At 59.2% G+C, this 57,671-nt stretch carries 46 protein-coding genes and 2 pseudogenes (1 of these 48 cut by a window edge); 24 read left to right on the top strand and 24 right to left on the bottom strand.

Annotated features, from left to right (window positions below; all coding sequences use genetic code 11):
• The first annotated feature begins 72 nt into the window (after positions 1-72).
• Complete coding sequence (locus KGB23_RS03065; RefSeq protein ID WP_223429835.1) at positions 73-3,510, top strand: dermonecrotic toxin domain-containing protein; 3,438 nt, start codon at positions 73-75, stop codon at positions 3,508-3,510.
• A gap of 17 nt (positions 3,511-3,527) precedes the next feature.
• Here the strand turns inward: KGB23_RS03065 and KGB23_RS03060 are convergent, their stop codons facing one another.
• On the bottom strand, positions 3,528-4,310 hold the full coding sequence (locus KGB23_RS03060; RefSeq protein WP_223429834.1) for an IclR family transcriptional regulator: 783 nt from the start codon (positions 4,308-4,310) through the stop codon (positions 3,528-3,530).
• Positions 4,311-4,475: 165 nt separating this feature from the next.
• Between KGB23_RS03060 and hmgA the strand changes: the two genes are divergently transcribed.
• Genes hmgA through maiA form a run of 3 tightly spaced genes read left to right on the top strand, consistent with a single transcriptional unit; the run spans position 4,476 to position 7,736 of the window.
• A complete protein-coding gene (gene hmgA, locus KGB23_RS03055) occupies positions 4,476-5,780 on the top strand; it encodes a homogentisate 1,2-dioxygenase (protein WP_223429833.1) in 1,305 nt (434 codons plus the stop codon).
• A gap of 3 nt (positions 5,781-5,783) precedes the next feature.
• Positions 5,784-7,088: a fumarylacetoacetase gene (gene fahA / locus KGB23_RS03050; RefSeq protein ID WP_223429832.1), complete on the top strand. Its 1,305-nt coding sequence runs from the start codon at positions 5,784-5,786 to the stop codon at positions 7,086-7,088.
• Positions 7,089-7,100: 12 nt separating this feature from the next.
• A complete protein-coding gene (gene maiA / locus KGB23_RS03045; protein ID WP_223429831.1) occupies positions 7,101-7,736 on the top strand; it encodes a maleylacetoacetate isomerase in 636 nt (211 codons plus the stop codon).
• A 112-nt stretch (positions 7,737-7,848) separates the two neighbouring features.
• Here the strand turns inward: maiA and KGB23_RS03040 are convergent, their stop codons facing one another.
• On the bottom strand, positions 7,849-8,652 hold the full coding sequence (locus KGB23_RS03040; RefSeq protein ID WP_223429830.1) for a SirB1 family protein: 804 nt from the start codon (positions 8,650-8,652) through the stop codon (positions 7,849-7,851).
• A gap of 183 nt (positions 8,653-8,835) precedes the next feature.
• Here KGB23_RS03040 and KGB23_RS03035 point away from each other — a divergent pair, with 183 nt between their 5' ends.
• The 4 genes from KGB23_RS03035 (at position 8,836) to KGB23_RS03020 (ending at position 13,170) form a co-directional block, all read left to right on the top strand.
• Positions 8,836-9,855 carry a Glu/Leu/Phe/Val dehydrogenase family protein gene (locus KGB23_RS03035; RefSeq protein ID WP_223429829.1) on the top strand — a complete coding sequence of 340 codons (1,020 nt, stop codon included), beginning with the start codon at positions 8,836-8,838 and terminating at the stop codon, positions 9,853-9,855.
• A gap of 115 nt (positions 9,856-9,970) precedes the next feature.
• Positions 9,971-11,065, top strand: a complete 1,095-nt coding sequence (gene pdhA, locus KGB23_RS03030; RefSeq protein ID WP_263288520.1) for a pyruvate dehydrogenase (acetyl-transferring) E1 component subunit alpha — start codon at positions 9,971-9,973, stop codon at positions 11,063-11,065.
• Positions 11,058-12,044, top strand: a complete 987-nt coding sequence (locus KGB23_RS03025; protein ID WP_223429827.1) for an alpha-ketoacid dehydrogenase subunit beta — start codon at positions 11,058-11,060, stop codon at positions 12,042-12,044. The genes pdhA and KGB23_RS03025 overlap by 8 nt, the downstream gene beginning before the upstream one ends.
• A gap of 16 nt (positions 12,045-12,060) precedes the next feature.
• Positions 12,061-13,170, top strand: a complete 1,110-nt coding sequence (locus KGB23_RS03020) for a dihydrolipoamide acetyltransferase family protein (protein WP_223429826.1) — start codon at positions 12,061-12,063, stop codon at positions 13,168-13,170.
• A 162-nt stretch (positions 13,171-13,332) separates the two neighbouring features.
• Here the strand turns inward: KGB23_RS03020 and KGB23_RS03015 are convergent.
• A pseudogene (locus KGB23_RS03015) lies at positions 13,333-13,587 on the bottom strand (YebG family protein); the annotation flags it as partial.
• A 278-nt stretch (positions 13,588-13,865) separates the two neighbouring features.
• On the opposite strand from KGB23_RS03015, the gene KGB23_RS03010 reads away from it, so the two are divergent.
• On the top strand, positions 13,866-14,366 hold the full coding sequence (locus tag KGB23_RS03010; protein ID WP_223429825.1) for a phosphate-starvation-inducible protein PsiE: 501 nt from the start codon (positions 13,866-13,868) through the stop codon (positions 14,364-14,366).
• Here the strand turns inward: KGB23_RS03010 and KGB23_RS03005 are convergent.
• The 3 genes from KGB23_RS03005 to KGB23_RS02995 all read right to left on the bottom strand — a co-directional run bounded on the left by KGB23_RS03005 (position 14,363) and on the right by KGB23_RS02995 (position 17,638).
• Positions 14,363-14,680 carry a DUF3509 domain-containing protein gene (locus tag KGB23_RS03005; protein ID WP_008150633.1) on the bottom strand — a complete coding sequence of 106 codons (318 nt, stop codon included), beginning with the start codon at positions 14,678-14,680 and terminating at the stop codon, positions 14,363-14,365. The two genes, KGB23_RS03010 and KGB23_RS03005, sit on opposite strands and share 4 nt — an antisense overlap.
• 217 nt (positions 14,681-14,897) lie before the next feature.
• Positions 14,898-16,199, bottom strand: coding sequence for a serine/threonine transporter (locus KGB23_RS03000; protein ID WP_223429824.1), 1,302 nt, complete (start codon positions 16,197-16,199; stop codon positions 14,898-14,900).
• 62 nt (positions 16,200-16,261) lie between these two features.
• Positions 16,262-17,638, bottom strand: coding sequence for an L-serine ammonia-lyase (locus tag KGB23_RS02995; protein ID WP_223429823.1), 1,377 nt, complete (start codon positions 17,636-17,638; stop codon positions 16,262-16,264).
• A gap of 135 nt (positions 17,639-17,773) precedes the next feature.
• On the opposite strand from KGB23_RS02995, the gene KGB23_RS02990 reads away from it, so the two are divergent.
• Positions 17,774-18,721: a LysR substrate-binding domain-containing protein gene (locus tag KGB23_RS02990; RefSeq protein WP_223429822.1), complete on the top strand. Its 948-nt coding sequence runs from the start codon at positions 17,774-17,776 to the stop codon at positions 18,719-18,721.
• Between the two features lie 213 nt (positions 18,722-18,934).
• Positions 18,935-19,342 (top strand): HPF/RaiA family ribosome-associated protein, encoded by a 408-nt coding sequence (locus KGB23_RS02985; RefSeq protein WP_008150614.1) that lies wholly within the window; start codon positions 18,935-18,937, stop codon positions 19,340-19,342.
• A 76-nt stretch (positions 19,343-19,418) separates the two neighbouring features.
• On the opposite strand, the gene fecA is transcribed toward KGB23_RS02985, so the two are convergent.
• From fecA to KGB23_RS02970, 3 genes are all read right to left on the bottom strand, one after another.
• The gene (gene fecA / locus KGB23_RS02980; RefSeq protein ID WP_223429821.1) at positions 19,419-21,752 is read right to left on the bottom strand and encodes a TonB-dependent Fe(3+) dicitrate receptor FecA; all 2,334 of its coding nucleotides are present in this window, start codon (positions 21,750-21,752) and stop codon (positions 19,419-19,421) included.
• 94 nt (positions 21,753-21,846) lie between these two features.
• Positions 21,847-22,785, bottom strand: a complete 939-nt coding sequence (locus KGB23_RS02975) for a FecR domain-containing protein (RefSeq protein ID WP_223429892.1) — start codon at positions 22,783-22,785, stop codon at positions 21,847-21,849.
• 8 nt (positions 22,786-22,793) lie between these two features.
• A complete protein-coding gene (locus tag KGB23_RS02970; RefSeq protein WP_223429820.1) occupies positions 22,794-23,282 on the bottom strand; it encodes a sigma-70 family RNA polymerase sigma factor in 489 nt (162 codons plus the stop codon).
• 198 nt (positions 23,283-23,480) lie between these two features.
• Between KGB23_RS02970 and KGB23_RS02965 the strand changes: the two genes are divergently transcribed.
• The 6 genes from KGB23_RS02965 (at position 23,481) to KGB23_RS02940 (ending at position 29,892) form a co-directional block, all read left to right on the top strand.
• On the top strand, positions 23,481-23,786 hold the full coding sequence (locus KGB23_RS02965) for a DUF3649 domain-containing protein (RefSeq protein WP_223429819.1): 306 nt from the start codon (positions 23,481-23,483) through the stop codon (positions 23,784-23,786).
• On the top strand, positions 23,783-25,363 hold the full coding sequence (locus KGB23_RS02960; protein ID WP_223429818.1) for a PepSY-associated TM helix domain-containing protein: 1,581 nt from the start codon (positions 23,783-23,785) through the stop codon (positions 25,361-25,363). Before KGB23_RS02965 ends, KGB23_RS02960 begins: the two co-directional genes overlap by 4 nt.
• Positions 25,364-25,690: a DUF3325 domain-containing protein gene (locus tag KGB23_RS02955; protein ID WP_223429817.1), complete on the top strand. Its 327-nt coding sequence runs from the start codon at positions 25,364-25,366 to the stop codon at positions 25,688-25,690.
• A 5-nt stretch (positions 25,691-25,695) separates the two neighbouring features.
• Positions 25,696-26,259 carry an RNA polymerase sigma factor gene (locus KGB23_RS02950; protein ID WP_223429816.1) on the top strand — a complete coding sequence of 188 codons (564 nt, stop codon included), beginning with the start codon at positions 25,696-25,698 and terminating at the stop codon, positions 26,257-26,259.
• Positions 26,256-27,245, top strand: a complete 990-nt coding sequence (locus KGB23_RS02945; protein ID WP_223429815.1) for a FecR family protein — start codon at positions 26,256-26,258, stop codon at positions 27,243-27,245. Before KGB23_RS02950 ends, KGB23_RS02945 begins: the two co-directional genes overlap by 4 nt.
• Positions 27,246-27,462: 217 nt before the next feature.
• A complete protein-coding gene (locus KGB23_RS02940) occupies positions 27,463-29,892 on the top strand; it encodes a TonB-dependent siderophore receptor (RefSeq protein WP_223429814.1) in 2,430 nt (809 codons plus the stop codon).
• A 211-nt stretch (positions 29,893-30,103) separates the two neighbouring features.
• On the opposite strand, the gene KGB23_RS02935 is transcribed toward KGB23_RS02940, so the two are convergent.
• A complete protein-coding gene (locus tag KGB23_RS02935) occupies positions 30,104-30,979 on the bottom strand; it encodes a helix-turn-helix domain-containing protein (RefSeq protein ID WP_223429813.1) in 876 nt (291 codons plus the stop codon).
• 138 nt (positions 30,980-31,117) lie between these two features.
• Between KGB23_RS02935 and KGB23_RS02930 the strand changes: the two genes are divergently transcribed.
• The gene (locus KGB23_RS02930; protein ID WP_223429812.1) at positions 31,118-32,020 is read left to right on the top strand and encodes a DMT family transporter; all 903 of its coding nucleotides are present in this window, start codon (positions 31,118-31,120) and stop codon (positions 32,018-32,020) included.
• Positions 32,021-32,047: 27 nt separating this feature from the next.
• Here the strand turns inward: KGB23_RS02930 and KGB23_RS02925 are convergent.
• The 3 genes and pseudogenes from KGB23_RS02925 to KGB23_RS02915 form a co-directional block, all read right to left on the bottom strand.
• Positions 32,048-32,556, bottom strand: a pseudogene (locus tag KGB23_RS02925) (DUF2165 family protein).
• 140 nt (positions 32,557-32,696) lie between these two features.
• The gene (locus tag KGB23_RS02920) at positions 32,697-33,671 is read right to left on the bottom strand and encodes a 2-hydroxyacid dehydrogenase (protein WP_223429811.1); all 975 of its coding nucleotides are present in this window, start codon (positions 33,669-33,671) and stop codon (positions 32,697-32,699) included.
• Positions 33,672-34,206: 535 nt separating this feature from the next.
• Positions 34,207-35,175, bottom strand: coding sequence for a LysR family transcriptional regulator (locus KGB23_RS02915; RefSeq protein WP_223429810.1), 969 nt, complete (start codon positions 35,173-35,175; stop codon positions 34,207-34,209).
• Positions 35,176-35,356: 181 nt separating this feature from the next.
• Here KGB23_RS02915 and KGB23_RS02910 point away from each other — a divergent pair, with 181 nt between their 5' ends.
• From KGB23_RS02910 to KGB23_RS02895, 4 genes are all read left to right on the top strand, one after another.
• Positions 35,357-36,868, top strand: a complete 1,512-nt coding sequence (locus KGB23_RS02910; protein WP_223429809.1) for an efflux transporter outer membrane subunit — start codon at positions 35,357-35,359, stop codon at positions 36,866-36,868.
• A 184-nt stretch (positions 36,869-37,052) separates the two neighbouring features.
• Positions 37,053-39,233 carry an FUSC family protein gene (locus KGB23_RS02905; protein WP_223429808.1) on the top strand — a complete coding sequence of 727 codons (2,181 nt, stop codon included), beginning with the start codon at positions 37,053-37,055 and terminating at the stop codon, positions 39,231-39,233.
• Positions 39,223-39,423: a DUF1656 domain-containing protein gene (locus KGB23_RS02900; protein ID WP_007896379.1), complete on the top strand. Its 201-nt coding sequence runs from the start codon at positions 39,223-39,225 to the stop codon at positions 39,421-39,423. The genes KGB23_RS02905 and KGB23_RS02900 overlap by 11 nt, the downstream gene beginning before the upstream one ends.
• 39 nt (positions 39,424-39,462) lie before the next feature.
• On the top strand, positions 39,463-40,311 hold the full coding sequence (locus KGB23_RS02895; RefSeq protein WP_223429807.1) for an HlyD family secretion protein: 849 nt from the start codon (positions 39,463-39,465) through the stop codon (positions 40,309-40,311).
• A gap of 151 nt (positions 40,312-40,462) precedes the next feature.
• Here the strand turns inward: KGB23_RS02895 and KGB23_RS02890 are convergent, their stop codons facing one another.
• From KGB23_RS02890 to KGB23_RS02880, 3 genes are read right to left on the bottom strand one after another with little or no spacing between them, the layout of a single operon-like run.
• Entirely contained in the window at positions 40,463-40,861 is a 399-nt protein-coding gene (locus KGB23_RS02890; RefSeq protein ID WP_223429806.1) for a DUF4440 domain-containing protein, read from the bottom strand.
• Entirely contained in the window at positions 40,858-41,685 is an 828-nt protein-coding gene (locus tag KGB23_RS02885; protein ID WP_223429805.1) for an SDR family oxidoreductase, read from the bottom strand. Before KGB23_RS02885 ends, KGB23_RS02890 begins: the two co-directional genes overlap by 4 nt.
• Before the next feature lie 32 nt (positions 41,686-41,717).
• Complete coding sequence (locus KGB23_RS02880) at positions 41,718-42,182, bottom strand: multidrug transporter (protein ID WP_223429804.1); 465 nt, start codon at positions 42,180-42,182, stop codon at positions 41,718-41,720.
• Positions 42,183-42,364: 182 nt separating this feature from the next.
• Between KGB23_RS02880 and KGB23_RS02875 the strand changes: the two genes are divergently transcribed.
• Both KGB23_RS02875 and KGB23_RS02870 read left to right on the top strand, forming a co-directional pair.
• On the top strand, positions 42,365-45,088 hold the full coding sequence (locus tag KGB23_RS02875; protein ID WP_223429891.1) for an RHS repeat-associated core domain-containing protein: 2,724 nt from the start codon (positions 42,365-42,367) through the stop codon (positions 45,086-45,088).
• A gap of 245 nt (positions 45,089-45,333) precedes the next feature.
• Positions 45,334-48,066 (top strand): RHS repeat-associated core domain-containing protein, encoded by a 2,733-nt coding sequence (locus tag KGB23_RS02870; RefSeq protein ID WP_223429890.1) that lies wholly within the window; start codon positions 45,334-45,336, stop codon positions 48,064-48,066.
• Positions 48,067-48,149: 83 nt separating this feature from the next.
• Here the strand turns inward: KGB23_RS02870 and KGB23_RS02865 are convergent, their stop codons facing one another.
• The 8 genes from KGB23_RS02865 to KGB23_RS02830 form a co-directional block, all read right to left on the bottom strand.
• The gene (locus KGB23_RS02865) at positions 48,150-49,601 is read right to left on the bottom strand and encodes a mannose-1-phosphate guanylyltransferase/mannose-6-phosphate isomerase (protein WP_223429803.1); all 1,452 of its coding nucleotides are present in this window, start codon (positions 49,599-49,601) and stop codon (positions 48,150-48,152) included.
• Positions 49,602-49,707: 106 nt separating this feature from the next.
• On the bottom strand, positions 49,708-50,364 hold the full coding sequence (locus KGB23_RS02860; protein ID WP_223429802.1) for an alginate O-acetyltransferase AlgF: 657 nt from the start codon (positions 50,362-50,364) through the stop codon (positions 49,708-49,710).
• 14 nt (positions 50,365-50,378) lie between these two features.
• On the bottom strand, positions 50,379-51,554 hold the full coding sequence (locus KGB23_RS02855) for an alginate O-acetyltransferase (protein WP_056743082.1): 1,176 nt from the start codon (positions 51,552-51,554) through the stop codon (positions 50,379-50,381).
• A gap of 11 nt (positions 51,555-51,565) precedes the next feature.
• Complete coding sequence (locus KGB23_RS02850) at positions 51,566-53,131, bottom strand: MBOAT family O-acyltransferase (RefSeq protein WP_223429801.1); 1,566 nt, start codon at positions 53,129-53,131, stop codon at positions 51,566-51,568.
• 214 nt (positions 53,132-53,345) lie between these two features.
• Entirely contained in the window at positions 53,346-54,470 is a 1,125-nt protein-coding gene (locus tag KGB23_RS02845; protein WP_223429800.1) for a mannuronate-specific alginate lyase, read from the bottom strand.
• Between the two features lie 7 nt (positions 54,471-54,477).
• On the bottom strand, positions 54,478-55,929 hold the full coding sequence (locus KGB23_RS02840; RefSeq protein WP_223429799.1) for an alginate O-acetyltransferase: 1,452 nt from the start codon (positions 55,927-55,929) through the stop codon (positions 54,478-54,480).
• A 10-nt stretch (positions 55,930-55,939) separates the two neighbouring features.
• The gene (gene algG / locus KGB23_RS02835) at positions 55,940-57,529 is read right to left on the bottom strand and encodes a mannuronan 5-epimerase AlgG (RefSeq protein ID WP_223429798.1); all 1,590 of its coding nucleotides are present in this window, start codon (positions 57,527-57,529) and stop codon (positions 55,940-55,942) included.
• Between the two features lie 26 nt (positions 57,530-57,555).
• Positions 57,556-57,671, bottom strand: the final stretch of a protein-coding gene (locus KGB23_RS02830) for an alginate export family protein (protein WP_223429797.1). 1,372 nt of this gene lie beyond the right edge of the window; 116 of the gene's 1,488 nt are visible here — the last part of the coding sequence; its start codon lies beyond the right edge, outside the window — the gene reads right to left on this strand; the stop codon is at positions 57,556-57,558.

Raw genomic sequence — 57,671 nt, 5'->3', positions numbered from 1 at the left:
TTAAGTTAATTGCACTGATTCAGGCAGCATTTCGTTGCCTGGTTTTTTAAAGTGCATTAATGGAATGTTTATATGAGTGTCCAGGAAACAGAGTTGGTACAGAAAAATCTAGGAGAGGTGGTTGAATGTTTTACCGCGCTGGAAGAAGCGCTGAAGAAAACCGCGTCGTTTAAAGCAATCCTGCAAGACGTTTTGTTAAAGGAACTTCAACAGCTGTTGCCGGAGGTCTACATCAGCAGGACTTACATCAATGCCCGACGTTCAGGCATTGCGAATCAGGAGCCGACCGGTCTGTTCATGGACGTATTCATGGAGTGTCTGAGTCGTGGGCGTGCCCCTGTTTATGATGCGAGTCAGTACGGCGTCTATGACTGGCCCGGCTCCATGGATGAGTTGGACCGGGTCGACGGTCTGGACGTGATTGCTCTGGGGGCGCTGATTGGCGATGTGCTGGGTACGCTGGCGCAAAAATACACGCAAGAACTGGATCGACGCTGGGCAACGTCTGTGGGTAAGGATGCCAAGGGTCGTGAACTGGGCTCTCGCAGCAGTGACCTGCGCAACTTGTATGCGGCGCTTTTCTGGCAAGAGTTGAAAGCAGTGATACAAGTGCAAGGGGTGATGCCGGAGGCAGATCTCAGTTTTGAAACTTTACTTTGGGGCATCCCCCAGACCCCGGCTTACAGTCTTTCATTGCAACTCGAAAGTGGACGATTCGCAACGTTGGCCTGTTGTTTTGCCATGCATCTGAGTGGTCAGATCAGCGACGAACTTGTACCTGCCAGCGATGATTGGGTCATCCTTTACACCCCCGCAAAAGGGCTGGAAACGTACCGGACGTCGGCATTGATGCACCGCTCGCTGGAGCAGCGCCTGAGCGACGCGAACAGCCGGGCGCAGTTACTCAAAGGTGTTTCACTGGAGGACGCCGAACACGTCAGAAGTGCGCCTGATATCCGGTATTTGAAAACCCATGGCGAAATTTTCCAGAACGTCATCGACAATTTGCTGGATAAACAACGGCGTGACGTTGCTTTCAGTCTTCGTCGATTACTGGCGCCGGGCGCGGACCTGCAGAGCGTTGTACGTTCAATTGAGTCGGCTCATGGCCTGAATGAAGTGATCGACGATGCCAAGGGCCGAACTGCCAACCTGCTCGTATTGATTTCAAAAAACGCCCGGCCGCAATGGCTGAAGGACACTTCCACAACCAATCAGGAAGTATTTGCCTCTCTGGAACAGGCGTTGCTCAAAAGCCAGGTGGCATTGCATGAGGCGATGGGGGGGCTCTCCTCATTTCAGGAGTATGTGCGGGGTGTCGTCGGAGAACATATCTCCCAGGGCGATGCCAATCGCGTTGATCCCGATACTGTTTGGGTGGTCGTGAAACACTGGGTGCGTATGGGCTCAAGGAACATCGAGCATGTCCAGCGTAAAACCCTGACGCAACTGTTCATGTACGGTGTGCATGATGCGGCAGGGAAATACTCGATTCAGTTCGAAGCCTTCCACAACAATCCACGACTGTCAGTTTCCAATATCGAATACGCCATCCGGCAATTTGATCTTCGTTTGAAATACGCCAATGAACGAAATCAACGCCTCAACGATCCGCAAGTTAGAGAAGCCATGCAGGAAGTATTGGGGCAGCAAACGGCGCTCAGTAACTTCGCAGCGTTACTTCAAAATCATATCAGCCCGAAAGCACAGGACATCTCGCAGCGTTATCTGTTTGGCGATCCGGGAATGGAGGCATGCGGCGTTGCTTTTCGCAGCTACTACCGACCGTTCAAAGACATGATCGTTTACCGTGCCAGAGGTGCAATGCCTGATCATTCGATGCATGTACTCTACGCTCCCGGTGCACCGACGGGGCAGCAATGGTATGAGTTTCCCGATCTGACGGCGTTGAAGCGACAGTTTATCAAATGGGGTTTCGAGCAGCGTGATCGTGACTTCCTGATCGGGCAGACTTTCAACAGCGATCGTGCGAAGTTTGTGGAGTACCATCTCTCCTTTGTCCTGCCGGCGCCGGTGTTCGAACGGCAGTGGTGGGACGGCATTGTTCTGGTGCAATGGGCGAGCGGGTTGGAAGGCGGGCCGTTCATGGGCGCCATCCATAAACTCATCGACTGGGAAATTGCTGAAGAACAGGTGGTCACACCCGGCTGGTACAGAAAGGCCGCTGCGCAAGATCGCGAGTTTTTCACCAGGTTAAACACGGATTTCAAAGCCATCCACCAAGTATCTATACCTATCGAAACGTTTGGCGTCTTCTCACGAAAACTGGTCATGAAGGCGTTGAACGATTATCTGCGGCGATCCGGCCCGCATCCGGAAATCGACCCGGATCAGGTGCACGTCGAGTTGCGTGGACACGACAGGATGACACTCACCGAGGTGTTCATTCAGTGGCAGATCTGGAGTACTGATAAATTTGTGTCGTTCCGCTCCCTGAACAACTCGCCGCTGGGGCGCTTGGATACAGCCGCTGTCACTGCGCTGATCAATTTATTGCCGGGCGAGAAATATGAGCAATATCTGCGGCAGGATTTCCTGACAACACCTTCTTACGATCTCAAGGCGAAGCTTTACTGCAAAACCGTGCAGAACGAAATGCTCAGGGCGGCATTGACGCAAAAAATGCAGGGCGCTCTTTCCGGTGAACACTTCAATTGGCTCAAGGGGCTGATCGAGGGGCTGGATCATGATCGTCCCCATAATCTGGTGCCGTTCCTGACGGGCGGCGCGCCAGGCGAAGGCGTTTATACGCTGGCGCTCGAGGGGCGACGGTTGGAGGGTGCCTATACGTTCGGGCGCAACGTGGCTGGCAAGTGGGAATACCTGATCTACATTCCGAAAGCACCGGATGGCCTGGCATTTCGTCCCATTGAGTCGTTGACTCAGGGCTTTAAGGGGGGCGTACTGGGCAACCATGTTGTCGGACTTGTCAGGTTGGAAAGCAGAGGCGTGGTGAAACGTTATGTCGACAACTGCCGCGACGCTCCATTTGCCTTGCCGACGCCAAGGTTGCAAGACAGTTACGCTGTGACCCACTTCAAGTTCGAATACGACAGTATGGTGTCGCGGCTTATCTACGACGTCGACTATCAGACGAGCACGCATGGGGAAATCTTCTGGCGTAATGTGATGGTCGGTGCAGAGCTGGTGGTGGATGTCATCTCGCTGTTTGTCCCTCCAGTTGCTCTGGTGGCCAGCGTCCTGCGTATCACGCGTTCGATCGTTCAAGGTGTGATTGCTTACAGCCAGGGCGATGAAGATGCCGGCAAAGCCCATCTCACCTCGGCCTGGAGAAGCGCCATCCTCTTGTATGTGGGCATCGTCGCGGGGGCCGGCACGTCGACTTCGGCGGTGGGCCTGTTGTCGCGGATCACGGGTATCTCGGACATCGTGTCGACCGCGACCGGTGTTCAGGTGGGCGTCGACTATGTCACCGCGATGACGTCCACGTACTTGATCTCGGACAGTGAAACCCGAATCATAGGCTGATTTAGGGGGGGCAGCCGTTACTCGGGCTCATACCCCATCCGCCAACTAACGGCCCGCGTCGCAGCCAACAACCGCTGCGCCGCCGGGCCGTTTTCGTCGGCGTGAAACAATGACGCCGGGCCGACAATGGTCATCACCGCCGCAACATGCCCGACAGCATTGAACACCGGCGCCGACAACGCATCGACCCCCGGCATCAGCAAACCATGCACATGATGCAGACCGCGTTCGCGGATCTGTTCGCACAACGCCTTATAGGCCTGATCGTCCGCCAGCGCTTGTGAAGCGCTGCTTTGCAGTTCCTGCTCGCGCAAATCGACGGTTTCACGCTTCGGCAGATAGGCGCCGAACACCAGCCCTGTTGAAGAACTGAGCAACGGCAACACCGAACCCAACTGCGTGACCACCGTCACCGCGCGCACCGCCGGTTCGATGTGCACCACCGTCGCCCCCTGATTGCCCCACACCGCTATAAAGCAGGTTTCATTCAGATCGTCACGCAACTCGGCCAAGGGCAGGGCGCCGACTTTCAGCACGTCCATACTGTTGAGTGCGGCGAGTCCGACGCGCAAGGCTTCGCGGCCCAGACCGTAATGGTTGGTGGCAGCATTCTGTTCAGCAAAACCGCTGGCGATCAGCGCCTGTAGATAGCGGTGAACCTTGCTCGCCGGCATCTGTACGTGTTCGGCCAGGCGCGACAGTGAAGTCGATGGCGACAACTCGGCCAAGGCCTTGAGGATGTCGGTGCCGACCTCGGCCGAGCGGACTTTCTGTTTATCGTTGCTGCGCGGCGTTTCCATGGAGGCGGTCTGATCCCGGGACGAATGGGCGTCTTTATAGCTTGACGGTCAATACCAATCAAATTACGTTAAGCGTAATCGAATTACGATAAAAATAACCCGGGCGTGCCGAGACCTCTTCAACGGAGCGACAGGCCATTGCCTACTCCCTGTTCAGGAGGCTCCATGAACCTCGATTCAACGGCGCCAGCGCTGGCTTATCAGTCCGGCTTCGGCAACGAATTCAGCACCGAAGCGTTGCCCGGCGCACTGCCCGTCGGCCAGAATTCCCCGCAAAAAGCCCCTTACGGTCTCTACACCGAACTGTTCTCAGGCACGGCGTTCACCATGGCTCGCAGTGAAGCGCGGCGCACCTGGATGTACCGCATTCAGCCGTCGGCCAATCACCCAGCGTTCATCAAACTGGATCGGCAACTGGCCGGCGGCCCATTGGGTGAAGTAACCCCCAATCGCCTGCGCTGGAATCCGCTGGACATCCCGGCCGAGCCAACCGATTTTATCGACGGGCTGGTGAGCATGGCCGCCAACTCGGGCGCGGAAAAACCGGCCGGGATCAGTATCTACAGCTACCGCGCCAACCGCTCCATGGAGCGCGTTTTTTTCAACGCTGACGGCGAACTGCTGCTGGTGCCTGAACTGGGACGCCTGCGCATTGCGACCGAATTGGGCGTGCTGGAACTGGAGCCACTGGAAATCGCCGTGCTGCCACGCGGTCTGAAATTCCGCGTCGAACTGCTCGACCCGCAAGCTCGCGGCTACATCGCCGAAAACCACGGCGCGCCGCTGCGTCTGCCGGATCTGGGGCCGATCGGAAGCAACGGCCTGGCCAACGCGCGGGACTTCCTGACCCCGGTTGCGCATTACGAAAACCTCAAACAACCGACCACCCTGGTGCAGAAATTTCTCGGCCAGTTGTGGGGCTGCGAGCTCGATCATTCGCCGCTGAACGTGGTCGCCTGGCACGGCAATAACGTGCCGTACAAATATGACCTGCGCCGCTTCAACACCATCGGCACGGTCAGTTTCGATCACCCGGATCCGTCGATTTTTACCGTCCTGACGTCGCCGACCAGCGTCCATGGTCTGGCCAATCTGGACTTCGTGATCTTCCCGCCACGCTGGATGGTCGCCGAGAAAACCTTCCGGCCACCGTGGTTCCACCGCAACCTGATGAACGAATTCATGGGCCTGATCAAGGGCGAATACGACGCCAAGGCCGAAGGCTTCGTGCCCGGCGGCGCGTCCTTGCACAGTTGCATGAGCGCCCACGGCCCGGATGGCGAAACCTGCACCAAGGCGATCAACACCGAACTTGCGCCAGCGAAAATCGACAACACCATGGCCTTCATGTTCGAGACCAGCCAGGTGCTGCGCCCGAGTCGATTCGCCCTGGATTGCCCGCAACTGCAAAACAATTACGACGCTTGCTGGGCGACGCTGCCCGCCACTTTCGACCCGACCCGGAGATAACCCATGACTCAGACTTCCATCACTCGTAGCTGGGTTGCCTCCGCCAACGGCCATGCTGATTTCCCATTGCAAAACCTGCCGCTGGGCGTGTTCAGCGTGAAGGGTTCGGCACCGCGCAGTGGCGTGGCCATTGGCGAACATATCTTTGATCTGGAAGCTGCACTGGACGCCGGGCTGTTCGATGGCGTTGCAAAAACTGCAGTCGAAGCCACCCGTGGCGGTCAGCTGAACGCGTTCTTCGAACTGGGGCGTGGCGCTCGCGTTGCCCTGCGCGAACGCCTGCTGGAACTGTTCAAAGAAGGCAGCACGCTGCACGGCAAGATCGAAGCCCAAGGCGCAAAACTGCTGCCACTGGCGGCGAATTGCGAGATGCACCTGCCAGCGAAAATCAACGACTACACCGACTTCTACGTAGGCATCGAGCACGCGCAGAACGTCGGCAAACTGTTCCGTCCGGACAACCCGTTGCTGCCGAACTACAAGTACGTGCCGATCGGTTATCACGGCCGCGCCTCGACCATTCGCCCGTCGGGCACCGACGTTCGCCGTCCGAAAGGCCAGACCCTGCCGGCCGGTCAGACCGAACCGACGTTTGGTCCATGTGCACGTCTGGATTACGAACTGGAGCTGGGCATCTGGATCGGTCAGGGCAACGAGATGGGCGACTCGATCGCCATCGGTGACGCTGCCGATCACATCGCCGGTTTCTGCCTGCTCAATGACTGGTCGGCGCGCGACATTCAGGCTTGGGAATACCAGCCGCTGGGGCCGTTCCTGTCGAAGAGTTTCATCACCAGCATCTCGCCGTGGGTGGTGACTGCCGAGGCGCTGGAGCCGTTCCGTAAAGCCCAGCCGGCGCGTCCGGAAGGTGATCCGCAACCGCTACCGTACCTGTTCGACAAGCGCGATCAAGCCGCTGGCGGTTTCGACATCGAACTGGAAGTGCTGCTGCTCACCGAAGGCCTGCGCGAGCAAAACCTGCCGGCCCATCGCCTGACCCTGAGCAATACCAAACACATGTACTGGACCGTGGCGCAAATGGTCGCGCACCACAGCGTCAACGGCTGCCAGTTGCAGGCCGGCGACCTGTTCGGTTCGGGCACGTTGTCGGGGCCTGAGAACGGTCAGTTCGGCAGCCTGCTGGAAATCACCGAGGGCGGTAAAAAGCCGATCGAACTCGCGTCCGGCGAGGTGCGTAAATTCCTTGAGGACGGCGACGAAATCATCCTGCGTGCCCGTTGCAACCGCGAGGGTTTTGTCTCCATCGGTTTCGGCGAATGCCGCGGCAAAGTGCTGCCGGCGCGCTAAGAGGATCGGGTCATGGAACTCTATACCTACTACCGTTCGACATCGTCCTATCGGGTGCGCATTGCGTTGGCGCTCAAGGGACTGGATTACCAGGCGCTGCCGATCAATCTGATCGCACCGCCAGGTGGTGAACATCGACAGCCGCCGTATCTGAGCATTAATCCGCAAGGCCGAGTGCCGGCCTTGCGCACTGACGAAGGTGAGCTGTTGATCCAGTCGCCGGCGATCATCGAATACCTGGAGGAACGTTATCCACAGGTGCCGCTGCTCTCCAAGGACCTCACCGCTCGCGCCCATGAGCGTGGTGTGGCGGCGGTGATTGGTTGCGACGTGCATCCGCTGCACAACGTCAGCGTGCTCAACAAGCTGCGGCAGTTGGGGCACGATGAACCGCAAGTGGTGGAGTGGATCGGGCACTGGATCAGCCAAGGGTTGGCGACGGTGGAGCAGTTGATCGGTGACACCGGTTACTGCTTTGGCGATCAACCGGGGCTGGCGGACGTCTATTTGATCCCGCAGTTGTATGCAGCCGAGCGCTTCAATATTTCTCTGGAAGCCTACCCGCGAATTCGTCGAGTGGCGGCATTGGCGGCGACACATCCAGCCTTCTTCCTGGCCCATCCGGCGAACCAGCCCGATACTCCTTAATGGCTTCACATAGACCTAATGTGGGAGCGGGCTTGCTCGCGAAGAACGATAACGCGGTGCGTCAGAAATACCGCGGTGCCTTCTTCGCGAGCAAGCCCGCTCCCACATGAGATCAGTGAACCACTGAGTTGGGCGGCAAATGCCCCAGCCGTTCAGTCAGGCGAATCCGCTGGATCGGGTCGTCACTGAGCAGCAGGGCATGCTCCAGGTCGAAGCGCTCGGCGTTCGGGCAATCCAGTCGTTGATAGAGGCTGGCCCGGGCCAGGTAGTCGGAGGCGCTGGCGTTGCCCAGTTCCAGCACACGTTCGGCGTCGATCAGGGCGCCGATGTAGTCATCGTTGGAAAGGTGTAACTGACGCAGGTTGCGCGACAACCGCTGCAGCATTTGCACAGGCTCGGCGGTGAGCAAATGCTCGGCGCCAAGCTTCAGGTTTGGGCCGTACTGGCGTTGCAGCAATTCCCGACAGTCGTTGGGGTACAAACGACGCCCGCCGCATGGGTCGAGCAGGTGATCGGCGCCCGGTACCCGCAGCAGGAAATGCCCGGGGAAGTTGACGCCAACCATGGGAATTTCCAGACCTTTGGCCAGTTCCAGTGCAATCAATCCCAGACTCAGTGGCTGCCCACGCCTGCGTTCCAGCACTTTATTGACCAGCGCGACTTGCGGACGCAATGGCGAGGAGTCGTCCTGAGCGAATCCCAGGTCATTCATACGCCGTAACAACGGTTGGGCCAACTCGCTGACCGGCAACATCGGCAAGCCAGAACTGACCCGTTGTTGCAGGTCCTTGAAATCGTTCAGCACCGCTTCGGGATTTACCTCACTGCCGTGCTCGGCGGCAATCCACAGCGCCGCCTCGAACAGCGCGGGCGGTGAACGTTGCAGACAGTCGAAAAAACGTTGGCGGGGGGTCATCAAAATCTCCGGGTCATGCCTCGTTTTAGCCCCGTCTCCGCCATTCGTCCAGTGCCGGACATAGGCGGTTGCAGGTTATGTCCGAAAGTCTGCATGGCGACGTCGCTTATTCCGGTGCGCTTCTGCAATTTTCGGGCGCAAGCCTATACTGGCGACTACAAGAAGTGATTCGGGAGCCCTACGATGTTCGCTCTCATGCAAAGCACTCGCCTTGAATCCCTGCATCTGAGCGTCGACTCGGTCACCGGGTTGAAGGCGGTCATTGCCATTCATAACAGCCGTCTGGGGCCTGCCCTGGGCGGGTGTCGTTACCTTGCCTATCCGAGCGACGAGTCCGCTGTCGAGGATGCGGTGCGCCTTGCCCAAGGCATGAGTTACAAGGCGGCGCTGGCCGGCCTGGCTCAGGGCGGCGGCGTGGCGGTGATTGTTCGCCCGGTCCATGTGGAAAACCGCGCCGCGCTGTTCGAAGCGTTCGGGCGTTGCATCAATCAGCTCGACGGCCGCTACATCACCGCCATCGACAGTGGCACCTCGGTGGCGGACATGGATTGCATCGCCCAACAGACCCAGCACGTCACCAGCACCACCGCCGCGGGCGACCCTGCACCGCACGCGGCGATGGGCGTGTTCACCGGCATTCGTGCCACCGCCATGGCCCGACTGGGCAGCGATAACCTCGAAGGCCTGCGAGTGGCGATTCAAGGGCTCGGCAACGTTGGCTATGCCCTCGCCGAACAGCTGCACGCTGCCGGTGCCGAACTGCTGGTCAGCGACATCGATCACGGCAAAGTGCAATTGGCCATGGAGCAACTCGGCGCTCACCCGATCGCCAACGACGCGCTGCTCAGCACCCCTTGCGACATTCTCGCGCCCTGCGGCCTCGGTGGCGTGCTCAACAGCCACAGCGTGACGCAATTGCGCTGCGCGGCGGTGGCCGGTTCGGCGAACAACCAACTGACCCATCTGGAAGTCGCTGATCAACTGGAACGGCGGGGCATTCTGTATGCGCCGGATTACGTGATCAATTCAGGCGGGCTGATCTACGTTTCGCTCAAACACCGCGGCGAAGAGCTATCGACCATCACCGCACACCTGTCGAAAATCAGCTCCCGGCTGACCGAAGTCTTCGCCCATGCCCAAGCGGAAAAACGCTCGCCGGCCCGAGTGGCTGACGAATTGGCGGAGAAAGTGCTGTATCGATGAGCTTGAACCGATGAAGGAGTGAGGGCCTATCCGGCAGACTTGCTCCCAAGGCCTGGCGCCACAAGCGTCAGGCTTGACTGACGCACGCTGACGCGGCGAGCCAGGAGCCCCTGTGATGCCTCACAAGGTTGAGCTGCCTTACACCCGTTTTTTATCCCCCGAAGGTCAATTGCTCGGCGAACTTCCCTCTTGGGCCGACGATTTCAATCTGTTGACGCGCCTCTATCGGCAGATGGTCCTGACCCGTCTTTTCGATCAGAAAGCCGTCGCCCTGCAACGCACAGGGCGCATCGGCACTTATGCGCCGACGTTGGGCCAGGAAGCCATTGGCGTCGCGGTCGGCAGCGTGATGCACGCCGAAGACGTGCTGATTCCGTATTACCGTGACACCGCCGTGCAGTTGATGCGCGGGGTGCGCATGGAGGAAATCCTCCTGTACTGGGGCGGCGACGAGCGCGGCAGCGACTTTGCCGAACCGGCGGCGGCCCAGGACTTTCCGATCTGTGTGCCGATTGCCACCCAGGCCTTGCATGCCTGCGGCGTTGCCAGTGCGTTCAAAATCCGCGGCGAGCATCGGGTCGCCGTCACCACCTGCGGTGACGGGGCCACCAGCAAGGGCGATTTCCTCGAAGCCCTCAACGTCGCCGGTGCCTGGCAGTTGCCAGTGGTGTTCGTGGTCAATAACAACCAATGGGCGATCTCGGTGCCACGACGGATTCAGTGCGGCGCCCCGACGCTGGCGCAGAAAGCGATCGGTGCCGGGTTCCACGGTGAGCAGGTCGACGGCAATGACATGCTCGCGGTTTACGACCGAGTACAAGTGGCCCTCGAACGGGCGCGTCACGGTAAAGGCCCGGTGTTGCTGGAATGCCTGAGCTACCGCCTCGGCGACCACACGACGGCCGACGACGCCACACGCTATCGGCCGGCAGATGAGGTCAAGCAGGCCTGGCTCGAAGAGCCGGTCAAACGCCTGCAACGTTTCATGGTCGGCCAGGGCGTGTGGGACGAAGGCCGCGAACAGGCGCTGATCAGCGAATGCCAGGGCTTGGTGCAGCGTGCTGTGGATAACTTCGAAGCGGCGGGTATTCAGGCGCCAGAATCGATCATGGATCACGTCTACGCCCAATGGCCGGAGTCCCTCGCCGGGCAGCGTGAAGAGTTGCTCGAACGGGCGGCGCGCCGCGCGGGAGATTCGAGCCATGAGTAACGGCAAAGTCACGTTGCTGGACGCGGTGAATCTCGCGCTGCATCGGGCAATGAGCGAAGACGAGAACGTCATCGTCCTCGGTGAAGACGTCGGGGTGAATGGTGGCGTGTTTCGCGCGACTCAAGGGTTGCGTGACAGCTTCGGCTTCAAGCGAGTGATTGACTCGCCGCTGGCCGAAACCATGCTCGGCGGACTGGTGGTCGGCATGGCCGCTCAGGGCCTGAAACCGGTGGTGGAAATCCAGTTCATGGGTTTCATCTACGCGGCCATGGAACACCTGGTGTCCCACGCCAGCCGCATGCGTAATCGCACGCGCGGGCGGATCACATGCCCGATGGTGATGCGCACGCCGATGGGCGCAGGGATTCGCGCGCCGGAACATCACAGCGAAAGCACTGAGGCATTGTTCGCGCACATTCCAGGTCTGCGGGTGGTGATCCCGTCATCGCCCGCCCGGGCCTATGGCTTGTTGTTGGCGGCCATCGATGACCCGGACCCGGTAGTGTTTCTCGAGCCGACCCGGCTCTATCGCATGAACCCGCAACCTTTGCTGGATGACGGTAAACGCCTGCCGCTGGACAGCTGTTTCACCCTGCGCGAAGGCAGCGATATCACGCTGATCAGCTGGGGCGCCAGCGTGATGGAAACCATGCGAGCCGCCACCGCATTGGCCGAGCGGGGCGTCTCGGCGGAGGTGATCGATGTCGCGAGTATCAAGCCGCTGGACCTCGACACGATGGAAGCCTCGGTGCGCAAGACCGGTCGTTGCGTGATCGTTCATGAAGCGCCACGCTCCTGTGGCGTCGGTGCGGAAATCGCCGCGAGCCTCTACGAGAGGGTGTTGCTGGAATTGCAGGCGCCGATCCAGCGGGTTACCGCGCCGGACATTCCACCGCCGCTGTATCGACTGGAGTCGCTGTACATGCCCAACGTCGAGGACATTCTTCAGGCCTGCGACAACGTTCTGCACTTCGCCTGAACCCAAGGAGGCTGCGATGAAATATTTCAAACTGCCGGATCTGGGCGAGGGTTTGCAGGAGGCGGAAATCGTCCGCTGGCACGTCGCGGTCGGCGATACCGTCAAGGCCGATCAACTGCTGGTGTCGGTAGAAACCGCCAAGGCGCTGGTGGATATCCCCGCCCCCTACGACGGCGTGGTGGCGAAACTCCACGGCGGCGAGGGCGACATTATTCACGTCGGTGAACCCTTGCTCGGTTACGAAGGCGAAGCCGATGCGGGCACCGTAGTGGGGCGACTCGAAGGTGGCGGCAGCAGTCAGGATGACTCGTTTTTCATCGGCGCTGCCCCCTCGACCCGAGAGCACCTGGCGACTCGTGCCACGCCAGCCGTACGACAACTGGCCCGGCAACTCGGCGTGGAGTTGAGCGGGGTGACGGGCTCCGGTCACGAGGGGCTGATCACCCGCACGGATGTGGAAAACGCGGCTCAAACTGAACTGGATCGCTTCGGCGGCGAACGGTTGCGCGGTGTGCGACGCAGCATGGCGCTGAACATGGCCCGGTCCCACGCCGAAGTCGTGCCAGTGACGATTTTCGGTGACGCCGACCTGCATCGCTGGGGGCAGGCGCGCGAACCGCTGATTCGTCTCGCCAAAGCGATGGCGGCCGCGTGCGCCGTGGAGCCGGTGCTCAACAGCGCCTTCGACGGCAAAAGCCTGTCGCTCAAACAACATGAACGGCTCGATCTGGGCATCGCCGTGGACACCCCGGACGGCCTGTTCGTGCCAGTGCTGCGCGATGTCGGTCACCGCACTTCGGCTGATTTGAAGGAAGGCGTCATGCGATTAAGGGCCGACGTGCAGGCGCGATCGATTCCGCCCAAGGAAATGATGGGGGCGACCCTGACGTTGTCGAATTTCGGCACCTTGTTCGGCCGCTACGCCAACCCGGTGGTGGTGCCGCCGCAAGTGGCAATCCTCGCCGCTGGCGCGATTCGCGACGAACCGGTGGCGGTCGATGGCGCGGTGGTGGTGCACCCGGTCCTGCCGCTGTCCCTGACCTTCGATCATCGCGTGGTGACGGGCGGCGAGGCGGCGCGTTTCTTCAAGGCGCTGGTCGAGGCGCTGGAGCAACCCGAAGCTTAGGTTTTTCGCAGGCATTAAAAAGGCCCTGAGTCATTTGACTCAGGGCCTATTCAATTCGGGCGTTGCTTACTTGGCAGCTTTGGGCGCTTTAGCTGGCTTGGTCGGCTCAGCGACTTCAGCAGGTGCAGGGGCCTCAACGGGTGCGGCCTTTTCAACGACTTCAGCAGGCGCATTGAGCAATTCGGACAACGCGTCCGGCTGGCTCTTGAACGCCTTGGCGAACACATCGCGGTTCTTCGCCATGTAGATCCCGGCTTCTTCCACTTGCTGCTCGGTCAGGGACGGAACGGCTTTTTGCAACACTTCAGCCAGCAATTCGGCCAGTTCGAGCATTTTGTCATGACGGTCAGCTTCGGCTTTATCCATGAACAAGCGCTCCAGATCTCGGCTGCTGCGGTATACCACTTCGACGGCCATTCACCACCTCACATGCCTTCACATTAAGTTGTCTTATTCGACCACTGTATTTATATACAGCGAAAAGGATAAGCGAATCCCTGCGCTTTGGGTAGTGGCTTTTTAATGTAGACCGAAATCAGGGTTTGTGAGGTGCAGGTGCGACCAAACGCCACGGAGCGCGTTTTAGAGCACCTCGCCATCATGTGGCAGGCGCCTCTGGCCTTTTTTCTGCATGCAGAACAACCGTCACGTCAAACCCGCATCATCCGCTCGAACCGAGCTAAGGAAGAATCATCGTGAAAATCAACTGGGCCGAGAACCTGCGGCAGAACGTGCATCAACTGGCCGAGTCTCTGGGCAACCTGTTCGTCGAGACCTTCCACTACCTGGCGCTGTTCGCCATCGGTGCCGTCACCGCGTGGGCAGCGGTGATGGAATTTCTGGGGATGATCGAAGCAGGGCACATCAAGATCGATGACATCTTGCTGCTGTTCATCTACCTGGAACTGGGGGCGATGGTCGGGATTTACTTCAAGACCAACCACATGCCGGTGCGTTTCCTGATCTACGTGGCGATCACTGCGCTGACGCGGTTGCTGATCTCTAACGTCTCGCACCACAACCCGCCGGATATCGGCATCATCTACCTGTGCGGCGGGATTCTGCTGCTGGCGTTCTCGATTCTGGTGGTGCGTTACGCCTCGTCGCAATTCCCTTCGGTGAAGATCGAACACCCGCAACGCAAGATCGGTGCGGGCTCCGGTGAGCATCCCGAAGTGGAGAAGGGCGAGCTTTAAAGCCGCATGGCTGGCCGGCTGTGGCCCTTGACGCGGGGCGGCGGCAGGTTGTGATTGTCGCCGTCGGTCATGGCTTCGAGGATGGCCACTGCGCTGTGGCCCTGTTCGATAGCAATGCCGAACTGAATGCTTTGCACCAGGCGTTTGAGGCGCTGGGGGTCATTGCGTTGTTCGGCGCTGATCATCCGTTTGGCGACCACGTGACCGCTGTTGGACAGGGTCAGCATGATGCTGCCATCCAGGCCCTGAATGCTCAGGTTGATCTGATAATCCGCTGCAAAAGCATCGGTAATGAGCTGAAAGGGGTTGTCCATGATGCGTCACCGCCTGATTGAACGTGCAGTTGTTGACCCGCCGTGATCGGGATAAGTTCGCAACACCAGACCACCGGCACGTCGCTCGCTGAGGTTTTCAAACGTCCTTTTGCCTCTGGAGTGTCATAGCAAGGGCCATGCCGGGAAAACTGTCGAACAATGATCTCGGCAAAAAAGAGGCGGGCTCTGTGGCCCGCCTTCTTTTTGCCTACCCGTTTCAGGGCATGAATGAGTAGATGATCGCAGACAGTGCAATCAAACCGATCAACCCCACGAACACGTTCGAGGCCTGACCCGAATACTGGCGCAAGGCCGGCACGCGACGGATCGCATACATCGGCATCAAGAACAGCAGGCACGCGATGATCGGCCCGCCGAGGGTTTCGATCATGCCCAGAATGCTCGGATTGAAGGTCGCCACGGCCCAGCAGCTGAGGATCATGAACAGCGCGGTGACGCGGTTCAGCCAACTGGCAGACATCACCCGGCCACGGCCGCGCAGGCTTTTCACGATCAGGCCCTGAAAGCCTTCGCTGGCGCCGATGTAATGGCCGAGGAAGGACTTGGTGATCGCCACCAGCGCAATCAGCGGCGCAGCGTATGCGATGACTGGCGTCTGGAAGTGGTTGGCCAGGTACGACAGGATCGAGATGTTCTGCGCCTTTGCCGCCGCCAAGTCAGCCGGGGACAGCGCCAGCACGCAGCTGAAGCAGAAGAACATCACCGTCACCACCATCATCGCGTGGGCGATGGCGAGGATGCCGCTGCTTTTGCGTTCGGCCTGCTCGCCGTAACGCTGTTTCTGATCGACGGAGAAGGCGGAGATGATCGGCGAATGGTTGAACGAAAACACCATCACCGGGATCGCCAGCCACAACGTCTTGAAGAACAGGGGCATCGGCATGCCTTCACTGGCGGTGGCGAAGAACGCTCCGTTCCAGTTCGGGATCAGGCTCAAACCGAGCAGCAGCAACGCCGCAACGAACGGGTAAACCAGCACGCTCATGCATTTGACAATGACACCCTGGCCGCAACGGACGATCGCCATCAGACCGAGGATCAGCACCAGCGACAGAATCGCCCGCGGTGGCGGGGCGATGTGCAACTGATGCTCCATGAAGCTGCTCAAGGTGTTGGTCAGCGCCACGCTATACACCAGCAGAATCGGGAAGATCGCAAAGAAATACAGGAGCGTGATCAGCTTGCCGGCACCGACGCCGAAGTGTTCTTCCACCACTTCGGTGATGTCTCCGGAACGCCCGGACAGCACGAAGCGGGTCAGGCCTCGGTGGGCGAAGAAGGTCATCGGGAAGGCTAGTATTGCCAGGATCAGCAGCGGCCAGAAACCGCCCACGCCGGCGTTGATCGGCAGGAATAGCGTGCCGGCACCGATGGCCGTGCCATAAAGGCCGAGCATCCAGGTGGTGTCGTGTTTGCTCCAGCCCTTGGTGGCTGTTGCTGTGTCGCGTTTGAGTTCTACAGCTGGGTTATCGGCAGCAGGTGTACGTACATCGGTCATCGTTTGGCCTCGTTATTGTTCTTGCTCGGGCTCACGTATTGCGGACGGTCAGGGAATGCTCCTCAGCATTCCACCCAGCTAACAGCCAGGCCGCCCCGTGAAGTCTCTTTGTATTTGTCGTGCATGTCGGCGCCGGTATCGCGCATGGTGCGGATCACCCGGTCCAGGGAAATGAAGTGTTTGCCGTCGCCGCGCAGGGCCATTTGCGTGGCGTTGATCGCCTTCACGGCGGCGATCGCGTTGCGTTCGATACAGGGCACTTGCACCAGGCCGCCGACCGGGTCGCAGGTCAGGCCGAGGTTGTGTTCCAGGCCGATTTCGGCGGCGTTTTCCAGTTGCTCGGGCGTGGCGCCGAGTATGTCCGCCAGACCGGCAGCGGCCATGGCGCACGCCGAACCGACTTCACCCTGACAGCCAACTTCGGCGCCGGAGATAGAGGCGTTTTTCTTGCAGAGAATGCCTACAGCCGCAGCGCCCAAAAAGAACGCCACCACGTCATCGTCCGACGCGTCCGGGTTGAATTTCATGTAGTAGTGCAGCACCGCCGGAATGATCCCCGCCGCACCGTTGGTCGGCGCCGTGACCATGCGCCCGCCGGCTGCGTTTTCTTCGTTCACGGCGAGGGCAAACAGGTTGACCCACTCCATGGCCGACAGCGTGGAGGTGATGACATTCGGCTTGCCGATTTCCAGCAGGCTGCGGTGCAATTTCGCCGCGCGACGGGGAACATTCAGACCGCCGGGCAGGATGCCTTCGTGACGCAGGCCTTGCTCGACGCATTCGCGCATCACCGACCAAATGTGCAGCAGGCCATTGCGGATTTCGGCTTCGCTGCGCCAGGCCAATTCATTGGCCATCATCAATTCGGAAACCCGCAGACCGTGCTGGTTGCAGAGCTTGAGCAATTCGGCGGCGCTGGAGAAATCGTACGGCAGCACCACATCGCTGGTGGGCGCAATGCCGGACTCGGCTTCGGCCGCTTCGATGATGAAACCGCCGCCGATCGAGTAGTACGTTTGCTCCGACAGCTCACCGGTTTCGCCAAAGGCTGTCAGGGACATCGCATTGGGGTGGTAGGGCAGGCTCTCGTCGAGCAGCAGGAGGTCGTGTTGCCAGTTGAAGGCGATGGTGGTTTTGCCTGCCAGAGACAGTTCGCCGGTTTCGCGCAGCGTCTGGATTCGACTGTCGATGGACGTGGGATCGATGCTGTCCGGCCACTCGCCCATCAGGCCCATGACACAGGCGCGGTCGGTGGCGTGACCGACGCCGGTCGCCGACAGCGAGCCATAAAGTCGGATTTCTACGCGCCGTACGTCGGCCAGCAATTGTTGGTCAATCAGGGCTTGGGCGAAGGCCGCAGCGGCGCGCATTGGGCCGACGGTATGGGAACTGGACGGACCGATGCCGACTTTGAAGAGATCGAAAACACTGATAGCCATGCTAAAGCCTATACAAGCAATGGAAGAGAAATCGCTGCCATTTTTGTAGGACAAGCGCAATGTCGGCGATACTGCCTACCTCGGTCCTACGTGACCAACGAAACTTCCTAAGACAGCCTTTAGCAGGACTAAACAATGAGTCGCCAATTGCACGCCCAGACTTACGTCTGGCTGCACGTGTTTTCCTGTGCCGCGCGGCACTTGTCGTTCACCCGATGCGCCGAAGAACTGCACATCACGCCGGGTGCGGTCAGTCAGCAAATCCGACAGTTGGAAGAGCGACTGGGGTTTCGACTTTTTCACCGTCGCGCTCGCGGTGTGGAACTGAGCGCCGAGGGCCAGCGACTGGCCATCACGGTCAACGAGGCTTACGGCAGCATCGATGCGGAATTGCGACGACTGGACGCCGGAATGATCAGTGGGATTCTTCGGGTGCGCTCGATTCCATCGTTCCTGAGCAAGTGGTTGACCCCAAGGTTGCCGCGTTTGCAGCAGCGCTTTCCGGACATTCAATTACGGCTGGTGGCCGAGGACAGCAGCGTGCCATTGCACGAAGGCGACTTCGATTTGGCCATCGACCTGAATGACGGCAGCTATCCCGGCTTGTTATCCACAACCTTGCTCGACGAACAGATATTCCCGGTCTGTTCCCCAAGCCTGCTGCGCGGCCGGCCGCCGCTACATGGTCCGGCGGATCTGATGCATTTCCCGTTGCTGCACGACATTACCGCCTGGCGCGGCAGCTACGAGTACGCGGAATGGGAGTTTTACCTCAACGCCATCGGTTTCGAGGGCGCGGACGTGCGGCGTGGGCACACCTTCAATCGCAATCACCTGACCATCGAAGCGGCGATTGCCGGAATGGGCGTGGCGATTGCGCGGCGAACGTTGCTCAATGACGAGTTGGAGCGGGGGACGTTGATCGTACCGTTTGGCCTGGCGGTGCCCAATCACAAGCGTTACGTGCTGCTCTATGCGCCAGGGGCGTTGAGCCATCCGGGCGTGCGTGCGGTGCATGACTGGCTGGTGGAAGAGGCGGGGATATTTCGAAGCCTGCATCCACTCGCGGAGCGGCAGATGTGAGCAATTGTGACAAAAGAGTCCGGCGACCCAACTCCCGACCTTAACAGCGCTTTTGCTCCTTGTCCGGCTTTTTTTGCGTATGAAAATTTATCTTTTTTTAGGGGTTGAATTGTTCTGCGAGCAGACCGATTGTGTAAGTCAGAGGTCACGGTGATGACGCCCAAGGGCCAGCCGAAGGGCCTCTCGCGAGCTAGCTGAAATAAGGGATGAACTATGCAAATCCAAGTCAACAGCGATAACCATATTCAAAGCAGCATCCGACTGGAGGAGTGGGTACGTACTACCATTGAGAGCACGCTCGAACGTTATGAAGAGGACCTGACACGCGTCGAGGTTCATCTGCGGGACGAGAACGGCGACAAGCCCGGTCCCCATGACATGCGCTGTCAGCTGGAAGCGCGGCCAAAAGGCCACCAACCGATTTCTGTCACTCATAAAGCCGCAAACCTGGAACTGGCGATCGACGGTGCGGCCGAAAAACTTGAACATGCGCTTGAGCACCTGTTCGGCAAATTGCGGGGCAAACCTCGTGCCGCTGTGGTGCCATTCGAGAGAGTCGCAGCCGATGCGCTGCTGGAAGACGAGTTTCTCGAGAATGAACAGGCTGCGCAAAACGGTTGATATTTAATTCGGTTTTTACCTTCCACCACTGACAAACGGGTCTGCTCATGCAGGCCCGTTTTTGTTTGGGCTGAAGTCAGAACGCTACAGACGTCTGCACATAAACCGTCCTTGGCTCCCCCACATACTTACCCTTGTTGTTGTCATCAAACGAGCGGGTAAAGTACTGATGGTTGAAGATGTTCTTCACCCCCACCGCCACATTCAAGTCCGATAACTTCGGCCCGAAGTCATACGCCGCGCGGCTGCTGAACAGCATGTACCCCGGAATCTTGCCGGTGCTGCCATCAGCACTTTCAGCCGAGGTGTTGGCGTTGTCGGCAAACTGGTCGCTCTGATAGCTGCTGTCCAGGTTCAGCTTCCACGCGCCTTCGGTGTAACCCACGCCAATCGTGCCTTTGTGTTTCGAGGAGAAGGGCACACGATTGCCCTTGTTCGGCCCGTCTTCGCGGATGGTCGCGTCCACATAGGCGTAAGTGGCATAAACATCGAAACCGGCCAATGAAGGGCTCAAGTCATCGAGGGCATAGTTGACGCTGGTTTCGATACCTTGATGGCGAGTTTCGCCACGGGCGATCACCGAGTCGTTGGTCTGGTTGCTTTCGTACTGGTTGTCGAAATTGATCAGGAACGCGCCGATCTCTGCCCGCAGCGCACCGTTGTCATAACGGGTGCCCAGTTCCCAGGTACGCGCCTTCTCCGGTTTCACTTCACCACTGGTCACCCGATTAGGCATCTGGCTGTATTGCACGCTGCCGAACGAGCCTTCGGTATTGGCGTAGAGGTTCCAGGTGTCGGTCACGTGATAGAGCACATTCAACGCCGGCAACGCCGTGTTGTAGTCGCCCTTGTACTTCACGTTCGTCAGGTTGTTGGTTTGTTGCGATTTGATCATCTCGTAGCGGATGCCCGGGGTGAACGTCCACTTGCCGATGTCGATCCGGTCGTCGACGAAGAACGCATTGGCCTCGGTGCCGCCACGGGTGTCGCGGTCGTTGCGGCTGTTGGTGGTCGGGTATTCGTTGCTGGTGATCGGCGTGCGATAGCGCAATTCGTGGCCGGCTTCGTTGATGTAGCGATAGCCGACGCCGACTTCATGGCTGGTCGGGCCGACATCGAAGCCCTGGGCGAAACGGGTTTCCAGGCCGCGCACCCAATACTCGCGAGGCGATAGCGAGAGGAAGGTGCCCTGATCCAGATAGCCGCTGCGCAATGTCTTGGTGAAGAAGGTGTTGGCGGTGAATTCCCGGCGATCTTCCTGATAGCGATAGCCGACGTTGAACATCGTCCGTCGGCCCCAGAACTGGTCTTTCGGACGCGTCGACTGGTAAGGATTCGCGTCGTAATCGGCGACGTTCAGGCCGCCGGGCATGTCGGCCTTGCCTTCGTAATACTGGGCCATCGCGTTGAAGCTGTTGGCGTCGTCGAGCTGGTATTTACCCTTGAGGATCAGATCGTCGATCTCGGTGTCGCTGTGTTCACGCCAGTCGCCACCGCGCGTGCCGGAATACAACAACGCGCCGCCCAGACCGTTGTCGGCAGTGCCGCCGGCCAGGAGGTTTCCAGTGGTCTTGAAACCGTCGTGGCTGGAGGAAGGGCTGGTTTCGGTCTGAAAACCACCCTTGACCGTCGGCTCATCGGGGATCGCCCGGGTCACGAAGTTGACCACGCCGCCGACGTTCTGCGGCCCGTAACGTACGGCACCGCCGCCACGCACCACGTCCACCGCGTCCATGTTGCCCATGCTGATCGGTGCAAACGACAACTGCGGCTGACCATAAGGTGCGAAAGGCACCGGGATACCATCCATCAATACCGTCGAGCGCGAGGCCAGCCGCGGATTGAGCCCGCGTATGCCAAAGTTCAGCGCCATATCATGGCTGCCGGTGCCGTTGTTGTCCGGCGCATTCACGCCGGGGATGCGGTTAAGCACGTCCTTGGCCTGAGTCGCGCCCTGGCGTTCGAACTCTTCGCGGCGGATTACGTCACGCGCGCCGGGATGCTCGAAGACGTTGATTGGCGCTGCATCGCCGAGCCAGTCGCCGACGACTTTGGACGTGTCCAGTTCCAACGCGGTATCGCCCACCGGTTGCAGGCTGAAGGCGTTGTTGCCCTCGGCGCGGGCTTGCAGGCCGGTGCCTTCGAGCAAGGCGTTCAAACCTTGCTCAGGGGTGTAGTTGCCTTCCAGACCGCGACTCTGTACGCCGCTGGTAACTTGCGAGCCAAAGGAAATCAGCACACCGGCTTCACGGCCGAACTGGTTGAGGGCGTTTTCCAGCGAGGACGGTGCGATGTGATACGGCTTGGCGTCAGCGGCGTGTGCCAGCGCTACAGCGCCGAAACTCAGGCTGACGCCCAGCAAGAGTTGGCGCAAGGTGCGGGCCAGTGGAGTGCGGCGGGTGGGTTGCATGGACGACGATCCTGAGAAGGTGGAATCAAGGTGGCTTTCCTTCTCTGTCACGCCAGATCTGAAAAACGGCTCATTTATTTTTTAAGATCGGCTTTTAAACCTTCGCCTCAACCGTCACCCAATACCGGGTAAAGCGCTTCACTTTCACCGGCAAGCTGATTTCCAGCAGATCAAGAATCCGTTCGCTGTCATCCAGTGGATACGTCCCGGAGATCAGCAAATCCGCGACCTTCGCATCGCAATTGAGTTGCCCGCGGCGATAGCGACCGAGTTCGTCGAGGAAATCGCCGAGGCGCATGTGCGCGGCCACCAGCATGCCGTCGACCCAGGCGCCGCTGTTGGCGTCCAGCGGCACAGCGTTTGCGATGCCTTTTGCGCCGAAGCTCAACTGTCGGGCGCTTTGCAGTATCAGCGGTGAACGACCGTCGGGCGTCAGTTCAACGCTGCCTTCGAACACCGCAACCTGGGTGTGATCGGAAAACTGCCGCACGTTCATACGCGCGCCTTGAGTCTTCAACAGGCCTTGGGCGGTACGAACCTCAAACGCTTGGGCGGCAGTGAGCAGCATCTCGCCTTCGAGCAACCGGATCAGCCGTTGTTGACCTTCAACGCGTACATCCACGGCGCTGGCGGTATTGAGCTGTAACTGATTGCCATCACCGAGCGGCACCTTGCGTCGCTGGCCGACCGGGCTGCGGTAATCGGCCAGCAACGGAGTCAGTGGGTTGTGCTCGCGCATTCCCCACGTGACTGCGCAACCGGCACCGAGAATCAGCAGCAGTTTCAGCGCCTGACGACGGCTGGCGGATTTCGGCGCGTTGAGGGCGGCGTAGGCCAATGGCGAAGACAAACCGCGCAAGCGCTGATTGACCCGCTGGATATGTTCCCAGGCCCGTTGATGTTCACTGTGCGCATCGTGCCATCGCTGCCAGGCGAGTTGCTGGCGTGGGGTCAACGGCCCTTGCTGCATTTCCATCAACCAATGCACAGCCTGTTCGGCGACTTGGGATGAAAAGTCCGGTGGAGAGTTTATTGAGTTGTTCATAGGGCGAAATAGCAGCGCATGGCTGCTTTGTTCAGGTGACGTTTGACCGTGGCGATGGAAATGCCCAACTCGGCGGCGATCTGTGGATAAGTCAGGCCATCGACCTGCGCCAGCAGAAACGCGCGCTTGACCAGGCGTGGCAGGCCATCGAGCAACTGATCCAACTCCATCAGGGTTTGCAGGATGATTGCCCGTTCTTCCTCTGACGGCGCCACGACTTCGGGCATTTGCGCCAGAGCATCGAGGTAGGCACGTTCCAGATCCTGACGGCGGTAATGGTTGAACAGCACGCGCTTGGCGATCGTCGTCAGGAAGGCTCGCGGCTCGATGATCTGCGGTGTTTCCCGTGCAGTCAGCACCCGCATGAAGGTGTCCTGGGCCAAGTCCGCGGCGTTGTCCGGGCAGCCGAGCTTGCGCCGCAACCAACCGGTGAGCCAGTTGTGATGGGCGTGGTAGAGGACTTCGACGGTATTGGCTGGCTGCAACGGGACCACTCCGAGCGTATTCGGATGCGTTAGAGAACAAGAATTGTTCGCATTGTAGTGGTGGGTACCCGTATCCGGCAATCGACTGCATCGACGATCTCATCGGACTCTTTTGCATATGAGAATATTTATCATTAATATTGCAGCCTTGTTGGTCCCGTGACGTTCACGAGGCCTCACCCGTTTCAAGGTCGAAACATGAAAGGCAAAATCACCGCGCTCCCCGTTTCCTACCGACTGGCCGTCACTTCCCGAGTGCTGGCCGCTGTGCTGGGGGGTTACCTCGTCGCGGCATTGGCCAGTGTCAGCCTGACGATGTGGCTGCCCATGGCTCGCGGCGAAGCGGTGGTCACCGGGATGATGACCTCGTTTCTGGTCTATCTGGTCGCCGTACTCTGGTGTTTTGCCTGTCGCAGTGCGTGGCAAGCCTGGTTCGGATTGATTGCGCCGAGCGTGGTGTTGGCGGCGGTGTCGGGGCTGGCGTACTGGATGGGCTACTCATGAAAGAGGGCTTTCGACAGGCCATGGCCTGGCTGCACACTTGGGCCGGGTTGATCTTCGGCTGGCTGCTGTTCGCGATTTTCCTGACCGGCACGCTCGCCTATTTCAAGGATGAGATCAGCCACTGGATGCAGCCGGAAATTCCCGCCCGTGCAGTGTCCTCCGAAGCCAGTCTGACCCTGGCCCAGCACTACCTTGAGCAGCACGCCGCGGGTGCCTCGCGATGGCTCATCGATTTACCGGATGCTCGCGAACCGGGTCTGTCGGTGAGGTGGCAGCAAGCACCGGCCAAGCCCGGCACGCGCGGTCAATTCAGCGAAAAACTCCTCGATCCGCAAACCGGCGCAGAAGTGCACGGCCGGGACACACGCGGTGGCGAGTTCTTTTACCGCTTCCACTTTCAGTTGCAGATGCCCTATCCGTGGGGGCGCTGGCTGTCGACGATCGCAGCGATGGTGATGTTCGTCGCGCTGATCAGCGGGATCATCACCCACAAGAAAATCTTCAAGGACTTCTTCACCTTCCGCCCGCGCAAGGGCCAGCGTTCCTGGCTCGACGGGCATAACGCGGTGGGCGTTCTGGTGTTGCCGTTTCATCTGATGATCACTTACAGCAGCCTGGTGATTTTCATGTCGATGGTGATGCCGGCGAGCATCGTCGCCTCTTATGGCAGTGACTTCGATACGTTTTACGATGAGGTGTTTCCGGCATCCAATACGCCTGATATCGCAGGCAAACCGGGCCAGTTGGCACCGTTGGCACCGCTGCTGGAACGGGCCAGCGAGCAATGGTCGGGCGGACGGGTCGGGCGGTTGACGGTCAACAATCCGGGCGATTTGAATGCCTCGGTCATTCTTGCGCGTGACGGCGTCGACCGAGTGGTCCACGACTTTGGCAGTGCGGTGACATTCAACGGAGTGACCGGGCAGCTACTCAGCGCAACGCCGAAGCAAGCATTGCCAATGGCGATTGCCGGCAGTTTCTACGGCTTGCACATGGGCAATTTCGCCGGTCCGGTGTTGCGCTGGCTGTACTTCATTTGTGGTTTGGCGGGCACCGCAATGATCGGTACCGGGCTGGTGATCTGGCTCGGCAAGCGTCAGCTCAAACATGCGAAGAGCGGTGTGATGCCGTTTGAGTTGCGACTGGTGGAAGTCCTGAACATCGCCAGCATGTCGGGGTTGATGGTCGCGGTGGCGGGGTTCTTCTGGGCCAATCGATTGTTGCCGGTCGGCATGGCCGGGCGGGCGGATTGGGAAGTGAACGGCTTCTTCATCGTCTGGGGCTTGAGTGTGTTGCACGCCATGGTGCGCCGTGGTCGCGCCGCGTGGGTCGAACAGTTGGCGCTGGCGGCATTGCTGTTCTGTGCGGTGCCGCTGCTGAACGCGCTGACCACGCCTTATCACTTGGGCGTCAGCCTGATGCAGGGCGATTGGGCCATGGCCGGTTTCGATTTGATGTGCCTGGTCAGTGGTCTGTTTTTCGCGTGGGCTGCGTGGAAAATGCAGCGCACGGGGCTGGGTGGAATCGTCACCCGACCGCGGGCGAAATCGATAATGCTTGAGCAAGAGGCGCACTGAATGTTCCTGGCCTTGTTGCTGTGCTACGGCGGTTTCACCGCGCTGTGTTTATCGATGGATCGGCATCACACCGAACTGTTGGGGCGCAAGCCCTCGGCCCGTCGTTGCCAGGGGATGAAACTCAGTGGCTGGCTGTTGCTGGCGTTATCGCTGTGGGCTGCGGTGTCATCGACGGGTTGGGGCCTTGGATTGGTGGAGTGGTTTGCGGTGTTGATGCTCAGCGCTCTGGTGCTGGTGTTGTTGATGCCGTATCGCCCGCGCCTGGCCTTGGTGTTGGCCGGGTTGAGCGTGCTCGCCAGCCCCGTTGCCGCGTTTGCGCAGGGCTGACCCTGATGATCACCAGCCCCCCGGAATCCCATGACGACGAACATCGCGGTGCGCGTGCGCATTTCCTGCAGGTGTTCCTTTCCCAGCGTTCGCAAATGGAAGCGCTGGTGAGCCGTCGTGTCGGTTGTCGGGCGACGGCCGCGGACTTGGTGCAGGACTTGTTCCTGCGCTTCTGGCGTCGGCCGCTGGTGCAGGTCGAAGAGCTCAGCACTTACCTGTTGCGCTGCGCCGGCAACATCGCCATCGACCATTTGCGCAGCGAAGGCACGCGGGTGCGGGTCAACGAGGGCTGGATGCCGGATCAACCCGACAGCCACGGCAGCGAACCGCAAGCGGCGTTGGAGGCGGGCAACGACTTGCGTTACGTCGACGCGGCGTTGCGCGCGCTGCCTGAGCGCACGCGGCAGATCTTTTTGCTCAACCGTATTCACGGGCGCAAATACGCCGAGATTGCGAAGGCCATGGGTTTGTCCCAAAGCGCCGTGGAAAAACATATGATGCGCGCCCTCGAGGCTTGCAAGGCCAGCCTGCGGGAACCCGAACCGCGCACGCCAGGGAAAGCACTGTGAACAACACCGAACGCGTCACCCCGACGCCCGCTCAGGAGCAGGCGGCCTTCGCCTGGCTGAGTCTGTTGCATGACCAGCCCAGCAGCGGCGATCAGGCCACCTTCAGTCATTGGCTACAGGCCGACCCGGCCCATGCAGAGGCTTACGCCCAGGCGCAAGTGGTGTGGGAGTTGACCGAAACACCGGCCCGAACGTTGGCCGATGAAGACGCGTTTGCCTTGCAGGGTTACCTCAACGCCATGAATCGCTCGCGCCGTACCAGCGTTCGGCGTTGGTCCGGTGCGTTGGCGATGGCGGCTTGTCTGGTGCTGATGATCGGCTTCGGTGCTGGCTGGCAACCGTCGCGCTGGGTCGATGATCTGGGCGCGGATTATGTGTCGGCACCGGGTGAGATTCGCACTGTCACGCTGGCGGATCAGTCGCAAGTCACGCTGGATACTGACAGCGCGATTGCGGTGGATTTCAGTCGTGGCGAGCGGCACGTTCAGCTGCGGCGCGGCGCCGGATTTTTCAGCGTGACCCACACCGGCGATCCGTTTGTGGTGGACGCTGAAAAGGGTCAGGCGCGGGTGCTGGGGACTCAGTTCGAAGTGCGTCTGCAACCGCACGGTGCGCAGGTCACGGTGTTGTCCGGGCGGGTTGGTGTGACGGCGGACAAGCACGCCCCACAACAAATCCTCACCGCTGGCCAGCAGGTGGCCTATGGCGAGGGTTCGGCGGAAAAACTCCACGCGGTCGACAGCGAAGCGCAGTTGGCATGGCGTCAGGGTTGGCTCAATTACTACAAGGCGACACTCGCCGACGTGGTGCAAGACTTGGGACGTTATTACCCGGGACGGATTGTGCTGCTCAACGATGAACTGGCGGCGCGGCGGGTCAGTGGCAGCTTTCCGAGCAAGGATCCGCAAGCGGTGTTGAGTTCGTTGCAAGGGGGGTTGGGGTTTGAGCAACACAAAGTTCTGGGGCATCTGATTATTTTGCGCTGAGGCTGTTGGCCTCTTCGCGAGCAAGCCCGCTCCCACATTTGAAATGCATTCCCCCTGTGGGAGCGGGCTTGCTCGCGAAGGCGTCAGATCAAACACTACTGAACTCCCGAGAAAAATATTTTCAACTTTCTGGTGAGGTAAACCCCGATGCCATCCGTGTAGTGACTGAAACTGCGAGTCATTCGCATCCGTAGCGGTTCTACACAGGTCATGAGCAATGAAGTCCAGGGCGAAATCGGGTTCGGTCAAACAATGGTTGGGTACATGTGCCTTGAGCTTTTCGGCGTTGGCATTGTTGCCGTTGAGTGTGGCGGTGGCGGCTGAGGCCGGCAGTGCCCGACAGAGTGCTCAGTTCAGCTTCACAATGGCCGCCAAACCGCTGCCCCAGGCCTTGAGCGACTTCAGCCGGATCACCGGCATCAGCGTGGTCTACACCGATGAGGCGCCTTACGGCATCAACGCTCCAGCGCTCAGCGGCCAGATGAGTGCCGAGCAGGCGATGCAGCGTTTGCTCAGCGGTTCGGGTTTTACCTTCCGCCGCACCGACGGCCACACGTTGGTGCTGGAGCCGTTGCCTGCCGATGGCGCCTTGAACCTGGGCGCGACCACCATCACCTCGGTGGCCGATGAATCCATGAGCTATCAGCCACCGCCCACCAGTTCGGTGATGCGCTCATCGGCCTTGCTCCAGGAAATTCCCCAGACCGTCAACGTGGTTCCGGCACAGGTCATTCGCGATCAGGCGCCGCGCAATCTGGATGACGCGCTGGCCAACGTCAGCGGCATCACCCAGGGCAACACACTGGCGAGCACTCAGGACTCGGTGATGACTCGCGGTTTCGGCGACAACCGCAACGGCTCGATCATGCGCGACGGCATGCCGATCGTGCAGGGCCGTGGCATGAATGCGACCGTGGACCGGGTCGAAGTGCTCAAGGGCCCAGCCTCCTTGCTTTACGGCATCCAGGACCCGGGCGGCGTGGTGAACATGGTCAGCAAAAAGCCTGAGCTTGAGCAGTACAACGCGTTGACCCTGCGCGGCTCGACCTATGGCAACGGCAAAAACGGCAGCGGTGGCGGTCTCGACAGCACCGGCGCGTTGGGTGATTCCGGGTTGGCCTACCGCATGGTCCTGGATCACGAAGACGAAGATTACTGGCGCAACTTCGGTACTCACCGCGAGACATTGGTAGCACCGTCACTGGCCTGGTTCGGCGAAAGCACCAAGCTGTTGTTCGCCTACGAACACCGCGAGTTTCTGACCCCGTTCGATCGCGGCACGGTGATCGACCCGCGTGACAACCATCCGCTGGACATCTCCCGCGAGCGTCGTCTCGACGAGCCCTTCAACAATATGGAAGGCCGCTCGGACCTCTATCACTTCGAGGCCGATCACGAGCTCAACGACAATTGGAAAGCCCACTTCGGCTACAGCTGGAACCGCGAAACCTACGACGCCAGCCAGGTGCGCATTACCGCCATCGACACCAAGAAAGGCACGTTGACTCGCAGCATGGACGGCACTCAAAACGCTATCAGCACCGACCGCTTCACCACCGCCAGCCTTGAAGGCAATGTCCAGCTCGCGGGGATGAAACACGACCTGGTGTTCGGCGTCGATGATGAATACCGCAAGATCTACCGCGAAGACCTGATCCGCCAGAAAAGCTTGAGTACTTTCAGTTACATCAACCCGGTTTACGGTCGCGAAGTCGCCGGCACCACCGTCAGTCCCGCGGACAGCGCGCAGACCGATGAACTGCGCAGCGATTCGGTATTCCTCCAGGACTCGATCCACCTGACCGATCAATGGATTTTCGTCGCTGGCGCGCGCTTCCAGGAATACGACCAGTACGCCGGCAAAGGCGTACCGTTCAAGGCCAACACCGACAGCAACGGCCAGAAGTGGGTGCCTCGCGCCGGCCTGGTGTATCGCTACACCGATGAACTGTCGTTCTACGGCAGCTACACCGAGTCGTTCAAACCCAATTCGACCATCGCGCCGTTGAGCGGTAGCAGCACCGTGCTGGACGGAAGCGTCGCGCCGGAAGAAGCCAAGTCCTGGGAAATCGGCGCCAAGCTCGACATGCCGGGCCGCGTCACCGGTAACGTCGCGCTGTTCGACATCAAGAAGCGCAACGTGCTGGTGGCCAACTCCGAAGGTCCGGTGACGATCTATAGCGCCGCCGGTGAAGTGCGTTCTCGTGGTCTGGAAGTGGACTTGAGCGGTCAGTTGAGTGATCGCTGGAGCATGATCGGCAGCTATGCCTACACCGATGCGGAAGTCACCGAAGACCCGATCTACAAAGGCAAAAAGCTGCAAAACGTCGCGAAGAATAGTGGTTCGCTGTCGGCGGTTTATGACTTCGGCACCATCGTCGGTGGCGATCAGCTGCGGGTCGGCGCGGGGGCGCGGTATGTCGGTGAGAGAGCGGGTAATGCCGTGAACGATTTCGACCTGCCGAGCTACACCGTGGCCGATGCGTTCGCCACGTACGACACCAAAGTCGAAGGGCAGAAGGTCAAGTTCCAGCTCAACGTGAAGAACCTGTTTGACCGCACCTACTACACCTCGGCGGCGAGTCGGTTCTTTGTGTCGATGGGCGATTCGCGGCAGGTGTCGTTGTCGAGCACTTTGGAGTTCTAGGAAGAGTTGAAGATCGACCCCTCACCCCAGCCCTCTCCCCACGGGGGAGAGGGGGAAAGGGAGCCGATCTCCAAGCTTTTCGAGGCCTGAGTTCGACTTGATCTTTCAGGTCGATGTAGCTCTAAGAACACCTCGGTCAGTCCCCTCTACCCCTTGGGGAGAGGGTTAGGGTGAGGGGTGGATCTAAATGACACCCCACCACCATAGAAACCTACCGCAAAAACGCCTGGCGATACTCGCCGGGCGTTCCACCCAATGCCTGACGAAACCGATTGGTGAAATGACTGGCACTGGCAAATCCGCACGCCAACGCAATCTCCCCCAACGGCTGCGACGTCGAACGCAACAACTCACGCGCCCGGCTCAGTCGCCGCGACAGCACATACTGATGCGGTGGCAACCCAAAGCTCTCGCGAAACATTCGCGCAAAGTGGTATTCGGATAGCGCACATAACGCAGCCAACTGCCCGAGACTGATGGCCTCGGCCAACTGAGTGTCGATGAACTCCACCAACTGCCGCCGCTGATGCGCAGCCAATCCACCCTTGAGCCGCAACCCCTCACGCATCCCGACCTGACCGAGTAAAACGTGGCTGAGCATTTCATGGGCCAGGCTGCTGGTGAGCACGCGTTCGCCGGGTTCGTCCCAGTTGAGTGTGAGCATTTGCCGAAAGCGCCGGGCTTGTGCCGGGTCGTCCAGAAAGGTGGCTTCGCGCAACTGCAGCTCGCGAGGTTCGCGGTCCAGCAGCGTGACGCAGCCGAGGGCGAATTGTTCGGGACTGAAATACACGTGGGCCAGGCGTATGTCGCCGTTGATCACCCAACCCGATTGATGCTCGGCCGGCAGGATGCACAGCTTGTCCGGGCCGCCCTTGGTGCCGGGCTGGTCGCGGCGAAAGGTCCCGGTGCCGCCGGCGATGTAACAGGACAGGGTGTGGTGGCTCGGCGCTTCGTAATCCTGGGCGTCGTGATGGTTGCTCCACAAGGCTGCAGCCATGCCGTCACCGAGCTCGGCGCTGTGCTCGAGGCGAGCATTGGGCGAGCGGTTGAGGGCTTGAAAGACTTGCAGGGTTTCCAGTGCGGGCATGATCGCTTCTCTCCAACGCCTTGCATCCTACTCCGTAGACGTTGGCCTGCCAGCCCACCGGCTGACAAAAGCGCAAGTTTATGCAAGTGCGAAAGGCCTTGGCGCAGGACACTAAGCCCCTATTGAGGAGTCTCTGCCATGAACCTTTCGTTGTATCTGCTGACTGTGCTGATCTGGGGCACCACCTGGATTGCCTTGAAATGGCAACTGGGTGTGGTGGCGATTCCGGTGTCGATCGTCTATCGCTTCGGCCTCGCGGCATTGGTGCTGTTCGTCATGCTGCTGCTGAGTCGCCGCCTGCAAGTGATGAACCGCCGCGGGCATCTGATATGCCTGGCGCAGGGGCTGTGCCTGTTCTGCATCAACTTCATGTGCTTCCTGACTGCCAGCCAGTGGATCCCCAGCGGTCTGGTCGCGGTGGTGTTTTCCACCGCCACGTTGTGGAACGCGCTCAATGCACGCGTGTTCTTCGGCCAGAAAGTTGCTCGCAATGTGCTGATGGGCGGTGCACTGGGGCTGCTTGGGCTTGGCCTGTTGTTCTGGCCTGAGGTGGCGGGCCACACCGCGAGCCCGCAAACCTTGCTCGGGTTGGGCCTGGCGTTGCTCGGCACCCTGTGCTTCTCGGCCGGTAATATGCTGTCGAGTTTGCAGCAGAAGGCGGGACTGAAACCGCTGACCACCAACGCCTGGGGCATGGCCTATGGCGCGGCCATGCTATCGGCGTGGTGCCTGGTTAAAGGCATTCCATTCGACATGGAATGGAACGCGCGCTACATCGGCTCGCTGTTGTACCTGGTGATTCCGGGTTCGGTGATCGGTTTCACAGCCTACTTGACGTTGGTCGGGCGGATGGGGCCAGAGCGCGCAGCCTATTGCACCGTACTGTTCCCCGTCGTGGCGCTGAACGTGTCGGCGTTTGCCGAAGGCTACCAATGGACCACGCCTGCATTGATGGGGTTGGTACTGGTGATGCTGGGCAATGTGTTGGTGTTTCGTAAGCCCAAGGCACCGATTGTGCAGGGGAACGGCAAGCTGGCGTGAAGGTCTGGGTGATCGAGCGCTGAAACTTTAGCGTTCGATTTTGAGGGTGATGTAAATCAGCAGTGGAAACATGAAGTCCACGATGTGCCGAGCCCAATCCTTGGCGTTCCAGATTGCAGATTCATCCATGTTGAACCATTCGGTGCCGATCACTTGCAAGCAGATGTAATAGACAAAAATGCCAATCAATAGTCCGACGATCGAAAACTTCTTCGCTTCATGAAAAACGGCTGCAGGTGTATTGATGTTTCGATAAAGATGGTAGGTGCCCAGCAAGCAGAAAGCCGTGTAAACAACTTCCAAAGTTATAATTACCAATAAATACGGTGATGGAGCATGGGCGAAGTGATTGCTCTGTAGCTCAGGTTCAGGTTTTCTCGGGTGGTGTCCATGCTGAGAATGTGGCCGACGTATTCGTAATTGGATGCGTAGTCGGTGAAGTTGCTGAACATCACCATCAAGCCAAAGAAACTTATATAGGCCATTAGTGCTACTTTGCTGTATCTAATCAGTTTGTCGGTCGTAAGGTGGTTCAATGTAGGTACTCTCCATAACTAAGGTCCATAAGTTAGACTAAGTAGTGGGGAGTCTATAGTGAGTATCTTTTTTTTAGCGGTTAACTGAATTGCAAGGTGTGTAGGTCATGGGCAGGCGGTTAAACACCTGCCCGTTTTAGTTAGCCTTTCCAGACCTGTGGATTCACCAGATCTTGCGGTCGCTCTCCCAGCAAAGCGCTGCGCAAGTTCGCCAGGGCACGGTTGGCCATGGCTTCGCGGGTTTCATGAGTCGCCGAGCCGATGTGCGGCAATGTCACCGCGTTTTTCAGTTGGAACAGGGGGGACTCGGCCAGCGGTTCTTTCTCATAAACGTCCAGCCCGGCGCCGCGAATCCGGTTGTTTTGCAGGGCCTCGATCAAGGCGGGTTCGTCCACCACCGGGCCGCGGGAAATGTTCACCAGAATTGCGCTCGGTTTCATCAACGCCAGTTCGCGATGGCTGATCAGGTGTCTGGTTTTTTCGCTGAGCGGCACCACCAGGCAGACGAAATCGGCTTCGGCCAGCAGTTGATCAAGGCTACGGAACTGCGCGCCGAGTTCTTGCTCCAGCTCGGTCTTGCGGCTGTTGCCGCTGTAGAGGATCGGCATGTTGAAGCCCAGTCGGCCACGTCGGGCGATGGCCGCGCCGATGTTGCCCATGCCGACGATGCCCAGGGTCTTGCCGTGTACATCGCAGCCGAACAATGGCGCGCCGACGGTGGCTTGCCATTGGCCGGCTTTGGTCCAGGCGTCCAGTTCGGCGACGCGGCGGGCGCTGCTCATCAGCAGGGCGAAGGCCAGGTCGGCGGTGCTTTCGGTGAGGACGTCGGGGGTGTTGGTGAGCATGATCCCGCGTTCGTTGAAGTAGGCGACGTCGTAGTTGTCGTAGCCGACCGAGACGCTGGAGACGACTTCCAGTTTGGCGGCGTTTTCCAACTGTGTGCGACCGAGTTTGCGACCGACACCGATGAGGCCGTGGGCGTGGGGGAGGGCTTCGTTGAATTGGGCGTTGATGTCGCCGTTTTTCGGGTTCGGGACGATGACGTCGAAGTCTTGTTGCAGGCGTTCGATCATTTCAGGAGTGACGCGGCTGAAGGCGAGGACGGTCTTTTTCATGGGTTGAGGGCTCTCGGCGCAGGTGAATGCCAAGCACGCTAACATTCTTCTTTGGATTTGGGCGAGGCCGTTGGGCTCTTTTGTCCTTGGCGGCCTTTGGGCCGACCATGTTGGTGGTTGACCGGGTACATATCCGTTTCTGCGGTAACGGCGGCTGGCGGTTTCGCCCTTACGGCGAGGCACTTTTTTCAAACGCCAAAAAAGTACCCAAAAAGGCTCGCCCCAAGCGTCCGGCCCCTCGCTCAGGCTCGGCGTTCCTTCGCTCCGGTATCCATCCGGGGACACTGCCCTCCGGTCTGCTTCGCGACGACCTACATGCAGCGTGTTCGACTGCGTCGAACGGCGCTGCGCGCCACTCCCCGGATGCACACCTCCACTCAGCCTCCCGACGGGGCGGGTGGATCAAGATCAAGAGCTGCAGGCGAGCTAACGCTCGGCCTGTTGAGTGGTGAGGGGCAAAAGGCTTACCTGATCCCCTGTGGGAGCCGAGCTTGCTCGCGATGACGGAGTGTTATTCGCCATCAATGTTGAATGTTTAGTTCGCCACCCGAACCCCACCCAAACTCCCACTCAATTCATAAGCCACCAATTCCGCCTGATGCGCCGCCAATATCTCCGGCAACGACCCGCGCAAATACTCGACCCACGTCTTGATCTTCGCATCCAGATACTGCCGCGACGGATAGATCGCATACAGATTCAATTCCTGCGACCGGTAGTTCGGCATCACCCGCACCAGCGTCCCGTTGCGCAACCCTTCAATCGCTGCATACACCGGCAACACGCCTACCCCCATGCCGCTGGTGATCGCTGTTTTCATCGCATCGGCGGAGTTCACCAGAAACGGTGAGCTATTAATGGTCACCATTTCCTGGCCTTCAGGCCCGTCGAAGGTCCACTTTTCCAGCGGAATCACCGGGCTTACCAAACGCAGGCACGCGTGGTTCAGCAAATCGCTGGGCTTCTGCGCGCAGCCGTTGGCTTTCACATAGGCCGGCGAGGCGCAAACGATGCTGTAGGTGATGCCTAAACGCTGGGAGACGAAGCCCGAGTCCGGCAGTTCGCTGGCCAGCACGATGGACACGTCATAACCCTCGTCGAGCAAGTCTGGCACGCGGTTGGCCATGGTCAGGTCGAAGGTGACGTCGGGGTGGGTTTTGCGGTAGCGGGCGATGGCGTCGATGACAAAGTGCTGACCGATGCCGGTCATGGTGTGCACCTTGAGCTGCCCGGCCGGGCGGGCGTGGGCGTCGCTGGCTTCGGCTTCGGCTTCTTCGACGTAGGCCAGGATCTGCTCGCAGCGCAATAGATAGCGCTTGCCGGCTTCGGTCAGGGCGATGCGTCGGGTGGTGCGGTTGAGCAGGCGGGTTTGCAGGTGGGCTTCCAGGTTGGAGACCGCGCGCGAAACGTTGGCCGTGGTGGTGTCGAGTTGCACGGCGGCGGCGGTGAAGCTGCCGGCCTCGGCCACGTAACTGAAGGCGCGCATGTTTTGCAAAGTGTCCATGGGGTGCTCTCGGAGGCGATGGCAAATTGTGACACGAAGTTACGGGGGCTGAGACCCCGACCAAGGGATTATCGCGTTAACGGTAACAAAGATTCACAGGATTCCCAGCTTATCGCCAACAAAGCCGACCCCTAGAATTGCGCACCTCAGGAACAACTCCCCACCTCAGGAAATCGCAGCAGTGCCGCGTCGCATCAACAGAGCGCTTCAGACGTTCAGTGTTTTGGCTTTAACCCTGGCAATCAGCGGCTGCATCGGTACCGGAGGTATTGCCCCGCAGGGCAAGGCACTCGAAGCCAATTCACTGGCCACCGACGAAGCCATTCAGAACGCTGCACAGGACGCTCACTGGCCCACCGCCCAATGGTGGCAGGCCTATGGCGACCCGCAATTGAACCGCTGGATCGACCTCGCTCTGCAAGGCAGCCCGACCATGGCCATGGCGGCGGCGCGAGTGCGTCAGGCCAAATCCATGGCCGGGATCGCCGAGTCCGCCGAGTCGCTGCAGATCAATGGTGAATCCACCCTCAAACGCCACAACTGGCCCACCGATCAGTTCTACGGGCCGGGCGAGTTGGCGAACACCACCACTTGGGACAACAACGCCGCGCTGGGCTTCAGCTATGCCCTCGACCTTTGGGGCCGCGAAAGCAACGCCACCGAGCGCGCCGTCGACATGGCGCACATGAGTGCCGCGGAAGCGCGTCTGGCCCAGCTCGAATTGCAGAACAACATCGTGCGCGCCTACATCGAACTGTCGTTGCATTACGCGCAACGGGACATCGTCGCGGCGACCCTGAAACAGCAGCAGCAAATTCTCGACCTCGCGCAGAAGCGCCTGAACGGTGGCATCGGCACCCATTTCGAAGTCAGCCAGGCTGAAACGCCGCTGCCGGAAACTCACCGCCAGATCGATGCACTGGACGAAGAAATCGCCCTGAGCCGCAATCAACTCGCCGCGTTGGCCGGCAAAGGTCCGGGGGAGGGCGCGCAGTTGCAGCGGCCAACGCTGTCGTTGGGCGCGGCACTGAAGTTGCCATCGACCTTGCCCGCGCAACTGCTCGGCCAACGCCCGGACGTAGTCGCCAGTCGCTGGCAAGTGGCGGCTCAGGCACGGGGCATTGATGTCGCCCATGCCGGGTTCTACCCTAACGTCGATCTGGTCGGCAGCCTCGGCTACATGGCCACCGGCGGCGGGGCGCTGGAGTTTTTGACCGGCAAGAAGCTCAACTACAGCGTCGGCCCGGCCATCTCGTTGCCGATCTTCGACGGCGGTCGTTTGCGCTCGGAGCTGGGCGAAGCCTCGGCCGGTTACGACATCGCCGTAGCCAAGTACAACCAGACGCTGGTCAACGCGCTGAAAAACATCTCCGACCAGTTGATCCGCCGCGAATCCATGGACAAGCAGCAAACCTTCGCCGCCGAGTCGGTGACCACCGCCCAGAAGACTTACGACATCGCGATGATCGCCTACCAGCGCGGCCTCACCGATTACCTCAACGTGCTCAACGCCCAGACGTTGTTGTTCAAACAGCAGCAGGTTCAGCAGCAGGTTCAGGCCGCACGCCTCAGTGCTCACGCTGAACTGGTGACGGCGCTCGGCGGTGGGTTGGGCGCGGGTGACGATGCGCCGAAAGACAGCCAGACCGCGGCACCGAAAACCCCGGCCCTGCTTGAGAGTCTCTCGAATTGAACACGACGTATCAGGCACACCCGTATTTGTGGCGAGGGAGCTTGCTCCCGCTTGAGTGCGCAGCACTCACAAAATCAGCAATGGTTGCCAGAGTTTTGGGGGCCGCTACGCAGCCCAGCGCGAGCAAGCTCGCTCGCCACAGGGTTTCGGTTGTTCCAAGTCTTTCCTCATTGAGCAGGATTCCATGACTCCCTTGCCCGCACCTTTGCGCTGGCTGTATTCCCTTGAATGGCGCCGGGGGTTCTTCGACTGGGCGCGTAGCGATGGCGTGACCTGGGTTTACATTTTCAAGGTTTTGTTCGCGGCGTTTCTGACCCTGTGGCTGGCCATGCGCCTGGAGTTGCCGCAGCCGCGCACGGCGATGATCACCGTGTTCATCGTCATGCAACCGCAAAGCGGCCACGTGCTGGCCAAGAGTTTCTATCGCTTTCTTGGGACATTGGCCGGCTCGGCGGTAATGGTCGCGTTGATTGCCTTGTTTGCGCAGAACACCGAACTATTCCTCGGTTCGCTGGCGATCTGGGTGGGTATTTGCTCGGCTGGCGCGGCGCGCTATCGCAACTTCCGCGCCTATGGATTCGTGCTCGCCGGGTACACCGCCGCGATGGTTGGTTTGCCCGCACTGGCGCACCCGGACGGCGCGTTTATGGCGGCGGTCTGGCGGGTGCTGGAAATCTCCCTGGGGATCATTTGCTCCACGCTGGTCAGCGCCGCGATCCTGCCGCAATCCGCCAGCGCCGCCATGCGCAACGCCTTGTATCAGCGCTTCGGCGTGTTCGCGCTATTCGTTACGGATGGCTTGCGCGGTCGCAGCAAACGGGAGGCTTTCGAGGCGAGCAACGTACGCTTCATTGCTGAGGCCGTGGGGCTGGAAGGGTTGCGCAGCGTCACAGTGTTTGAAGACCCGCACATGCGTCGGCGCAACGGTCGGCTCAGTCGACTGAACAGCGAATTCATGGGCATCACCACCCGTTTCAACGCCTTGCACCAGTTGCTCGAACGCTTGCGCAGCAGCGGCGCCGATCACGTGGTCGCGGCAATCAAACCGGGTTTGCAGGATCTCGCCGAACTGCTCGATGGCTTCAGCGGCCGCGCCCTGACCAACGCCGATGCGGGCCGTCTGGTCATCGCGCTGAGCGCCTATAAAGAAGGTTTGCCGGTACGCGTTCGCAGCTTGCGAGCGGTTTTTCAGGAGAGCGACCCGAGCGACGCCGAGCAGCTGGATTTTCATACCGCATACGAGTTGCTCTATCGCTTCGTTGACGACTTGCACAGTTATGCGCAGACCCACGCGTCGCTGGCCGATCACAGCCATGCGCGCGAGCAATGGGATGAGCCGTTCACCCCGCAAACCAACTGGATGGCGTCGGCCGCCTCGGGGCTTCGCGCGGCATTCATTCTGGTGGTGTTGGGCAGTTACTGGGTCGCCACGGCGTGGCCGAGCGGGGCGACGATGACGCTGATTGCCGCCGCGACCGTGGGCCTTTCAGCGGCAACACCGAACCCCAAACGCATGGCGTTTCAGATGGCTTGCGGGACGTTCCTCGGGGCGCTGATCGGCTTCGTCGAGATGTTTTTCATCTTCCCGTGGATCGACGGTTTTCCGTTGCTCTGCGTGATGCTCGCACCGGTGATCGTACTCGGTTCGTTCCTCACTTCGCGGCCGCAATACGCCGGTGTCGGTCTCGGTTTGCTGATCTTCTTCAGCACCGGTTCGGTGCCGGACAACCTCACCGTTTACAACCCATACGCCTTCATCAACGACTACATCGCCATGGTGCTCGGCATGCTGGTGTGCGCGGCGGCCGGGGCGATCATTCTGCCGCCCAACAGCCGCTGGTTGTGGCGTCGGCTGGAACAGGATTTGCGCGGGCAAGTGGTGTACGCCATCAGCGGAAAACTCAAGGGTCTGGCGTCGAGTTTCGAAAGCAGCACCCGCGACCTGCTGCATCAGGCCTACGGTCTCGCGGCAGGGCAGCCGCAGGTGCAACGGGACTTGCTGCGCTGGATGTTTGTGGTGCTGGAAGTCGGCCACGCGATCATCGAGTTGCGCAAGGAGCAGGCGATCCTGCCGGTGCATCCGGCCTATGCCGAATCCCAACCGTGGCGTCAGGCGATCCGGGTGATGGGGCGCTCACTGGTGCGGCTGTTTCTGCAACCGAGCCAGAGCAATCTGGAGCGCGGCCTGATCGCTGTCGATCACGCGATCAGCCGCGTGCAAGCCACCGACGAACCTTTCGCGCCGCACTTCGACACCTCGGCCTTGCGTCGGGTGGAGAGCTACCTGCACTTCATCCGCACTTCGTTGCTGGACCCGCAATCACCGCTCTCTGCTTATACAAAAGGACTTCAACATGCCGCGTGAAATCGCCTTCCACGGCGTGTACATGCCGACCATGACCCTGATGTTTTTCATCGCTGCCGCGCTGGCCTGGGCACTCGACCGGTTCCTGTCCGGGTTCGATCTGTACCGCTTCTTCTGGCACCCGGCGCTGCTGCGCCTGAGTCTGTTTACCTGTCTGTTCGGCGCCCTGGCGCTGACTGTCTACCGTTGACTCTCTATCACTGACTCTCTATCTCTGAAGAAGGCCCTGATGAAAAAGCTTTTCAGCCTGCTCGCCACCCTGTTGGTGCTGGCCCTTGCGATGTGGATCGGCCGGACCCTGTGGGTGCATTACATGGACACGCCGTGGACCCGCGACGGCCGGGTGCGCGCCGACATTATCAACGTCGCCGCCGACGTCACCGGGGAAGTGGTGGACGTGCCGGTGCGCGACAATCAACAGGTGAAGAAGGGCGATTTGCTGATGCGGATCGACCCCGAGCACTACCGCATCGCGGTCAAACAGGCACAGTCGCTGGTGGCCTCGCGCAAGTCGACGTGGGAGATGCGCAAGGTCAACGCCCACCGCCGCGCCGACATGGACAACCTGGTGATCTCCAGGGAAAACCGCGACGACGCCAGCAACATCGCCGACTCGGCCCTGGCCGATTATCAGCACGCTCAGGCGCAGCTCGAAGCCGCCGAACTGAACCTCAAACGCACTGAAGTCCGCGCAGCGGTGGACGGTTACGTGACCAACCTCAATGTACATCGCGGCGATTACGCGCGCATCGGCGAAGCAAAAATGGCCGTGGTCGACATGAACTCGTTCTGGGTCTATGGCTTCTTCGAAGAAACTAAATTGCCTCACGTGCGGATCGGCGATAAAGCCGACATGCAGCTGATGAGTGGGGAAGTGTTGAAGGGGCATGTGGAAAGCATTTCTCGCGGCATCTACGACCGTGATAACCCGGAGAGTCGCGAGTTGATTGCCGATGTGAACCCGACCTTTAACTGGGTGCGTTTGGCGCAGCGGGTGCCGGTGCGGATACACATTGATGAAGTGCCGGAGGGTGTGCTGTTGGCGGCGGGGATTACGTGTACGGTGGTTGTTAAGTAAACCGTTAGACCGAGTCGCGGCCTTCGCGAGCAAGCCCGCTCCCACATTAGATTTTCAGTGAACACGGAATATGTGTACGACGCAGATCAAGTGTGGGAGCGGGCTTGCTCGCGAATGAAGCGACTCGGTCTATCAGACATAAGACAAAGGTTCACTCCTTGCAAAACGTCTCATGCAAATGCCGCCAGATCAGCCTGCCGTCGGCGTCTTTCTCAAACACCACCGTCGACCGCCGATCAGAGTGCAACCCCGTCGCATCGGTCTGCTGCTCGCGATAACTCACAACCGCACCACCCTCATACAGGGCAACACCGCGCAATTCACTGAGTTCGATCCTGAACCCGAGCTTCTTCCCGCCCGCCAACAAAAACAACTCATTCAGTGCCTCAAAATCCAGCACCCGCCCCAATGGCGAGATCATGGAAAACTGTGGCGAAAAGCGTGTCAGCAGTTGTTCAAGCTCTGATTCGTTTCGTTCCTCGGCCAACCACTGCTCGATGGCGACGTGAGCCTGGATCACTTCGTCAAAGTACTCGGTGTAATCAGTCATGGAAGTTGCCCCTTCAACCCGAACCGCTTCATCAACCCCGCCTCCAGCAGCCCTTTAGGCAGCAACCCCGCCAGTAACGGCAACGCCCGACTGCCGTTGCCCAGACGAATCAGGCGCGGTGGTTTGCTCTGTTGCACGGCCTTGAGCAAACCGGCGGCAAATTCACTGGCCGGGGTCGGATTGTCCTGGGAGGCCTTGGCCCGTGCGCGAATGCCGTCACGCAGTGGAAACCACGGCGATTGTTCGGTAATCAACTGCTCCGCCTCATGACCGGCATTCTTGGCAAAACTGGAGGCGATGGCGCCCGGCTGGACTTCCATGACCCGCACGCCGAACGGCGCCAGTTCCATGCGCAACGCATCGGTCAAGGCATGCACCGCCGCTTTCGAGGCGCAGTAGGCGCCGGCGAATGGCGTGACCAAAACCCCGGACACGCTGCCGATGTTCACCACCAGACCCTTGGCGCGACGCAGCACCGGGAACAGGGCGCGGGTGACGCCGACGATGGCGAACACATTGGTTTCGAATTGCCGCTGCATGGCCGGCACGCCGCCGTCGAGCAACGGCCCCATGGCGCCATAACCGGCATTGTTGATCAGCACGTCGAGGCCGCCATGTTGCTGGTTGATGCGCTCGCTCAAGTGTTCGAGTGCGACACCGTCGTTGACGTCCAGTTGCACGGCGGTGAAACCGGCAGCGGCCAGCGCCGCCACGTCTTCAGCCTTGCGGGCACTGGCCCAGACTTCGTAACCGGCACTTTTGAATACCTCGGCGAGGGCGCGGCCAATGCCGCTGGAACAACCGGTAATCAACGCAACAGGCATGGCGCGGTCCTTGTGCAAAAAGAGGAAGGGGATTAGTCGGAGAAACTACCCTGCAAACGCTCAGCGCGAAACTCTAGTGTTTGGGGACGATAGCCCGGGCGCAGCGGCGGCAGGGGCAAACAGTCTTCCCAGTTCGCGCCGGCCTGTAGTTCACCGGGGCCGCGATAGCGCGGTGCGGCGTATTGATTGTCGGCCAGGTTGACCGTGTCGCCCGGCGCATACGCGGCGACGCGCCAGCGCAACTCGGTCAGCGGCACGTCGTTGCCGTTGTTCATTGTCAGATGCAACGGCCGGTCCGCCGGGCACTGTTCGGGCGCATAAGTGATGCGCAACTCCAGGCGCGCCAGTTGCTTGACCTCGCGGTTGTCCATCCAGATCACCCACGTTGCCACCACACCCAATCCGATGGCGGCTGCCACAGAGACGGGCAATGCCTTGGTCGGGTAGCGCAGCAACAAAATCAGCCAGGTGATGACCAGCAGGACGCCGATGAACATGTTTGAACGCTCCTTGAACTCATGACCACCATCCTACCGAAGGGCCGAAGGAATGGACATTCGTCGATCAAGGTCTGTTGCCGTTGGTCGGCACTGTTATTTCTGACAGTAGCCTGGCCTGCACCGAAACGGTTAGATGACTGCTGGCAAACAGGGACGCGACCGGCATGCAGGCCTCGACGATGGGAATGCACCACAAAACACCCGGATTGTCCGTTGTCGACCCGCGTGGTCTGTCGATCCGTTCGGTTGATTATTGGCGTGCTGTCGAAGGTGACCTCACTCAGGCACGCATCAATCGCACCTTTTACGATGCCGCAGGACGTGCGGTTGAACAGTGGGATCCACGGCTTTGGGCGCTGAAACAAGAAGAACCGCTGACTAGTGCCAACCTCACGACGGTGTTTTCGCTGTCGGGTAACGCGCTGTTCACCGACAGCGTCGATGCCGGTTGGCAGCTCACCCTGTCAGGGCTGGGCAATGAGGTGTTGCTGGGGTGGGACAGCCGAGGTACGCGCCGTGAGGTTGAGTACGACCCCTTGCTTCGCCCCGTGGCAGTGTTCGAGCAGGGCGAGACTGAGCCGCGAAGGTCTGCTGAACGCATGGCCTATGGCGGTCCCGATCATGGCGTCCGGAATCAATGCGGGCAATTGATCCGTCATGACGACCCCGCCGGGACGGTGCTGTTCGAAGCATTTTCAATCACCGGCCAATGCGTGAAGCAAATCCGTCACTTCACCCTGGACTCTGTTGCACCCGACTGGCCGGCGCTGGAAGCCGATCGCCAGCGGCTGCTTGAGCCGGGCGAGGGCGCCATCTCGACGTGGAATTTCGGTCCGCTCAATGATGTGCTGGAACAGATCGACGCCAAGGAAAACCGCCAGACCTTCAGGCTGACCCTTGACGGTCGTTTGCGTGAGACGCGTCTGCAACTTCAGGGACTGACCACCTGGCAAACGCTGGTCAGCGATATCCAGTACAACGCCGAGGGAAAAGTTGAACGGGAAGTGGCGGGTAACGATGTACAAACGACCCTCAAGTATTGCCCTGAAAACGGGCGCCTGACGGAGCGACAGGCGTACAGCGACCGTACCGGGACGTTGCAGCATCTGATTTATCTTTATGACCGAATGGGCAACGTCCTCAGCATCGAGGACAAGGCACTGCCGGTGCGTTACTTCGCCAACCAGCGTATCGAGCCCATCAGTCGCTTTATCTACGACAGCCTTTCCCAATTGATCGAGGCGTTCGGCTGGGAGGCGGGCAGCGCCAATCAGGGACCGGCATCTGTGGGGCGGGTTGATCCGGCGGCAGTCAGCAACTACCGCCAGACCTACAGTTATGACGAGAGTGGCAATCTGCGGAAACTGACGCACGTCGGCGCACAGGGACCTGGACGTGAGGTGAAGGCCGCGCGTGACAGCAATCGCTGTCTGCCCTGGCGCGACGGCGTGCCGCCCACCGAGGAAGCAATCGCCGCTGCGTTCGACACTCGGGGCAATTTGCTGGAGCTGGATCAGGGACGGCTCCTGAGGTGGGATTTGCGTAACCAGTTGCAGTCGGTCAGTCCGGTTGAGCGCGTCTCCGGGCTCAATGATCGGGAGGCCTATGTCTACGATGGCGGTGGTCAGCGCGTGCGCAAAATCCGCTCACTGAATACCAATGCCCGCACGGTGGTGGCCGAAGTACGTTATTTACCGGGAGTAGAAATTCGCACCGACAGCGGCACCGGAAAGGTGCTACAGGTCATCACCGCGCAGGCGGGGCTCAATAGTGTTCGGGTGTTGCATTGGGAAACCGATCCGCCGCCCGGCGTGAGCAACGATCAGTACCGTTACAACCTGGTGGATCACTTGAACTCCTGCACGCTGGAGCTCGCCGACGATGCGCGAATCATCAGCCGGGAAACCTATTACCCGTTTGGTGCAACCGCCTGGTCTGCCGGTCCGAACGACACCGATGGGGATTACAAAACCGTTCGCTATTCGGGTAAGGAGCGGGATGCGACGGGGCTTTATTACTATGGATTTCGGTACTACATACCGTGGTTGCAGCGTTGGACCAACCCGGACCCGGCCGGTCCTGTGGATGGACTGAATTATTACGCAATAGTAGAAAACAACCCCGTTACTTTTGTCGACGTTGATGGGTACGCCAAAGGGGAAAGTGGCGTTGCACCGCCGGAAAAAGAAAGGAATCAAAGCTCGGTTAAAAAGATGGCCTCTGTTTTCGGAGCTCGTAACGTTGCTCCTGAAATTAACGATCGCTCCGTTGTTACAAAACCGGTAGCTAACGTTTTGGCACCTATTAACTTACACGCCTCACCCGTCGCGATTGGAAAGAGTGCGCTCGAAGAGGGGAGAGGACCAGAAGATAAAAATAGAATTGATGCGGAAAAAAGAAGCGAAAACTCTATACCGGGTGGAAGTGCACTATCTACCAGCGACGTTTCTATGAGTTACAAAAACGTAACCACTGTGAAGAACAGGCGCGAAGTTGTCGTGCAACGATTGGTGGTGGTTTTCCACAGGAAATTTGATTTGGTTGAAGGGAAAAATTTGCCGAAATGGCCAGACGGCCATGAAATAGTCCCAAGTCAAGACTGGATTAACAAAGAGGGTATTGAAGAGTATGAAAGGTTTAATTTATTGGAAGGTGCCGAACGGGAGCAGGCCGTTGCTGCAATTAAAGCCAAAGATCCGACAGCGCTGAAAATTGGTTTGGGGGTTCCGGTTTATGCACATAACAGTGAGACAAAAATAATCACCCTTCAGGACGGACATCACCGTTTCATCGCTGCAGCAAAAGGCGGTGGAACAGTTGAGTTGGATAGTTCACGGGGTCCAACTTCAATTCTGAAGTGGAGGGATTTGAAGTTTAGTATCAAAAAACCCCTGAAGGTTTGACTCATAAAAAACGTCCGACCCGCTGCGGATAGGGAACCGCAGCGGGTCGTACGGGGGCTTCTTGTGTTACAGATCAACCACTGCGCGATGGTTTTCACCGACACGCTGTGTTTGATTCGCGCAGAGGACGCACTCTATTAATGCCGTTGGTCGGCACTGTAATTTCTGACAGTAGCCTGACCTGTCCCGAAGCGGTTAGATGACCGCTGGTAAACAAGGACGCCACCGGCATGCAGGCCTCGACGATGGGAATGCACCACAAAACACCCTGGCTGTCTGTTATCGACCCGCGTGGTCTGTCGATCCGTTCGGTTGATTACTGGCGTGAGGTCGAAGGTGACCCCACTCAGACACGCATCAATCGCACCCTATACGATGCCGCAGGACGTGCGGTTGAACAGTGGGATCCACGGCTTTGGGCCCTGCCAAAAGAAGATCCGTTGAGGCGCGCCAACCTCACGACGGTGTTTTCGCTGTCGGGTAACGCGCTGTTCACCGACAGCGTCGATGCCGGTTGGCAGCTCACTCTGTCAGGGCTGGGCAATGAGGTGTTGCTGGGGTGGGACAGCCGAGGTACGCGCCGTGAGGTTGAGTACGACCCCTTGCTTCGCCCCGTGGCAGTGTTCGAGCAGGGCGCGACTGAGCCGCGAAGGTCTGCTGAACGCATGGCCTATGGCGGTCCCGATCATGGCGAGCAGAATCAATGCGGGCAGTTAATCCGTCATGACGACCCCGCCGGGACGGTGCTGTTTGAGGCATTTTCAATCACCGGCCAATGCGTGAAGCAAATCCGTCACTTCACCCTGGAACCTGTTGCACCTGACTGGCCGGCGTTGGAGGCCGATCGCCAGCGGCTGCTTGAGCCGGGCGAGGGCGCCATCTCGACGTGGAATTTCGGTCCGCTCAATGATGTGCTGGAACAGATCGACGCCAAGGAAAACCGCCAGACCTTCAGGCTGACCCTTGACGGTCGCTTGCGTGAAACGCGACTGCAACTTCAGGGACTGACCACCTGGCAAACATTGGTCAGCGATATCCAGTACAACGCCGAGGGAAAGGTTGAACGGGAAGTAGCGGGTAACGATGTAAAAACGACTCTCAAGTATTGCCCTGAAAACGGGCGCCTGACGGAGCGACGGGCGTACAGCGACCGTGCCGGGACGTTGCAGCATCTGATTTATCTTTATGACCGAATGGGCAACGTCCTCAGCATCGAGGACAAGGCACTGCCGGTGCGTTACTTCGCCAACCAGCGTATCGAGCCCATCAGTCGCTTTATCTACGACAGCCTTTCCCAATTGATCGAGGCGTTCGGCTGGGAGGCGGGCAGCGCCAATCAGGGACCGGCATCTGTGGGGCGGGCCGATCCCGCGGCAGTCAGCAACTATCACCAGACCTACCGCTATGACGAGAGCGGCAATTTGCTAAAGCTGACGCACCTTGGCGCGCAGGGGCCTGGACGTGATTTGAAGGCCGCGCGTAATAGCAACCGCTGTCTGCCCTGGCGCGACGGCTTGCCGCCTACCGAAGAAGCAATCGTCGCTGCGTTCGACACTCGGGGCAATTTGCTGGAGCTGGATCAGGGACGGTTTTTGACCTGGGATTTGCGTAACCAGTTGCAGTCGGTCAGTCCAGTAGCGCGCGCCTCCGGGATCAATGACCAGGAGTCCTATGTCTACGATGGCGGTGGTCAGCGCGTGCGCAAAATCCGCTCACTGAATACCAATGCCCGCACGGTGGTGGCCGAAGTGCGTTACTTGCCGGGACTGGACATTCGCACGAACAGTGGCACCGGGGAGGTGCTGCAGGTCATCACCGCCCAGGCCGGACTCAACAGCGTTCAGGTGTTGCATTGGGAAACCGATTCGCCGTCCGGCGTGAGCAACGATCAGTACCGTTACAACCTGGTGGATCATTTGAACTCCTGCACGCTGGAACTCGCCGATGATGGGCGAATCATCAGCCGGGAAACCTATTACCCGTTTGGTGCAACCGCCTGGTCTGCCGGTCCGAACGACACCGATGGGGATTACAAAACCGTTCGCTATTCGGGTAAAGAGCGGGATGCGACGGGGCTTTATTACTATGGATTTCGGTTCTATATATCGTGGTTGCAGCGTTGGTTGAATCCCGATCCTGCCGGGGCAATCGATGGTCTTAATTTTTATCGAATGGTCCGCAACAACCCGTTGACGTTTTTTGACGAGTTGGGAGAGGAGCCGCAGTCCGAGTCCTCATTGACCACCGCGCCCGGTATTTTTAATACGTACAAGAAGGGCTACAGCGAAACGGATAGAAATCTTCCCTTCAAAATGATGGACGACATCACCAATAACAAACTGAAGTTCAAAACAGTAAAAGCACCATCCAGCATGCTTGAAAAAACTCAAACCAAGCGCTTCACATTGAGGCATTACTCCGTTTCCGGAAGTAAAGGCGATACACCACCCTTTACGGAGATAGCGTCAAATTTTTCGCTGGTCCATAAAAACGTAAAGACGTTGGGCGGGAAAGGTGGGAATACAAACGAGAAGGACTGGACGAAGGCAGGAAATAGCGCTTTTACCTTCTTTCTGCTGGCAGTAGACGGCGAGGTAAACGAACGCAGGTTCCTTAACTCAATGACTCATTTCGCCGAATACGATATTGAGGATGACAAGGCAATGGAAGCTGCATTGGGGCCAGGTTTCGAAACTGTGGAGTTTTTTGCTTCCCCTGATGTACTGGACCCCAAGCATTCCTCGAACCTGGCTACTGTTCCGATGGTGAAAGGGCGGTTGAAAGATTTGAAGGCTCTGCTGTTGGGTAATTCCGGAATTTCTCCCGTACAGGTAGGAAGAATGGATTCACGCTCGTTGCTCAATAGTATCGATGGTGCGTTTGGGGGAAGTCTCGAGATCAAGATACCGGGTACGGTAAAAGTTAAAACATGGAATAAAAAAACAACAACGTCGTCCGTTGCGAAAAACGCACCGTGATCATGCAAAAAAGCCCCCACCCAACCCGCTGCGGATAGGGAAACGCAGCGGGTCGGACGGGGGCTTTTTGTGTTACAGATCAATCACTGCGCGATGGTTTTCACCGACACGCCGCGTTCGATCGGGTTGGAGCGACCGTAGATATCTTCAAACCGCTCGATATCGTCTTCGCCCAGGTAGCTGCCCGATTGCACTTCGATGATTTCCAGCGAGATCTTGCCCGGATTGCGCAAGCGGTGGACCGAGGCGATCGGGATGTAGGTCGACTGGTTTTCAGTGAGCAGGAACACGTTTTCGTCGCAGGTCACTTCAGCGGTACCGCTGACCACGATCCAGTGTTCGGCGCGGTGGTGGTGCATTTGCAACGACAGGCATGCGCCCGGTTTGACCGAGATGCGCTTGACCTGGAAGCGGCCGCCCATGTCCACCGAGTCGTAGGAGCCCCACGGACGATAGACTTCGCAATGAGTCTGGGTTTCGCTACGACCCTGCTCGTTGAGGGTGTTGACCATCTGTTTCACGCCTTGGACCTTGTCCTTGTGGGCGATCATCATGGCGTCCTTGGTTTCGACGACCACGATGTTTTCCAGGCCGATCACCGACACCAGTTTGCCGTTGCCATGGATCATGCAGTTTTTGCTGTCCTGAATGACCACATCGCCTTTGGTGACGTTGCCGTTAGCGTCTTTTTCATTCACTTCCCACAGCGACGACCAGCAGCCGACATCGCTCCAGCCCGCGGTCAGCGGTACAACGCAGGCGCGCTGGGTTTTTTCCATCACCGAGTAGTCGATGGAATTGTCCGGGCAGCAAGCGAAGGTGGCGGGGTCGATGTCGACCGTGTCGGCATCCTGCTCGCTGCGTTCCAGGGTCAGCACGCAGGTGTCGTAGATGTCCGGATCGTGTTTTTTCAGCTCTTCGAGGAAACGGCTGGCGCGGAACAGGAACATGCCGCTGTTCCAGAAGTAACCGCCGGACTCGACGAACTCGGTGGCGCGCTTAACGTCCGGTTTTTCGACGAAGTGCGAGACGCGGCTGACGCCTTCGGGCAGCAGCGAATCATTGGCCGACTTGATGTAGCCGTAGCCGGTTTCCGGTTTGGTCGCTGGTACGCCGAACAGCACCATTTCGCCGTTTTCTGCAGCGACCGTGGCCAGGGCCAGCGCGCGTTGCAGGGCTTTCTGATCTTCCAGCACGTGGTCGGCTGGCAGCACCAGCATCAACTCGTCGCGACCTTCGTTGACTAGCATCAGTGCGGTCAAGGCCACGGCCGGCGCGGTGTTGCGGCCGAACGGTTCCATCAGGATGCGCTGCACGTCCAGTTTACGGGCGCCCAACTGCTCGTTGACGATGAAACGGTGTTCTTTGTTGCAGACCACGATGGGGGTGTCCATGCCTTCGAACACCAGGCGTTCCAGGGTTTGCTGGAACAGTGTTTGTTCGCCGGTCAGGGCGAGAAATTGCTTAGGGAATTGCTTACGCGAAAGCGGCCAAAGACGTGAGCCACTACCACCTGACAAGATCACCGGAATCATGTTGTTACTCCTTGAAAATCGTATGGGTCAGAGCTACTGCGTTCTGTCGTTTCACTCTTGTTCTTATTCCGTGTCCGGGTAGCCCGTGGGCTACCCGACAAAATGATTAGCGCGTCGACACCGGGCGTTTTACCCAGACTGGCGACAGGCTGCTGCCGCTGCCGGTGACGTACAGCACCGCGGCTTCGCCTCGTTCCAGGGCAACCGGCTTCACGTCGCCGACCTTGGTGGCGCCGTCGTACAGTGCCAGGCTGACTTTCACCGGGTTGATTTCACGCTCGCCACGGCCTTTGGCCGCCACGGTCGGAACCACTTCGGTCTTGCCGTCAGCGGTTTTCAAGGTCAGGGCCTTGTCGCTGAGGTTCTGCACGCGAACCAGGGATTTCTGCTTGTTCTTGAACGGCGGCTCTTCGATCAGTTGCGGTGCGCCGCTGGCGTTGTTGACCAGGGTGTAATAGTGGTCACCGGCCAGTTTCACCGGCAGGGACTGGCTACCGACCTTGGCGCTGTAGTCGCCGCCCGGCATGAAGCTGAAGTCAGTGCTGGACAGCGGCGCGACTTCGGCCAGGTTGGTGGTGCCGACGGTGGCGCTGACTTCAGCGTTACCGGCGTTGTAGACACGCACGAAGCTCGAACCTTTCGGTGCGGTCGGGCCGTAGAGCGCGGAGTCACCAGCGGCGAAAGCGTTCATGGAAAGGACGCTGAAGGTCGCGGCCAAAGCAAAGGTCTTGGCGAGACGGCGAGGAGTAGTAGTGAAAGTCATGGTGTACCTCTCTTTCAGTTTTGCGCCCGGTCGGGCGTCTCGGATTTAGTGTTTGCGGCTACGTTTTGTTGGCGAACGCCGGCTTCTTTGAGCTCTGCGACCCACTGCGGGTCGGCGTCACCGATTTCGTTGTTCACAGGCAGATAACGTTCAGGAAACTCCCAGATCAGCACCTGTGGCGGGCTGTTCTTGAAAGCATCACTTTTCAGGTAGCTGAGCATCGGCAGAATCGGGCCGTGGCCGTCTTCGGCGTAATTGACCACGTCGCTGTTCAGCGCTTGTTTCAGCGCACCGACGAAGTTCCAGTTGGGGTTGGCGCTGTAGCTGGTGCCGATCAGGGCCACCGGCACTTCAGTGTTGGCGAACAGAGCGTCATCAGCGGCAGGCTGGTCCTGCGCCGCAACGGTATTGCGCTTCTGCAACGGCTCAGTCTTGGGCATCAGGTTTTCGAACAGCGGGTCCAGCGGCAGGAACAACCGCAGGTCGCCCTTGTGCGTCACCTTCTCCGCAGGCTCAGTAACGAAATGCTGCGGTTCGCCGCTCAGCGGGTACTTGTCGGAAATGGATTTCGCCAGGGTCTCGGCGGCGATTTGTGCGCCTTCCGGGGTCCAGTGGGTGTCGGTGCGCAGGAACACTTGCTGACCGTCCAGCTTGGCTTTCAGCATCGGGCCGAACAGGTCGGGCGCGAGGACTTTGTTGGCCGCCACATGAGCGTGGAAGTCGTCATAGAGGTTGGCGTGGATGCTCGAAGGCTTCACTTCACCCAGGTGTTCCGGGTACAGACGAGTCTTGGCCGGCACGATCGCCATGACCAGTTTCACGCCTTTGGCTTTCAGTTCCTGGCGCACGCCTTCAACCAGCGCGTAGTTGCCTTGAAGGTTCAGCTCTTCGTTGACGATCGGGTTGAATTCCTCATCGCTGTACAACCACTGATCGCGGCCGAGCACGACGCCCGGACGACCTTCGTTGAACAGTTTGAAATCCAGCGCAGCCCAAAGGTTGGTGCCCAGGCGCTTGATCGGGAACTCGTCGTCGTAATGCGTTTCCACGGCTTTGGTCCAGCGGCCGTTGAGCACCGTCGTTTCGGCAGAGGTACTGAAGCCGAGGAAACTGCGCGTGGACCACACGCCAAGGACCAACAGCGTCACCATGAACAGGGCGATGTAGAGGATGCGTAATGAGCGGGTCATAGTCAGATCCCTCAGAACTGGAAGTAAAGGAACGGCGAGAAGCTTTGCGCCGAGAGTTTGAAAATCGAGGCGATGAACAGCACCAGTACCAGCGTGCGCATCACGTAACGAGACCAGTCCGCAGTCCAGTAGGCCGGTTGCACAGTCGCTTCAACGCCGACGGTGTAGCCAGGCAGGTGGATGCTGCCCGGGTTGTCGCCCGGTACGGCTTTGATCATTCCAGGGGTCGCGGCAGCCGGGCCATCGGCCTCGACGTTCACAACAGGCTTGGTCTTCTCAGGCGGCAGGTTGCTGTAGAAGTCGCGAATGCCGAAGAACGCCAAGGTCATGTAAGCCACCACCAGAGTCGCCACTTGCAGGCCGGTGAGGCTGGCCGCGTTGAGTTCCGACAGTGACCATTCGCCGAAGCTGAACATTGCGCCGTACATGCGACCGGCGACGTGCAGGTTTTCCGAGCGGAAGATCACCCAGCCCATGACCACGAGCAGGAAGGTCAGCGCCCAGCGGATCGGGTTGATGCTGCGCGGCGAGGTGTTCAGGCCGAGGGCTTTTTCGATTGCCAGCCACGTGCCGTGCCAGGCGCCCCAGACGATGTACGTGATGTTCGCGCCGTGCCACAGACCACCGAGCAGCATGGTCAGGAACAGGTTGCGATAGGTCATCAGCGTACCTTTACGGTTACCGCCCAGCGTGATGTACAGGTAGTCACGCAACCAGGTGGACAGGCTGATGTGCCAGCGACGCCAGAACTCGGTGATCGACTGACTGATGTACGGCTGTTTGAAGTTTTCCATGAAGCGGAAACCCATCATCAAGCCCAGACCGATCGCCATGTCGCTGTAACCGGAGAAGTCGAAATACAGCTGCGCGGTGTAGGCCAGCGCGCCGAGCCAGGCATCGCCCGTGGTCGGGTTCTGCAAGGCGAAGCAATGGTCGGCCACGACCGCCAGGGTGTCGGCGATGAAGACCTTCTTGATGAAGCCCTGCATGAATCGCGTCGCACCTTCGGAGAACTTGTCGAGGGTGTGGGTACGATTGTTGAACTGGTCGGCGAGATCGCGAAAGCGCAACACCGGACCGGCAATCAGGTGCGGGAAGATCGCCACGAAAGCGGCAAAGTCGATCAAATTGCGGGTCGCCGGCGTGTCACCACGGTAGACGTCGATGATGTAGCTGATGGACTCGAAGATGTAGAACGAGATCCCGATCGGCAACAGCACGTGGGTCAGGATGAACGGCGACAGACCGACGGAGGTCATCATCGCGTTGATGCTGTCGACGCCGAAGTTGGCGTACTTGAAGTAGCCGAGAATGCACAGGTCGACGGCCACGCCCAGGAGCAACCAGCGTTGTGCCGGTTTGGTCCGAACGCCTGCGGCACCGACTTTGAGGCCGATCCAGTAGTTCCACAGGGTGACGGCTGCGAACAGCGCAAGGAAGTCCACACGCCACCAGGCATAGAACACGTAGCTGGCGATCAGCAGCAGCAGGTTGCGATAGCGCGTTCCGCTTAAGTAGTACATGCCGAGAAAGATCGGCAAGAACAAAAACAGGAACACGTTGGATGAAAATACCATCCCGGTCTCTCCATGTTTAACCAACAGTCAAGGGCCGCAGCCCCCCCAAACCCCCCACCGAAAACCGGAGGGCGTAACACACAAAACTCAAACTCGACACTGACCCTGTGGGAGCGGGCTTGCTCGCGAAAGCGGTGTATCAGTCGACATCATTGGTGAATGTCAGACCGATTTCGCGAGCAAGCCCGCTCCCACAGGGGTTTTGCGTTCGGCTCTAGGAACCTTTTTTGCCCTTCTCATTCGCCGGGTCGTAGACCTTGGTCAGGTCCCCCCCGAGGCGGAAGGTCTTGAACGGCTGCATCTCGTGCTTTTTCTCAAGCACATCCGGCGAGCAGGTGTAGAGCGAGCAGAACGGTTCGAGCCAGGCAAATTTCGAGTCGACTTTCAGGTCGGTCATGTCCTGTTCCTTACCGTTCTTGTCCTCGAATTCTTCCGGGTCTTTGACACCCGCGAGTACTCGATCACCCAGGCGTTTCAATGCGCCGTTGTTTTCCTGACGCAAGTCCACACCGTTGACCTGAGCGAAACTGGCGATCATCGCGAGCGGCGGCAGGGCGTAGTTGTGGTAGGCGAGGGCGCGTTGCTCGCGCTTGAGTTCGTTGGGCAGGTAACCCTGGGCGTCGATTTGATTGGCGCCGACCTTGAATTCCTTCACCGACCAGTCGAACAGGTCGCGGCGGTTGGTGGCGATGGACGTTGCCATCACCGACCAGGCGGCCCAGTACGAATGGTTGTTGGTTTGTTCCAGCGGCAAGTTGTCCCAGTCGCTGACTACCTGATCGGCCATTTTGTTGAACCAGGCTTCAATCAACTGCGATTCTTGCGGATGATTCGCCAACGGATGCGAGTCGGAAAACTTCAGGCGAATGTACGAAGAAGCCATGCTGCCCAAGGCCCATTTGCGCATCGACTTGCCGGTGTGGTTGAAGTCCTTGGACATTAACGCATCGGCCTTGGCCCAGGCGGTCAACCAGTTCAGCGTGCACTCGAGTTGTTCCGGACGACCGTCACGCATGAACTGCATCACGCGCTTGCTGGTGCCGCGTTCCAGTTTGGTGATATCGGCGGTGCTGTCGCGAAAGGCTTTTTCCGATGCCTCGTTCAGGGTCGAACGGGCCTTGTCGGAACCTTCGTATTTGCTGCGAAATTGCAGCGAGCCGGTGTACGGCGTCGGCATCGCATCACAGCCTTCGCTCTTGTCGCCGGTTTTGACTTTTTCAATCGGCGCGAAGTACCCCTGTGGCGGGCGCAGTGGCGCGGCGGCCTGGGTGGCTCCGGCAAACATCGCCAGAGTCAGCAGGGAGGGCGCGATCAATCTTTTCAAAGTTCGGGTTTGCATAGTTGCCTCATTGCCCGGTCTGAGCGGTACGCTGCCCAGCGCCAGGGAACACGTTGCGTTTGCAGATTTTCGCTTCGACTTTCTGAGGCGTGGTACCTGCTTTTTCAGGTCCCTGGACTTCGACGGCCAGCAGATTCTGCGAGGCCCAGTCTTCGTCCGTGCGCAACTCAAAGGCGAAACGCCCGTCGGTGTCGGAAGTTTCCGGCTTATCGATCTTGATGTCCTCGTGGCGACCGTTCATGTACCAGAGGGTGGCTTGCAGAGTTTTCACCGACGGATCGGCGAAGCGGATATCAACCTGGTGACTGCTGTTTTGCAGGTTCAGGTTCTTGCTGTTGACCATCAATTCGTTCTTGCCCGGTTTCAGCGTGGCGCTGGCGCTCATCTGTGCATCCTTGCCTTCGCAACCGTTGTCCAGCAGCGCCATCATCTGGCGGTAGATGGTTTCCTGGTCGAGGCGATAGAGCGGCGAGAATTCCCAGATCAGAATCTTCGGCGGCTTGGTCTGGAACTCTTCGCTGCCCAGGTACTGCAGCATCGAACCTTCCAGGCCACCGCCGGGGAACGCCACGTTGAGGATGTCGGCGCCGATGGCCTCTTCGAGGAAACCGGCGAAGTTGTAGTTCTTGCCGCTGTGGCTGGTGCCGACCAGGGTGATCTCCGGATTGCCGGAGTCACTGAACAGATCGCCATCAGCTGCTTCGCCTTTCGGCTCGGTGGTGAACTGATCCATGTACTGGATCGCGTAGCTGGTGCCACAGAGTTGACCCGCCATGTTGTGTAACGTTCCGGTCTTACCCATGCGACCCGACTTATGGCTCTCGAATTCGCGCTTCGGAATGTCAGCGAACTCAGGCAAATGCTTGATTTTCTCGCCGACGATTTTCGCCGTGCGTTGGGCGCCATACGGCGTCCAGTGTTGGTCGCCGCGGAAGTAGAAGTCGTGGGCCGGCAGGGTTTCTGGCAGTGATTCGTTGGTCAGTGGCGACAGGTCAGGCACCACGTAACCCATCTGCTCGAAACGCCCGAGCATGGTCTTGTAGTTCCGCAAGGCCTTGTCGAAATCGTACTTGGCCTTGTCTTCCGGGTTGAGCTTGTTGCGGTTTACCAGCCCACGGGTCGGCTGGTAAACGATGACCAGTTCAATGCCTTTGCTCTTGAACGCATCGTGCAGTTCTTTCATGCGCTTGTAGCCGGCGGGTGTGGTGTCGAACTCGGTGCGCAAGTCTTCTTGCGTACGGAACAACCAATCGCCCTGAGCCTGCACCAGCGTGGTGAAGTTCTGCTGATAGCGCGTGGTGTAGTTCTTCGGGTCGTGGGCTTCCGGGCACAGGCTGCAGCACGGTTCGGCGCTGAAGGCAGGTGCTTTGGCTTCATCGGCACGAGCGCCGGCGCTGGCCGCGAAAATGCCGACGGTCAGGGCCGACAGGCTGAGTAATTTGATCAAGTGTGAGTGCATAAAATTATCCTCAGTCCCGTATTTTGGTCTGGCGTTCGACAGGGTCGATCAACACGGCTTTCTGCTGGCGCACCAGCAGGTCGAGAATTTCGTCCTGGCGCTCGCCGAGAATCCCCGAGAAGCTGATGCCGCTGGATTTGGTCGGTGCAAGCATGGACACGCGATACAACTCGACGCTCAACGGCGAGTCGATGGACAGCGGGCCGCTGCCGTTGCCGGCCAGTTCGCCGCCGACCACGATCAGGGACACCTGGGCATCGAACGGGTCGAGCTTGATGTCCCGGTCGGTGTCGCTCAGGTCCTTGATGTGCCCGTAGACACCGGTCAGGCCGTTGGCCATGGACAGGTTTTCGTAGAGGCGGATGTTCACGCTGTTACGAATCCGGATGCCGTGGCGTTTGTTGCTGATCACCTTGTTGCCGTAGATCAGGTTGTCGGCACTCTCGTAGAGGGTGATGCCGTCGGTGTGGTTCTTGTAGATCTCGTTGTAGGCGATCAGGTTGTTGACGCTGTTACGGTCGATCACCAGGCCCGACAACTTGTTGTCGTAGCTGCGGTTGTTGAAGATGAAGCTGTCGTTCACTTCACGGGAAATAATGATCCCGTGCTTCTTCTTGGTACCAAACACCGTGTTGTCGGCAATGATCAGACCGTGGGAACGGTCATGCGGGTCAATGCCGTAGACGATGTTGTCTTTGTAGGTGTTGCCCTTGACCACGAAGTCGCGGGTTTCGTAGCAGTAGAAGCCGTACCACATGTCCGAGAACTCGGAGCCGACGATCCAGCCGCTCGGTTCAGGGCGCTTGAGCACCTTGGCCATGTTCGGCGTGTATTGGGAAATACTCACGCCATAGGACTTACTGTTGGCGTAGCCGAAACTGGCGATCTTGCTGTTGGCGATGTAGGTCTGGGTGCCGCCCCAGGACAGCAGGAACGGACGGAATTCCTTCGGCGACTTGAAGGCCGCCGGACCGTTTGCCTTCTCGCTCCAGCCAGTGATTTTGGTATCACGCACGAACAGCTGACCATCGTTGACCAGGAACGAACCGGCCTCTTGGGACAGGCGCAGTTCCTGGGTCTGCTTGTCGATTTCCAGGATGCCTTTCTCACCCACCACGATCGGCAACTTCGCCAGGAACACACCCGGCGAGGTTTCGCTGAAGTACTGCTGGGGTACTTTCTTGGCCAGATCCTTGAGGTTCATGTAGCCGTCGTCGATGAAAATCGCCTGTGGGATACCGTGCTGACGCACGACCCATTCAGCCATCTTGTTATCGCCGCCGATGAAGTCCTTCAGGGCGTTTTCCTGCATCATCCGGCGCACGCTGATCTTGCCAGCCTTGGTGCGCACGATTTTCGCGGCGATGGCTTCTGCGGTGTAGCCGGAGGTGTCCGGCAGTTTCGGCTTGGCCAACTCCAGCGGCGCAGTCGGTGCGCTGCTGACGGTGTAGGTCTTGGCTTGTTGCAATCCCTTGGCAATGGTCGCCGGCTGGCCTTTTTGAACGGGCGAGGCCGGCTCCACAGTGGCGAAGACTGCCGTGCTGGCCAGCAACATCGCGCCGGCCAGCAAGGTTATCGAGCCTCTCTTCGGACTGTTCATGTCAGGAACTCCCTTAGCGGTTCGCATCAGAAGCGCCAGATCACGTCGATAAACGCGCGGTGCATGTACGAGTCGACGCCTTTGCCATACGCATCGCCGGGCTTGAACACACCGCCACGCAACCGCACCAGGGCCGAAGGCT

The organism is Pseudomonas sp. GL-B-26, from assembly GCF_019947405.1.
Lineage (GTDB): Bacteria > Pseudomonadota > Gammaproteobacteria > Pseudomonadales > Pseudomonadaceae > Aquipseudomonas.
The sequence above is the reverse complement of the archived record's forward strand: the minus strand, read 5'-3'. Positions and strand labels throughout refer to the sequence as shown.

Excerpts from the sequence above, each read along its gene's own strand:
- KGB23_RS02840 (WP_223429799.1), bottom strand. The coding sequence starts at position 55,929 with ATGCACTCACACTTGATCAAATTACTCAGCCTGTCGGCCCTGACCGTC.
- KGB23_RS02860 (WP_223429802.1), bottom strand. The coding sequence starts at position 50,364 with ATGACTTTCACTACTACTCCTCGCCGTCTCGCCAAGACCTTTGCTTTG.
- KGB23_RS02905 (WP_223429808.1), top strand. The coding sequence starts at position 37,053 with ATGACTCCCTTGCCCGCACCTTTGCGCTGGCTGTATTCCCTTGAATGG.
- KGB23_RS03005 (WP_008150633.1), bottom strand. The coding sequence starts at position 14,680 with ATGGACAACCCCTTTCAGCTCATTACCGATGCTTTTGCAGCGGATTAT.
- KGB23_RS02865 (WP_223429803.1), bottom strand. The coding sequence starts at position 49,601 with ATGATTCCGGTGATCTTGTCAGGTGGTAGTGGCTCACGTCTTTGGCCG.
- KGB23_RS03065 (WP_223429835.1), top strand. The coding sequence starts at position 73 with ATGAGTGTCCAGGAAACAGAGTTGGTACAGAAAAATCTAGGAGAGGTG.
- fecA (WP_223429821.1), bottom strand. The coding sequence starts at position 21,752 with ATGCAACCCACCCGCCGCACTCCACTGGCCCGCACCTTGCGCCAACTC.
- KGB23_RS02950 (WP_223429816.1), top strand. The coding sequence starts at position 25,696 with ATGATCACCAGCCCCCCGGAATCCCATGACGACGAACATCGCGGTGCG.
- KGB23_RS02900 (WP_007896379.1), top strand. The coding sequence starts at position 39,223 with ATGCCGCGTGAAATCGCCTTCCACGGCGTGTACATGCCGACCATGACC.
- KGB23_RS02915 (WP_223429810.1), bottom strand. The coding sequence starts at position 35,175 with ATGGACACTTTGCAAAACATGCGCGCCTTCAGTTACGTGGCCGAGGCC.
- KGB23_RS03000 (WP_223429824.1), bottom strand. The coding sequence starts at position 16,199 with ATGACCGATGTACGTACACCTGCTGCCGATAACCCAGCTGTAGAACTC.
- KGB23_RS02895 (WP_223429807.1), top strand. The coding sequence starts at position 39,463 with ATGAAAAAGCTTTTCAGCCTGCTCGCCACCCTGTTGGTGCTGGCCCTT.
- KGB23_RS02875 (WP_223429891.1), top strand. The coding sequence starts at position 42,365 with ATGGGAATGCACCACAAAACACCCGGATTGTCCGTTGTCGACCCGCGT.
- algG (WP_223429798.1), bottom strand. The coding sequence starts at position 57,529 with ATGAACAGTCCGAAGAGAGGCTCGATAACCTTGCTGGCCGGCGCGATG.
- hmgA (WP_223429833.1), top strand. The coding sequence starts at position 4,476 with ATGAACCTCGATTCAACGGCGCCAGCGCTGGCTTATCAGTCCGGCTTC.
- KGB23_RS03040 (WP_223429830.1), bottom strand. The coding sequence starts at position 8,652 with ATGACCCCCCGCCAACGTTTTTTCGACTGTCTGCAACGTTCACCGCCC.
- KGB23_RS02960 (WP_223429818.1), top strand. The coding sequence starts at position 23,783 with ATGAAAGAGGGCTTTCGACAGGCCATGGCCTGGCTGCACACTTGGGCC.
- KGB23_RS02850 (WP_223429801.1), bottom strand. The coding sequence starts at position 53,131 with ATGGTATTTTCATCCAACGTGTTCCTGTTTTTGTTCTTGCCGATCTTT.
- KGB23_RS02940 (WP_223429814.1), top strand. The coding sequence starts at position 27,463 with ATGAAGTCCAGGGCGAAATCGGGTTCGGTCAAACAATGGTTGGGTACA.
- pdhA (WP_263288520.1), top strand. The coding sequence starts at position 9,971 with ATGCCTCACAAGGTTGAGCTGCCTTACACCCGTTTTTTATCCCCCGAA.
- KGB23_RS03035 (WP_223429829.1), top strand. The coding sequence starts at position 8,836 with ATGTTCGCTCTCATGCAAAGCACTCGCCTTGAATCCCTGCATCTGAGC.
- KGB23_RS02990 (WP_223429822.1), top strand. The coding sequence starts at position 17,774 with ATGAGTCGCCAATTGCACGCCCAGACTTACGTCTGGCTGCACGTGTTT.
- KGB23_RS02920 (WP_223429811.1), bottom strand. The coding sequence starts at position 33,671 with ATGAAAAAGACCGTCCTCGCCTTCAGCCGCGTCACTCCTGAAATGATC.
- KGB23_RS02855 (WP_056743082.1), bottom strand. The coding sequence starts at position 51,554 with ATGACCCGCTCATTACGCATCCTCTACATCGCCCTGTTCATGGTGACG.
- KGB23_RS02930 (WP_223429812.1), top strand. The coding sequence starts at position 31,118 with ATGAACCTTTCGTTGTATCTGCTGACTGTGCTGATCTGGGGCACCACC.
- KGB23_RS03020 (WP_223429826.1), top strand. The coding sequence starts at position 12,061 with ATGAAATATTTCAAACTGCCGGATCTGGGCGAGGGTTTGCAGGAGGCG.
- KGB23_RS02890 (WP_223429806.1), bottom strand. The coding sequence starts at position 40,861 with ATGACTGATTACACCGAGTACTTTGACGAAGTGATCCAGGCTCACGTC.
- KGB23_RS02845 (WP_223429800.1), bottom strand. The coding sequence starts at position 54,470 with ATGCAAACCCGAACTTTGAAAAGATTGATCGCGCCCTCCCTGCTGACT.
- KGB23_RS03060 (WP_223429834.1), bottom strand. The coding sequence starts at position 4,310 with ATGGAAACGCCGCGCAGCAACGATAAACAGAAAGTCCGCTCGGCCGAG.
- KGB23_RS02870 (WP_223429890.1), top strand. The coding sequence starts at position 45,334 with ATGGGAATGCACCACAAAACACCCTGGCTGTCTGTTATCGACCCGCGT.
- KGB23_RS02995 (WP_223429823.1), bottom strand. The coding sequence starts at position 17,638 with ATGGCTATCAGTGTTTTCGATCTCTTCAAAGTCGGCATCGGTCCGTCC.
- maiA (WP_223429831.1), top strand. The coding sequence starts at position 7,101 with ATGGAACTCTATACCTACTACCGTTCGACATCGTCCTATCGGGTGCGC.
- KGB23_RS03025 (WP_223429827.1), top strand. The coding sequence starts at position 11,058 with ATGAGTAACGGCAAAGTCACGTTGCTGGACGCGGTGAATCTCGCGCTG.
- KGB23_RS02965 (WP_223429819.1), top strand. The coding sequence starts at position 23,481 with ATGAAAGGCAAAATCACCGCGCTCCCCGTTTCCTACCGACTGGCCGTC.
- KGB23_RS02880 (WP_223429804.1), bottom strand. The coding sequence starts at position 42,182 with ATGTTCATCGGCGTCCTGCTGGTCATCACCTGGCTGATTTTGTTGCTG.
- KGB23_RS02935 (WP_223429813.1), bottom strand. The coding sequence starts at position 30,979 with ATGCCCGCACTGGAAACCCTGCAAGTCTTTCAAGCCCTCAACCGCTCG.
- KGB23_RS02885 (WP_223429805.1), bottom strand. The coding sequence starts at position 41,685 with ATGCCTGTTGCGTTGATTACCGGTTGTTCCAGCGGCATTGGCCGCGCC.
- fahA (WP_223429832.1), top strand. The coding sequence starts at position 5,784 with ATGACTCAGACTTCCATCACTCGTAGCTGGGTTGCCTCCGCCAACGGC.
- KGB23_RS02985 (WP_008150614.1), top strand. The coding sequence starts at position 18,935 with ATGCAAATCCAAGTCAACAGCGATAACCATATTCAAAGCAGCATCCGA.
- KGB23_RS02955 (WP_223429817.1), top strand. The coding sequence starts at position 25,364 with ATGTTCCTGGCCTTGTTGCTGTGCTACGGCGGTTTCACCGCGCTGTGT.